General features: G+C 62.7%; 39 protein-coding genes and 2 pseudogenes. 15 read left to right on the plus strand and 26 right to left on the minus strand.

All coding sequences use genetic code 11. The annotated features are described in order from the left end of the window. Position 1 precedes the first annotated feature (1 nt). The 5 genes from DWU99_RS12935 to DWU99_RS12955 all read right to left on the minus strand — a co-directional run bounded on the left by DWU99_RS12935 (position 2) and on the right by DWU99_RS12955 (position 7,746). Complete coding sequence (locus tag DWU99_RS12935) at positions 2-748, minus strand: electron transfer flavoprotein subunit beta/FixA family protein (RefSeq protein WP_115478466.1); 747 nt, start codon at positions 746-748, stop codon at positions 2-4. A 152-nt stretch (positions 749-900) separates the two neighbouring features. After that, positions 901-2,991 (minus strand): glycoside hydrolase family 99-like domain-containing protein, encoded by a 2,091-nt coding sequence (locus tag DWU99_RS12940; RefSeq protein ID WP_115478467.1) that lies wholly within the window; start codon positions 2,989-2,991, stop codon positions 901-903. A 45-nt stretch (positions 2,992-3,036) separates the two neighbouring features. Next, a complete protein-coding gene (locus tag DWU99_RS12945) occupies positions 3,037-5,037 on the minus strand; it encodes a glycosyltransferase (RefSeq protein WP_115478527.1) in 2,001 nt (666 codons plus the stop codon). Between the two features lie 199 nt (positions 5,038-5,236). Next, a complete protein-coding gene (locus tag DWU99_RS12950; protein ID WP_233511112.1) occupies positions 5,237-6,118 on the minus strand; it encodes a phytanoyl-CoA dioxygenase family protein in 882 nt (293 codons plus the stop codon). A 26-nt stretch (positions 6,119-6,144) separates the two neighbouring features. Further along, on the minus strand, positions 6,145-7,746 hold the full coding sequence (locus DWU99_RS12955) for an electron transfer flavoprotein-ubiquinone oxidoreductase (protein WP_115478468.1): 1,602 nt from the start codon (positions 7,744-7,746) through the stop codon (positions 6,145-6,147). 171 nt (positions 7,747-7,917) lie between these two features. Between DWU99_RS12955 and DWU99_RS12960 the strand changes: the two genes are divergently transcribed. The 8 genes and pseudogenes from DWU99_RS12960 (at position 7,918) to DWU99_RS12990 (ending at position 14,863) form a co-directional block, all read left to right on the plus strand. Further along, positions 7,918-9,315, plus strand: coding sequence for an amidase (locus DWU99_RS12960; protein ID WP_115478529.1), 1,398 nt, complete (start codon positions 7,918-7,920; stop codon positions 9,313-9,315). A gap of 79 nt (positions 9,316-9,394) precedes the next feature. Beyond that, positions 9,395-9,982 carry a class I SAM-dependent methyltransferase gene (locus tag DWU99_RS12965; RefSeq protein ID WP_115478469.1) on the plus strand — a complete coding sequence of 196 codons (588 nt, stop codon included), beginning with the start codon at positions 9,395-9,397 and terminating at the stop codon, positions 9,980-9,982. Next, entirely contained in the window at positions 9,963-10,616 is a 654-nt protein-coding gene (locus tag DWU99_RS12970; RefSeq protein WP_233511114.1) for an alpha-ketoglutarate-dependent dioxygenase AlkB family protein, read from the plus strand. Before DWU99_RS12965 ends, DWU99_RS12970 begins: the two co-directional genes overlap by 20 nt. An 82-nt stretch (positions 10,617-10,698) precedes the next feature. Next, the gene (gene gcvT, locus DWU99_RS12975; RefSeq protein WP_115478471.1) at positions 10,699-11,799 is read left to right on the plus strand and encodes a glycine cleavage system aminomethyltransferase GcvT; all 1,101 of its coding nucleotides are present in this window, start codon (positions 10,699-10,701) and stop codon (positions 11,797-11,799) included. 86 nt (positions 11,800-11,885) lie between these two features. Beyond that, on the plus strand, positions 11,886-12,281 hold the full coding sequence (gene gcvH / locus DWU99_RS12980; protein WP_115478472.1) for a glycine cleavage system protein GcvH: 396 nt from the start codon (positions 11,886-11,888) through the stop codon (positions 12,279-12,281). 582 nt (positions 12,282-12,863) lie between these two features. Next, a pseudogene (locus DWU99_RS21450) lies at positions 12,864-13,058 on the plus strand (met regulon transcriptional regulator MetJ); the annotation flags it as partial. A gap of 39 nt (positions 13,059-13,097) precedes the next feature. Continuing rightward, positions 13,098-13,382: pseudogene (locus tag DWU99_RS21455) on the plus strand (histone-like protein 2); the annotation flags it as partial. Between the two features lie 437 nt (positions 13,383-13,819). Continuing rightward, on the plus strand, positions 13,820-14,863 hold the full coding sequence (locus DWU99_RS12990) for an energy transducer TonB (protein WP_233511116.1): 1,044 nt from the start codon (positions 13,820-13,822) through the stop codon (positions 14,861-14,863). Between the two features lie 112 nt (positions 14,864-14,975). On the opposite strand, the gene DWU99_RS12995 is transcribed toward DWU99_RS12990, so the two are convergent. Next, positions 14,976-16,283, minus strand: coding sequence for a serine hydrolase domain-containing protein (locus DWU99_RS12995; protein ID WP_115478475.1), 1,308 nt, complete (start codon positions 16,281-16,283; stop codon positions 14,976-14,978). 200 nt (positions 16,284-16,483) lie between these two features. Then, positions 16,484-18,064, minus strand: coding sequence for a GMC family oxidoreductase (locus DWU99_RS13000; RefSeq protein WP_115478476.1), 1,581 nt, complete (start codon positions 18,062-18,064; stop codon positions 16,484-16,486). Positions 18,065-18,178: 114 nt separating this feature from the next. Between DWU99_RS13000 and DWU99_RS13005 the strand changes: the two genes are divergently transcribed. Then, a complete protein-coding gene (locus tag DWU99_RS13005) occupies positions 18,179-19,441 on the plus strand; it encodes an NTP/NDP exchange transporter (protein WP_115478530.1) in 1,263 nt (420 codons plus the stop codon). On the opposite strand, the gene DWU99_RS13010 is transcribed toward DWU99_RS13005, so the two are convergent. The 3 genes from DWU99_RS13010 to mtgA form a co-directional block, all read right to left on the minus strand. Further along, the gene (locus DWU99_RS13010) at positions 19,442-19,870 is read right to left on the minus strand and encodes a CBS domain-containing protein (RefSeq protein WP_115478477.1); all 429 of its coding nucleotides are present in this window, start codon (positions 19,868-19,870) and stop codon (positions 19,442-19,444) included. Between the two features lie 45 nt (positions 19,871-19,915). After that, entirely contained in the window at positions 19,916-20,896 is a 981-nt protein-coding gene (locus DWU99_RS13015) for a glycosyltransferase family 2 protein (RefSeq protein ID WP_115478478.1), read from the minus strand. 62 nt (positions 20,897-20,958) lie between these two features. Next, entirely contained in the window at positions 20,959-21,705 is a 747-nt protein-coding gene (mtgA, locus tag DWU99_RS13020; RefSeq protein ID WP_115478479.1) for a monofunctional biosynthetic peptidoglycan transglycosylase, read from the minus strand. A 113-nt stretch (positions 21,706-21,818) separates the two neighbouring features. Here mtgA and hslO point away from each other — a divergent pair, with 113 nt between their 5' ends. Beyond that, positions 21,819-22,712: an Hsp33 family molecular chaperone HslO gene (hslO, locus tag DWU99_RS13025; protein ID WP_115478480.1), complete on the plus strand. Its 894-nt coding sequence runs from the start codon at positions 21,819-21,821 to the stop codon at positions 22,710-22,712. Positions 22,713-22,721: 9 nt separating this feature from the next. Here hslO and DWU99_RS13030 read toward each other — a convergent pair whose 3' ends face one another. Continuing rightward, positions 22,722-25,616, minus strand: a complete 2,895-nt coding sequence (locus DWU99_RS13030) for a bifunctional diguanylate cyclase/phosphodiesterase (protein WP_115478481.1) — start codon at positions 25,614-25,616, stop codon at positions 22,722-22,724. A 288-nt stretch (positions 25,617-25,904) separates the two neighbouring features. Between DWU99_RS13030 and DWU99_RS13035 the strand changes: the two genes are divergently transcribed. Then, positions 25,905-26,780 carry a hypothetical protein gene (locus DWU99_RS13035; protein ID WP_115478482.1) on the plus strand — a complete coding sequence of 292 codons (876 nt, stop codon included), beginning with the start codon at positions 25,905-25,907 and terminating at the stop codon, positions 26,778-26,780. 57 nt (positions 26,781-26,837) lie between these two features. Here the strand turns inward: DWU99_RS13035 and DWU99_RS13040 are convergent, their stop codons facing one another. The 5 genes from DWU99_RS13040 to DWU99_RS13060 form a co-directional block, all read right to left on the minus strand. Beyond that, positions 26,838-27,743: a DUF4097 family beta strand repeat-containing protein gene (locus tag DWU99_RS13040; protein WP_115478483.1), complete on the minus strand. Its 906-nt coding sequence runs from the start codon at positions 27,741-27,743 to the stop codon at positions 26,838-26,840. Between the two features lie 21 nt (positions 27,744-27,764). Beyond that, complete coding sequence (locus tag DWU99_RS13045) at positions 27,765-28,223, minus strand: hypothetical protein (RefSeq protein ID WP_115478484.1); 459 nt, start codon at positions 28,221-28,223, stop codon at positions 27,765-27,767. After that, positions 28,220-28,768: an RNA polymerase sigma factor gene (locus DWU99_RS13050; protein ID WP_115478485.1), complete on the minus strand. Its 549-nt coding sequence runs from the start codon at positions 28,766-28,768 to the stop codon at positions 28,220-28,222. Before DWU99_RS13050 ends, DWU99_RS13045 begins: the two co-directional genes overlap by 4 nt. Before the next feature lie 183 nt (positions 28,769-28,951). After that, positions 28,952-30,721 (minus strand): phosphoenolpyruvate carboxykinase (GTP), encoded by a 1,770-nt coding sequence (locus tag DWU99_RS13055; protein ID WP_115478486.1) that lies wholly within the window; start codon positions 30,719-30,721, stop codon positions 28,952-28,954. 146 nt (positions 30,722-30,867) lie between these two features. Beyond that, positions 30,868-31,446 carry a TetR/AcrR family transcriptional regulator gene (locus tag DWU99_RS13060; RefSeq protein WP_115478487.1) on the minus strand — a complete coding sequence of 193 codons (579 nt, stop codon included), beginning with the start codon at positions 31,444-31,446 and terminating at the stop codon, positions 30,868-30,870. A gap of 96 nt (positions 31,447-31,542) precedes the next feature. On the opposite strand from DWU99_RS13060, the gene DWU99_RS13065 reads away from it, so the two are divergent. From DWU99_RS13065 to DWU99_RS13075, 3 genes are read left to right on the plus strand one after another with little or no spacing between them, the layout of a single operon-like run. Beyond that, on the plus strand, positions 31,543-32,445 hold the full coding sequence (locus DWU99_RS13065; protein WP_115478488.1) for an alpha/beta fold hydrolase: 903 nt from the start codon (positions 31,543-31,545) through the stop codon (positions 32,443-32,445). 1 nt (position 32,446) lies between these two features. Further along, entirely contained in the window at positions 32,447-34,927 is a 2,481-nt protein-coding gene (locus tag DWU99_RS13070; protein ID WP_115478489.1) for an acyl-CoA dehydrogenase, read from the plus strand. 54 nt (positions 34,928-34,981) lie between these two features. After that, the gene (locus DWU99_RS13075; protein WP_115478490.1) at positions 34,982-35,470 is read left to right on the plus strand and encodes a hotdog fold domain-containing protein; all 489 of its coding nucleotides are present in this window, start codon (positions 34,982-34,984) and stop codon (positions 35,468-35,470) included. Positions 35,471-35,484: 14 nt separating this feature from the next. On the opposite strand, the gene DWU99_RS13080 is transcribed toward DWU99_RS13075, so the two are convergent. The 10 genes from DWU99_RS13080 to DWU99_RS13125 form a co-directional block, all read right to left on the minus strand. Next, positions 35,485-36,396, minus strand: a complete 912-nt coding sequence (locus tag DWU99_RS13080) for a CPBP family intramembrane glutamic endopeptidase (RefSeq protein WP_115478491.1) — start codon at positions 36,394-36,396, stop codon at positions 35,485-35,487. A gap of 112 nt (positions 36,397-36,508) precedes the next feature. Next, entirely contained in the window at positions 36,509-37,507 is a 999-nt protein-coding gene (locus DWU99_RS13085) for a diguanylate cyclase domain-containing protein (RefSeq protein WP_115478492.1), read from the minus strand. Continuing rightward, on the minus strand, positions 37,504-38,073 hold the full coding sequence (locus DWU99_RS13090) for a chemotaxis protein CheB (protein WP_115478493.1): 570 nt from the start codon (positions 38,071-38,073) through the stop codon (positions 37,504-37,506). The genes DWU99_RS13085 and DWU99_RS13090 overlap by 4 nt, the downstream gene beginning before the upstream one ends. Continuing rightward, positions 38,070-38,915 carry a CheR family methyltransferase gene (locus DWU99_RS13095; RefSeq protein ID WP_233511118.1) on the minus strand — a complete coding sequence of 282 codons (846 nt, stop codon included), beginning with the start codon at positions 38,913-38,915 and terminating at the stop codon, positions 38,070-38,072. The genes DWU99_RS13090 and DWU99_RS13095 overlap by 4 nt, the downstream gene beginning before the upstream one ends. A 15-nt stretch (positions 38,916-38,930) precedes the next feature. Continuing rightward, on the minus strand, positions 38,931-42,575 hold the full coding sequence (locus tag DWU99_RS13100; RefSeq protein ID WP_233511120.1) for a response regulator: 3,645 nt from the start codon (positions 42,573-42,575) through the stop codon (positions 38,931-38,933). Positions 42,576-42,751: 176 nt separating this feature from the next. Beyond that, complete coding sequence (locus tag DWU99_RS13105) at positions 42,752-44,353, minus strand: peptide chain release factor 3 (RefSeq protein ID WP_115478495.1); 1,602 nt, start codon at positions 44,351-44,353, stop codon at positions 42,752-42,754. Positions 44,354-44,600: 247 nt separating this feature from the next. Next, positions 44,601-46,766: an elongation factor G gene (gene fusA / locus DWU99_RS13110; RefSeq protein ID WP_115478496.1), complete on the minus strand. Its 2,166-nt coding sequence runs from the start codon at positions 46,764-46,766 to the stop codon at positions 44,601-44,603. Positions 46,767-46,839: 73 nt separating this feature from the next. Further along, complete coding sequence (locus DWU99_RS13115; RefSeq protein ID WP_115478497.1) at positions 46,840-47,550, minus strand: M24 family metallopeptidase; 711 nt, start codon at positions 47,548-47,550, stop codon at positions 46,840-46,842. Between the two features lie 31 nt (positions 47,551-47,581). Next, complete coding sequence (locus tag DWU99_RS13120; RefSeq protein WP_115478498.1) at positions 47,582-47,941, minus strand: DUF1304 domain-containing protein; 360 nt, start codon at positions 47,939-47,941, stop codon at positions 47,582-47,584. A gap of 26 nt (positions 47,942-47,967) precedes the next feature. Continuing rightward, positions 47,968-48,906 (minus strand): carbohydrate kinase family protein, encoded by a 939-nt coding sequence (locus DWU99_RS13125; protein ID WP_115478532.1) that lies wholly within the window; start codon positions 48,904-48,906, stop codon positions 47,968-47,970. 391 nt (positions 48,907-49,297) lie between these two features. Here DWU99_RS13125 and DWU99_RS13130 point away from each other — a divergent pair, with 391 nt between their 5' ends. Beyond that, positions 49,298-50,344, plus strand: a complete 1,047-nt coding sequence (locus DWU99_RS13130) for a rod shape-determining protein (protein WP_115478499.1) — start codon at positions 49,298-49,300, stop codon at positions 50,342-50,344. The last annotated feature ends 142 nt before the right edge of the window (positions 50,345-50,486 follow it).

A 50,486-nucleotide genomic window follows, 5' to 3' on the forward strand; every position in this document is an offset into this window, starting at 1 on the left:
CTTAGAGCAGGCCTTTCTGCTTGAGTACGGCTACCAGTTCGGCCGCGTCTTTCACCATCACGCCCTTGCTGCGCTTGGCGGGTGCGGCGTAATGGGTGGTCTTGAGCTGGTCGTGCGCGTCGACGCCCAGCGTAGCGAATTCGATGGTGTCGATCGGCTTGGACTTGGCTTTCATGATGTCAGGCAGCTTGATGAAGCGCGGCTCGTTGAGGCGCAGGTCGGTGGTGATCACGGCCGGCAGTTCGGCTTCGATCGTTTCCAGGCCCGCGTCGACTTCGCGCGTCACGGTAGCCTTGCCGTTGGCGATCTCGACCTTGCTCGCGAACGTCGCTTGTGGGCGATCCCACAGCGCGGCGAGCATCTGACCGGTCTGGTTGGCGTCGTCGTCGATCGCCTGCTTGCCGAGAATCACCAGGCCCGGCTGTTCCTTCTCGACCAGCTTCTGCAGCACGCGCGCCGCGGTGAGCGGCTGCACGGCGTCGGCGGTGACGACATGGATGGCGCGGTTCGCGCCCATCGCCAGGCCGTTGCGCAGATGCGCGGTGAGATCGGCCGGGCCGATGCCCACGACCACGACTTCTTCCGCCACGCTTTTTTCGCGCAGGCGCAGCGCCTCTTCCAGCGCGATGTCGTCAAAGGGGTTTGCCGAGAGCTTCACGCCGTCGGTCACCACGCCGGTGCCGTCGGGTTTGACCTGGATGCGGACGTTGTAGTCCACCACGCGCTTGTAGCCGACCAGAATCTTCATCTGCGTTTCCTTCTACCGGACGCCCGTAGGCGTATGGAATTGCCATGCAAACGCCTATTGTAACCGGATTCGCACAACCATGCGCCGGCGCATGGTGGGGATGGGCGGTTGCGCTGGCTCTAGAAAAGAGAGCGGAACGGCCGTCGCAGCGGTCATGGGGACGATGAATGGCTTCGGCGTGCGTAGGGGTAACGACCCGTCGGCTGCTTGGTGTTGGACGCGTCGCTGAGCGTGGCGGTATCGCTGGTGGAATAACCGGCCGCTCTGGCGCTCAGCTCGATGATGCGCTCGATGGCATGCGCCAAGGTGCCGTCGACCTGCCCGGACTCTTCCTCGAACTCCCAGATGCCCAGATGCGCGTCCAGGATGGGGCGCAACGCGTCAAGGCGCGCCCAGAACATGCTTCCGGCAATGAATTGATCGTCTTTCAGAGACGGAGGGGCAATGCCAAGGCGCGTGGTCAGGTAGTGCACATTCGCTTCATTCGCACCCCAATAGTAATCAAGCGGCTGCAGATGTCCTTCCGCGGCAGCCAATCCAAGGCGCGGCGTTGTGCGAAATGCTTCGAGGATAGGGGCGGCCCGCTCGGGCGACACCAGCTTGTCGACCAGCTCCTTCCGCCAGCGCTCGCCATCCTGGCGATGGGTGGATCGCTTGGTATGGAGTTTCAGCACGATATCCGCGCCTTCATCCAGCAAGAGGCTGGCCACCTGCAGGAAAGGCAGAATATCCCTCCCGCGGTTTTCGAAGACGTTGATTTCCGCTTGCAGGTCGAGACGCGCGATCTGCTCGCGCAAAGCCTTCTCGCGGTCGGGTGCCGTGGTGAAGATGATTCGCCAATCGACGCCGCTTTCGCGCAAGGCCGCCACGATTTCGTCTACCACGTCGACATACCACGCATGGATGACGGCGCAAGGGCGCGTGGTCTTGGTGGGAAGCGTATGCGTCACGGCCTGCAGTGCCGTCCGCGTGGCCTCCAGCCAGGCAAAGCCGAGGCGGGTATCAGGTTCAAGCACCGCGCCCTCGGCCCATTCGTTCCAGGCATTGATGAACACCATGGGTGACGACGGCCTGCGTCGCTTGGCGCTGTCGAGGGCTTGTTGAAGCCAGTCGCGATAACCGCGCGGTGAGGCGTGCGCGAACACGCGGCCATTGCCGCTGCGGCGCGGCTCGTTGTCCCAACCCGGATTCACGCACGGAAACAGCGTGTAAGCCGGGTCGGGTTGCGTGCCGACTTCGCGAGCGAGTTCACGCCAGTCATAGACATCGCCACTGAAAGCAGGATTCAGCAACGACTGACGATCGGTGATCGGTTCGAGCGTGGTGTTGTTCGGTGGAAACGCCACCGCGGCGTCGAATCCGATATGGCCGGGATCGACACGATCGAAGCTCTGCACATAGGCAAGATAGATCTCGCCAATGCCGTGCTCGCTGCACCATTTGCGCCAACGTTGCGCGGTTGCTTTCGGCTCCGGCAGCAGGCCGGGGCGATAGACCAGTAGCAATGGTTTGCCGTCGACCCGAAGATAACGCGGGTCGCGGAGGTAGTTGGCGACATGCGCAATGAAAGCCAGGTCGTCCTCGGCACTGTGTTGCTGCCCGATCAGAATCTGGTCTGCCCGGCCATCCCATCGCCGCGACCAGTTCTCGTTGGCCCAGCACAGGCACAGTGGAAGATCTAGCGACGTATCGCGCAGCCATAGCTGCAACGGCGATTCGAGCAGCGTCTTGCCGCCGAACCAGTAGAAGTAACTGCAGAACGCACCGATGCCGTACTCGCGTGCCAATTGCATTTGCCGCCGCATGACGTCAGGCAGCCGCAGGTCATAGAACCCAAGCTCGGCGGGCAGTCGAGGTTGTATGTGCCCTTCAAATTGCGGCAGCGCGCGAGTCACGTTATGCCATTCGGTAAAACCTTCACCCCACCACGCATCGTTCTCGGGGATCGGGTGGAACTGGGGTAGGTAAAAAGCGATCAGCGTTGCAGGGAGCGGTTCGCGCAGCGCACCGGCCTGCCAGGCGCGGTAACCGATGGCTTGGCCTGAGGCAATGACACGGGGGCGGTGTTCGCGGTGCGACCCGGTGGCCAGTTGGCCACGCGGGCCGGAAGGTACGAGGTCGTAGTATTTGTCGAGAAAGCGTTGGCGCAGACGATCACGTGTCGCTGCCGGCAGCGGCATCAGGCGAAAGCCTGTGCGCAGGACGTGGAAAGCGGCAGTCTTGGCGAAGGTGGGCAAGGGCATGCGCGAATCGTAACGGGATCGTGGGGCGGGTGTCTGACGGGCGATTCAGCCCATGACCTTCCGTAGCGTTTCGCGGGCGGCGGCCGGCGAGAAATGCCGGTGCACGTTCTCCAGCCCCGCATCGGAGAGGCGAATCCAAAGGTTTTCGTCGGCACGAAGGCGCTGCACTGCCTGGACCGTTTCATCCGGCGTATTGGCCAGCAGGACATCTCGACCATCCTGCAATTGCATGCCTTCGATGGCGATGTCGGTGGCGATCACGGGTAATCCGTGGCTCATCGCCATGTTGATCTTGCCCTTGACGCCAGCGCCAAAACGTAACGGAGCCAACGATGCGAGGCAACTGTCGAGCCAGGGTGAAAGATCCCGCACGCGACCGTGCAGTTCCAGGCCGGGACGTTGCAGTGCCTTACGCACGGTGTCGGGCAGGTCGCCAAGCACGTGCACGCGTACATCGGGCATGGCGGTACGCAGCATCGGCAGCAATGTGTCGGCGATCCACTGGATAGCGTCGGCATTTGGCGGATGTCCGTAGCCGCCTATGAAAACCAGATCGTTTCGCCCCGTATAGGCGCGGCCTCGGCCGTACACGTCGTGAATATTGCTAAGCAATTCCACGTGCGCTTGCGGCAAAAGCCGGTGCAGAAGTTCCTTTTCCTGAGGACTCACGACGAAACTTGTGTCGCACTGTTTGATCAGCGCCAGCTCGCTGCGCCGCGACGTTTCGGCTTGCCGTCGCAGCGAGGTATTGCGATCCAGGTCGGCGGCGCGTTGCTCGCGTACGAAATGCAGATCGACGGTGTCGAGTATCAGTTTTGCCTGTGGAGCGTAACGTCGCACCGCGTGCACGTATTGGCCGGCAACTGTATGGCGGCACAGCACCACCGCATGCAGCATCAAGCCGTTCTGGTCTAGCCATTTGGGCAAGTTGTCGATTTCAGGGCGGCAAAGTACCTGCACGCCCAACGCACCCAGTGCAGAGATGGATGCATCGTCGGCGTAACCGTCGTCGGGCGCGAAACTGAGTCGCCAGCCTTCCTGATGGAGAATGCGCAGCATTGCGAACAGGCGTAGCGATCCGGAGTCGCGTGACGGATCGGGCGTCATGGCATCGACGACGAGGATATGGCCGCGTGCATGACGTTGCCACAATTGCTGCAAGGGAGTTCCAGGTGCCGGCTGGTGCTGCAGCTGGTCGCGCCACTTCGCGACGAAGGCGGAGCGATTGATTGTCTGGTATTGCTTCATGCCGCTGTTCAGATCGGTTCCGGCGCTGATGCCTTCGCAATGAACGACCACGCTGTTGGGTTCGTAGAAGACCGATAGCCCTGCGCGGCGCACGGCGAAGGCAAGATCCGTATCTTCGTAGTAAGCGGGGGCATAACGCTGGTCGAAGCCGCCGACTTCGAAAAAGCATTCGCGACGAATCATGATCGCGGCACCCGAAAGATAGTCGGTGCGACGGCGATAGCGATAGGCCGATGCGTTGCGGGACTCGAAACGCCCCACGTTCCACGCACTGCCGTCGTTGAAAACCCATCCGCCCGCTTCCTGCAGGCGTCCGTCAGGGTAGACCAGACGACTTCCGGCGATGCCGCAGTCGGGCTCTTCCGCAAAGCAGCGCATCAGGGTGTCCAGCCACCCATCGGTGACCTGCGTGTCGTTGTTGAGAAACACCAGGTAATCGCCGCGCGCCATCTGCGCGCCGGCATTGCAGCTGCCGACGAATCCGAGGTTGCGCTCGTTGACGACGAGGCGCAGTCCGTCGATGGATGCCAACGCCGACGCCGTGGCATCCGGCGACGCATCATCCACCACGATGACCTCGGCGCTCGTGCTTCCCATGTGCAATGTGAGAGAGCGCAGGCACGTCACGGTGTACGCGAGCTTGCCATGCACGGGAATGATGATCGAGATACGCGGTAGCGCGTGCTCGCTGAAGGCGATGCCGTCGGTCTGCGCATCGAGAGGCAGCAACTGCAGCTCGCTGTCCTGCGCCGGGCGACGCCCGAACTCCTGCGCAATGCGCGTCAGCGTTCCGCGCATGCCGCGTTGGGCGATACTGCCAATGATACGGCCCCACACGTAGTACAGGCGTTTATATCGCCATTGCAGAGACGTGCTCAGAGGAGGAATCCTCATCCTGATATTGACAGTTCGATTATCCACTATCGTCCGCGATCCGACGAGCCAAGGCATTCCATCCGGTCAGGATTCAGGCGGGTCGGCAGCACACGTCGCGCAATCAGAAAAGCGGCCAGCGCAGCCTGCGCACGGGCATCACGTATTTGTGGCCGAAGTCGATCCGGTCGAACCTGGCGATGCTGCGATCGCGATGCCGGTAGTAACGCCAGCTGGCACGTTCGGGCACGGGCTTGGACGGTTGAAGAAACACATCCATCTGATAGACCGGCATGCCCCGCGGCGTCACGTGCATGACCAGGCTGCGGCGCGAGCGTTCTTTCGCGTGATGTGGCGCGCCGCCATGAAACATCGAGGGATGCCAGATGATGACGTCGCCACGACGGACGTGCACATCCTCGGCAACGAGTTTGTGCTCGTCGCTCAGGCGTTGAACTTCGGCCTGATATCGCGAAAAGGCAACATCGGAAATCGCAGGAATTTCCGTTTGATGGGGAAACAACTCGCGTGCGAGCGCTTCGACGTCGATGGCTGGCAGTCGATGACTGCCCGGCACCACGCGTAGTGGTCCGTTATCCGCGTCTACATCGTCCAGCGCGAGCCACATGCCCAGGTACTGATCGGCAGGTTTTGTGCAGAAGTAAGGCGTGTCGCGATGCAGGCCTTGTTCCGAGCCGCGTTCATAGTAAAGGGTGGTGTACAGCGACGTCGGTCGGCCGAAATAACGGTCCGCGACGGTAAGCGCGGCACGGCTTTCGACAAATGCGTCAGCCAGGCTGTCGATGGCCAGATGCGTGTTCACGACGCGATAAAGGTGGCCGAATTCGTCCGCATTCGGCGTCACGGCGGCTTGGTGCTTGCGCTTGAATGCCTCCATCGCATCGAGCGCGCGCTCACAGCACGAAGCATCCAAAGCCTTCGGTATTACTACGAAGCCGTGTTCCATCAATCGGGCATAAGCGTCGTTGGCGTTGTTTGTATCCATTCGAACACCGGTCATGACATCGGTCGCTACAGATTCTGATAATTAGGGCCCGAGCCGCCTTCCGGCGTGACCCAGTTGATGATCTGGTAGGGATCCTTGATGTCGCAGGTCTTGCAGTGAACGCAGTTGGCCGCGTTGATCTGCAGGCGCTTGCCGGCATCGTCCTGCACGATTTCGTAGACGTTCGCCGGGCAGAAGCGCGTGCACGGGTTGCCGTATTCCTGCGCGCACTTGGTCACGCAGACGGAGGTGTCTTCCACATGAAGATGGATCGGCTGATCTTCATCGTGCTCGGTGGCGGCGAAATAGACGCCGGCGAGGCGATCGCGGGGCGGGAGTTCGCGCTGCACGTAATCGCGCCTGGGTTCTTCCTGCTTGCCGAGCTTGTGCAGCGATGACCAGTCGGCCTTGTTCTTCAGCGTCCAGGGCGATGCGCCGCCCGTGATGGTTTCCCACGCGGCATTCAACATGCCCCACCACAATCCCTTCTTGAAACCGGGCTTGATGTTGCGCACTTTCTTCAGCTCGACCATCACTTCCGAGCCACGCAGCTTCGCATCGAAGCCCGAAGGGCTGAGTCCGTTGTTGGCGAGATGTTCGGCGGCCAGCATGCCGCTGCGGACAGCCTGGTGCGTACCCTTGATCTTGGGCACGTTGAGCAGGCCGGCGGTGTCGCCGATCAGCAGCGCGCCGGGCATCTCCACTTTCGGCAGCGATTGATAACCGCCGGTGACGATGGCGCGGGCACCTGCGGAAAGAATGCTGCCGCCCTCGAGCAGCGGCTTGATCATGGGGTGGTTCTTCCATTGCTGGAAGGCTTCCCAAGGCTGGTAGTTCGGATCGCTGTAGTCGAGGCCGCTGACGTAGCCGAGCGCGATGCGGTCCTTGTCCAGGTGGTAAAGAAAGCTGCCGCCGTAGGTGTGGCTGTCCGCCGGCCAGCCGAAGCTGTGCACGATCTTGCCGGGCGTCACGCGTCCGGGCGGCACCTGCCAGAGTTCCTTGATGCCGATGGAGTAGCCCTGCGGGTCGCTGTCCTGGTCCAGCTTGAAGCGCTTGATCAGCTGCTTGGTGAGGCTGCCGCGCGCACCTTCGGCCAGCACGGTGACCTTGGCTTTGATGTCGATGCCCTGCGTATAGCCGGGCTTATGCGAACCGTCCTTGGCTACGCCCATGTCGCCGATGCGCACGCCGGCAACGGAGCCGTCGTCGTTATAGATGGTGTCGGCGGCAGCGAAACCGGGGAACACGTCCACGCCCAGCGCCTCGGCCTGTGGTGCCAGCCAGGCGCACAGCGCGCCCAGCGACACGATGACATTGCCGTGATTCTTCATCCCCGGCGGCACCGGCAGCTTGCGTCCGCCGGTCTTGTTGAGCAGCCAGAACTCGTCCTCCGTGGCCGGCACGCAGATCGGCGGCGGGTTGTCGCGCCAGCCGGGGAGCAGGGTGTCCAGCGGCTGCGGTTCGATCACCGCGCCGGAAAGGATCTGGGCGCCGATGGTCGAGGCTTTTTCGATCACGCAGACGGTGACATCCGGCTTGAGCTGCTTCAGGCGAATGGCGAATGACAGCCCGGCCGGACCCGCTCCCACGACGATAACGTCGTATTCCATCGTTTCGCGTTCAGTCATGGGAGCTCCGTCGTGTGGCTGTTGGCTGCAGGGCGAAGGCCCCAAGGTGTGTTCCCGGGGTGGTCCGCCCGGTTATTCTCCGGGTTCGCCTCGTGCGCGGCAAACAGTAGGGGATGGCCGCGGGTTCGTCTGGGGATAATCGCATCGTGTTGGATCTGTGCCGGAGTGCGCGTGAACTTGCTACCGCCAATCGCTGAGTTCGATCTTCGACGCGCCACGCTGTGCCAGCTTCTGCATGGGCTGGCGGCGGGCCAGGCGAGCCCGGTGGCGCTGGCCGAGGCTTATCTGGACGCCATCGAGCGCATCAACCCGCAACTCAACGCCTATGTAAGCGTGAGCCCGTCGATGATGCGCGAACAGGCGCGCATGTCCGAGCAGCGGCGACGCGATGGTGTCATCGGGCGCCTTGATGGGGTTCCGATCGCCGTCAAAGACAATTTCGACATTGCGGGATGGCCGACGTGCGCAGGGTTGCCCGGGCCGGGTAAACCTGCCGAGCACGACTCGCACGTCGTGGGGCGACTGCGCGCATCGGGTGCCGTGCTGATCGGCAAGACCAACATGGACGAGGGCGCCCTTGGCGCGGTCACCGACAATCCGCATTTTGGGCCCACGCACAATCCGCATCGTCACGGCTACACAGCGGGTGGTTCGTCCGGTGGATCGGCGGCGGCGGTGGCCGCGGGACTGGCGGTAGCGGCCATCGGTTCGGATTCGCTCGGCTCGATCCGCATTCCGGCCAGCTATTGCGGTGTGTTCGCGCTGAAGCCTACGCAGGGTGAAATTTCCGCGAGGGGCATGGCGCCGGCCGCGCGTGCCCTGGATAGCGTCGGATTGATGGCGCGCAGCGTCGACGATCTGACCGTGCTGCTGCAGGTGCTGGCTGGCTACGACGCGGAAGATCCGCGCTCCCGTCGCCGTCGCGTTGCGTTGTCGCCACCCGATTGGGAGCCGGGCAAATTGCGTTGTGGCGTGTTGGCCGATCTGCCGGGGCTGGACGTGCAGCCCGATGTGATCGAAGTATTCGAGGCGGCGCTTGCGAAACTCGGCGGTGAACTGGGTCAACGGCGCACGGTGGACTTTGCGGATTGGCATTTCGATCGCGCCCGCCGCGCAGGGCTGCTTTTGATGGAAGCGGAAATGCTCGGTACGTTTGCGACGCAACTGGCCAATACCGAGCAGCCTGTGTCGCCGCGCTTTCGCGCCATGCTCGACTACGCCGCACGCAAGACGGCGGCCGATTACGCCGTCGCCGATCGGGTGCTGGATGCGGCCACATTGAAGATGCGCCGCCTGTTTGCGCAAATCGATGTGCTTGTCACGCCGACAACGCCTCAGGGCGCATTCCCGCTCGATGGTCCCGTGCCCGATTCGCAAGCCGACCTGACCAGCTTCGCCAACCTGGCCGGCTGCCCGGCCGTGAGCATTCCGATGGGCACACTCCCGAACGGCCTGCCGATCGGACTGCAACTGCTGGGCGCCCGCGGTTCGGATCTGCGCTTGCTGGAATTGGCGGCGGTCTGGTCCGCCACGCTGGATGCGGCGCCCGAATACCCCGTTCTGGCCTGACCGGAACCCTCTGCCGCCGGCGTGACAACGTTTTGTTACGGTCGGCCCGTTAAAGTGCGAAAAACAGCCAGGCCTCCCCATGCCAGCCGATACCCAGCAACTCACCTTTTTTCTCGAGTGGATCAAGCATCCGCTGCAGATGGCCTCGGTGTTGCCGTCCGGCCAGCCGCTGGCGCGCATGATGATTTCGGCCATGCCGGACAATGCGCGCTGCGTTATCGAGTTGGGCGGCGGCACGGGCGTGATTACCGAGGCGCTGATTCGCCACGGCGTGTCGCCCTCGCAGTTGCTGGTGCTGGAAATGAACGAGACCATGCACGCCGTCCTGCGCCGCCGTTTTCCTCAGGCGCAGGTGCTTTGTGCGGATGCGCGGCATGTCAACGAGCTGGCGCAACGCACGGGCGTACTGGCACCGGAAGGCGCCGATGCCATCCTCAGCAGTCTTGGCTTGCTGACGATGCCGCCGGACTTGCAGCACGACATCGTGGCCGCCGCGCTGGCGGTTTTGCGTCCTGGTGGTGTCTTCGTGCAATACACCTACGGCTTGCGCAGTCCGCTGGACGAAAATGTGCGGCGGCAACTTGGCTTGCGTTGTACGCGCGTAGGCATGGTATGGCGCAATCTGCCTCCTGCGCAGGTATTCGCCTATGTCCGCGAGGATGGCTGACCCAGGCGACGCGACCTGGGAGCGTTTGCCGTTGCCCGGTGCCGATGTGCGTTGCGCCTGGTCGTGGTTGCCGCGCGAAGACGCCGACGCGCTGTTCGAGAACCTGTCGCAGGAGATCCCCTGGGAGCGCCATCGATTGCGCATGTTCGGCCGCGAGCTGGATGCGCCGCGACTGAGTTGCTGGATCGGCGATCCCGATGCCGTCTATGTGTATTCGCGCACGCGGTTCGAACCCCGTCCATGGACGCCATCGCTGCATGCGCTGCGCGAGCGCGTGGAGCGATCCTGCGGTGCACGTTTCAACAGCGTGCTTGCGAATCTTTATCGCGACGGCGCCGATTCCATGGGCTGGCATAGCGACGATGAACCCGAGCTCGGCTCGCAACCGATCATCGCCTCGCTAAGCCTTGGCGCGACACGTCGTTTCCGCCTGCGCCGTCGACTGCCGCGCGGCATACGCGCGACGCCGGCCGATACGCTGGATGTGCAACTGGCTCACGGCAGTCTGCTGTGCATGTCGGGGGCGACACAGCATCTGTACCAGCACGATCTGCCCAGGAGCGCGGCGGTGACCAAGCCGCGCATCAACCTTACCTTCCGGCTCATTCATGTGCCCGCCGAGCGCCAGCCATGATGCCGTGCAGCTTGGATTGACCCCATGCGCCGGGGATAATGCGCGATCCTCACTTCATCCCCTTACCTTGGCAGGCCCAGCAATGACCGAGAAGACCGTACTAAACGCCACCCATCGCGCGCTTGGCGCACGCATGGTCGATTTCGGCGGCTGGGACATGCCGATCAGTTACGGCTCGCAGATCGAAGAACATCACGCGGTGCGACGCGATGCCGGCATGTTCGACGTCTCGCACATGACGGTGGTCGACCTGCACGGTGCGCGCACGCGCGAATTCCTGCGCCATCTGGTGGCCAACAGCGTCGACAAGCTGAAGGTGCAGGGCAAGGCACTGTACACCTGCATGTTGAACGAGCAGGGCGGCGTGATCGACGATCTGATCGTCTACTTCCTGGGCGACGAATTTTTCCGCCTGGTGGTCAATGCGGCCACGCGCGCCAAGGATCTGGCATGGATCGCGCAGCAGGCCAAGGCGTTCCATGTCGAGGTCAAGGAGCGCCCCGACTTCGCGATGATCGCGGTGCAGGGGCCGAGTGCGCGCGCCAAGGTGATCGGGCTGCTGCACGAAGTGGATCGCGCCCGCATCGAGAAGCTCGGACGCTTCGCCGCCGCCGCCGCGCAAGGTCCGCATGGCGCGCCGCTGTTCATCGCACGCACCGGTTATACCGGCGAAGACGGTTTCGAGATCATGGTGCCGGAGGAACAGGCCGTCACGTTTTGGAATGAACTCGCCGCCGCCGGCGTGGCGCCATGCGGACTGGGTGCGCGCGATACGCTGCGGCTGGAAGCGGGCATGAACCTGTACGGTCAAGACATGGATGACAGCGTCTCGCCATGGGAAGCGGGCCTGGCATGGACCATCGCGTTGGACGAAGGCCGCGACTTCATCGGTCGCAAGGCGCTCGAAGCGCAGAAAGCCGCAGGTGCGATGCGCACGATGGTGGGTCTGGTGCTGGATGAAAAGGGCGTGCTTCGCCATGGCCAGAAGGTGCTGACCGACCGGGGCGAGGGTGAGATTCTTTCCGGCAGCTTTGCGCCGACCTTGAACAAGGCGGTGGCTTTTGCGCGCATTCCATCCGGTGTGTCGGGCGATGTGCGCGTGGATATCCGCGGTCGCGAAGTGCCGGTGCGCGTGGTCAAGTTTCCCTTTGTGCGCGACGGCAAGCCCTGCGAAGGGATCTGAAACGCGGCATGTATTGACCCGCTGCGGATGCGGTTAGAATTCGTACTTCCACCCCTGATCGAAACCAACGACGACTGGACCCGACCATGAGCGAGATTCCCGGCGATCTGAAATTCCTCAAGTCCCACGAGTGGGCCCGTGTCGAAGACAACGGCCTGATCCGCGTGGGTATTTCCGACCATGCGCAAGGCCAGCTCGGCGATCTGGTCTACGTCGAACTGCCCGAAGTGGGCAGCACCGTGCAGGCTGGCAACGGCGCGGCGGTGGTCGAATCGGTCAAGGCCGCTTCCGACATCTACTCACCGGTTTCCGGCGAAATCGTCGAGGTGAACGACACCCTCAACGACAAGCCCGAGACGATCAACGAAGACGCCTATGGCGACGGCTGGATCTTCATCGTCAAGGCCAGCGATCGTGCGGAACTCGACGAATTGCTCGACGCCGACGCCTACGCGGAACTGATCGAGAACGAAGACAACTGATCGGTTGATCGGTTTTCAAGGCAACGGCCGCCTAAGCGGCCGTTGCCATTTTCGCGGTTTGTCGGTGTCGCGACAGGTGCGTGCCGGATCGTCGGTGCATCGCGAAAACGTGTCGCGATCGCTGCGCGCGACACCGCAACGACGATCGATCCGATGTATCCATCACCACGTCGTCGGAGTGCGCATCGAGGCGTTCGGGGATGTTCGGGACCGGATTCGGGACATCCCGGGCACATTTCAGTCGTCGTCCGTTCATCCTTCGGACGGGTGCCTTTCGGGGGCTTCGAAGTGGCGTTGCACATCGCGAGAAGAACGCGCGCGTGCGGATAATCGATGCGCAATGGCTTAAATAAAAAAATACGATTTTCAGCTTGTTTTTGGCTTTTTTTAAAAATGCGCGACACAAACATACTGGATGTTTAGACGGCTTCGCGATTTGATTTTTGTAGTGAAGATTGGCCTTTCGAAATGGGCGTCATTAGCAGGTCGCCGGGTCGAAGGGATTGATTTCATGGCAAAAATCAATTGACAGTTGAAATGTTCAGGAATAGCTTTCGCACCATATAACGGGGAACGGTACCAATGGCGGCATCGAAGTTCATCAAGCCTTACGTGGATCACGGTGAAAAAGCCGGCGCGGTGAGAAAGATCACTGTTTCGATTCCAATGCATGTATTGCGACTGCTTTCCGATTTGCGTACGTACCGCCAGGTCAACAATTTGAGGCACGCCACGAACAGCGATTTGCTGGTTGAGGCGTTCCTCCACGCTTTTACTGGGCAACCACTGCCAACTGATGAGGAGCTGAGACGAACTATGGCCACTGCCAAGAAAACTGCTAGGAAATCGGCTAAGAAAGCCGCCAAGAAATCCACCCGTAAAGCCGCCGCCAAGCGGCCGGTCGCCAAGAAGGCAACCGCCAAGAAGCGCACCGTTCGCAAGACTGCCAAGAAGGCAGGCGCCAAGCGCGTAGGTGCAAAGAAGGCAACCGCCAAGCGCGTTGCCAAGAAGTCTGCGAAGAAGGCAACGCGCAAGCGCACTGCCAAGAAAGCTGCTGCTGCCAAGGTGGTCAAGGCCACCAAGACCAGCAAGGCCAAGAAGTAAGCACAACAACTAGCTTCACCCTTTGGAATTGTCTCCCTGCGGTGCCCAGCGCAGGGAGGTGCTTCGAAAGCGTTTCGTCCCGGCATTTGCCGGGACGCTTCATTTGTGGCCCCCGAAAATGAGTGCATCAGGCTGGCCTTCGCCAGGGAACCGGCAAGTTGGCGAGGCACGGCAGAACGCTGGCGCGGCGTACCTGAATGCGTTCGCTGCGGTCGGCGCCACGGCGAAAGACGACTAGGAATTTTTCCCATCTCCCCCTAGCAGCTATTTTTCCGGGGCGGCGTGAAGCGCAGCGCATTTGCCGTAGCGAACTAATCGCGTTACCTTTTGCTCATCCGCGCCGCGGCGAATGTGGGAGCCGCACCTGGATAACAGGGGGGAAGCGCGGGTATCTGATGCCACGAAGTCAGTGAGAGATCATGGATACCCGAAATATGAGTCATATGCGCTCGCGTGCGCGCGGGGTCGTCAAGCCCGTCACCATCGCCGTTCTTGTCATTGTCGTAGCCCTGGCGATCGCGTCGTGGATTTTCATCATCAAGCCCCACGAGGACTTGGTGAATGCCGACATCGGCGCCCATCCGTCCACGCCGGTGGCCCAGAGCCAGCAGGCGGCGGCGCCGGTGAACGTCGAGGCCATGAGCCTTAACGATCTGCTGGACGAGGCGCGGAAGGCGATGAACCAGCAGCGCTACATCGCGCCGGCCGGCAACAACGCCTTCGAGTTCTACGTCAAGGTGCTGCAGAAACAGCCGGGCAACCAGACGGCGGCGGACGCCCTGCGCGAAACATTCCCGTTCGCGGCCAGCAACGTCGAACAGGTCATCAACCAGCGCGACTTCAATGAAGCCGAGCGTGAGATCGATCTGTTGGCGAAAGTGGATCCGACCAACTACACGCTGACCATCCTGCGGTCCAAGCTCGACGCGCAGCGCAAGACACTCGACCAGGAACAGCAGAAGCAGCTCGATGCACAGCGTCAGCAGGATCTGGCCGTGCAGCAGAAAGCCGTCGCGGACAAGGCCGTTGCTGACAAGGCTGCTGCCGACAAGGCCGCTGCCGACAAGGCGGCCGAGGATCAGGCTGCGCTGGCCGCCCAGCTGAAAGCCAAGCAGGTGGAACAGGCGAAAGCCACGGCGAGTACCCCGGCGGGCGGTAACCAGGTGGCCAGCGACAACACTTCGGCTGGCGGTGGCGAAACAAGGGATGCCATCCCGGTCAGCAGCATTCGCGTCCGCTATCCGTCCACGGCGCTTCGCAATAACCAGGAAGGCTGGGTGGACCTGCAGTACACGGTCAATGTGGACGGCAGCGTGGCCAACATCCAGGTCGTGAATGCGGAACCGCGGCACGTCTTCGATAACGCGGCCATCGATGCGATCCGGCGCGCAAAGTTCTCGCCTGCCATGCGCGACGGCGCGGCGATTGCCTCGCAACAGCAGAAGCGTATCGAGTTCAAGCTCAACAATCCGCAGTAACTCGCGGCGAAGCGATCCGTAACACGAAAGAGGCGAAGCCATGACGGCTTCGCCTCTTTTTTTGACTTCGGGGAGATGCTTGCTGTCGAAGGACTGGGTGGAGCGCCCGGCTCTAGTGATGACGGCGCTTGTGATAAGGAGCCGCGGCTGGAGGATCGCTTTCTACGCCCGCCCAATCCACATGCGGCAAACCGAACATGGTGTCGAACACCATCGGCATCAGATCCGTGCCGATCGCGCCGGGCGAGTTCCACATCGACACCATGCCGACGTGGTATTTGGGAAAGAAGGCGATCATGGTGCGATAACCTTCCACCGCGCCCGCGTGGAAGACCATCGTTTCGCCTCCATAGGTAAAGACGCGCCAGCCCAATGCGTAGCTGGCGGAACTCAGCCGGGCGCGTCGCCAGGGCGTTGCGCGCATTTCTTCCGGCGTGGGCACGCCCGGGGCATGCAGGTCATCCAGCAGCGGTTGAGGCAGCACATCCTGCCGCCCGCCCATTTGCGCGATCAGCCATAGTTCCATGTCGCGCAAACTCGCATTCACGCCGGCGGCCGGCGCCACGCGGTAATAGGCTTCGTTCGGGTCGAAGGGTATCCAGCCATGCGCGCCGTTGGGACGATGCGGGCGCGCCCAGCTCTTGCTGCTTTCCAGCGCTTCGCGGCCGTAGCTGGCGTTCGTCATGCCCAGCGGAAAGAAAAGACGCTTGTCGACCTGGTGGTAGAAGAAATCGCCGGTCTCCGCGTAGATCAGGTCGCCGATCAGGCTGAAGGCCACGTTCTGATAGCCGTAGCACTCGCCCACGTTGCAGGTGAGGCTCACTTCGTCGAGCTTGCGGACCAGTTCTTCGTACGGGACGTTGTCCTCCAGCATCTGGTCGTACGTGTTGTGCGGCAATCCCAGGCGCTGGCCCAGGATATCTTTCACGGTCACCTCGCCGGATGCTTGTGCATCCTTGAGCTGGAAGAACGGCAGTGCATCGGCCAGTTTGGTATCCCAGTTGAATCGCCCATCGTCAACCAGCAGGCCGGTGAGGGCCGTCGCGAATGCCTTCGACAACGAAGCCAGCCGAAACACGGTGTCGGGCGTCACCGGCTCCTGAGTGGATGCGTCGGCATAGCCGATCTCGCGCTCGTACGCCACTTTGTCGTTGATCACCACGGCGGTAGCCAGACCGGCCACCTCGTTGCGTTGCGCCACCACATCCAGCCAGTGTGCATACGCATCCATTGCCGCTTTGGCGCGATCCGGAGGAATGGTGGTCGTGGCGTCTAGATCCGTCGCGTCGTGCCGCGCAGGATGCGCGACCGGACCCGCTGAGCGGGCGGGAAGGGCCGCTCGCGCCGTGGATGCCGCTGCCCATGCGGCGGTGGCGCCGAGGACGGCAGCCATCAACAGGGAAAGCTTACGAAACTGCATGCTACTCCGCGTACTACGGGCGTGGGGGCACGCCTCGGGTCATGAAGCCGGGAAGGCGTCTTCCATGACGGGGATGGCCGATTTTCCTGCACTTCGGACATCGCTACAACGTCGGGCGGCGTGCACGCGCTCCGCCGTCGTGCAGGGTTCAGCCTGTTCGACAAAGACCCTTATCGTGCGCCAACGTCCTGGCGTGTGCTTCACGACGCCAACAAAAGCGCCGCCGCCCGTTCAGCGATCATGATGGTGGGGGCGTTGGTGTTGCCGCTGGGCAGCGCCGGCATGACCGAAGCATCGACCACGCGCAGGCCGGCGATACCGTGGACGCTCAGTTCGCTATCGACCACGGCATGCCCATCCCTGCCCATGCGGCATGTGCCGACAGGGTGATAAATGGTTTCGGCCTTGCGGCGGATGAAGGACTCCCATTCCGCATCGTTCTGCGGATCCGATTCCGGAAAAACCGGCTTGCCGCGATAAGCATCGAAAGCGGGCTGGGCGAGAATCTCGCGCGAGAGTTTTGCCGCCTCGATCATGCGTGCCAGATCGTGTCCTTCCGGATCGCTCAGGTAGCCGGCGCGAATCGCGACGGGTTCCGCTGGATCGGCGGAACGCAAGCGCAGATGACCTCGACTGCGCGGATGCAGGTAGCACGCATGCAAGGTGTAGCCCATGCCCGGCAAGCGGTGACGGCCGTGGTCATCGAGCAGCGCCGGCACGAAATGAAACTGGATATCGCAACGCGCATCGGTCGCCAGGCGGCTGCGCACGAAACCTCCCGATTCGGCCACGTTCGACGTGCCCGGGCCGTCGCGATGGCGCAGATAACGCCATCCTGCGGCCAGTTCGTTGAGGTGGTCGTAGGTGATGTCCTGCGTGCAGCCGATCAGCGTACAGATGTCCAAATGATCCTGCAGCCCCGCGCCCACACCAGGCAGGTCGAACAACGGGGTCACGCTTCGTTCGCGCAGATGATCGGTGGGACCGATGCCCGACAGCATCAAAATGTGCGGCGAGTTGATCGCGCCAGCGGCGATGATGACGTCTCCACCGTGCACATGTTCGCTGACGCCTCGCTGGCGCAGCTGCACGCCTACGGCGCGCCCCTGTTCGATCAGGATGCGCTCCACACGGGCGCGGGTGCGCACATGCAGATTCGGACGCGAACGCGCAGGACGCAGAAACGCGTCGGCGGACGAGCAACGCGCGCCGTTGCGTTGCGTCACCTGATAAAAGCCGAAGCCCGCTTGATCGGGTCCGTTGAAGTCGGGGTTGCGGCCCCATCCCGCGCTCGCTCCCGCTTCGATCAGCGCCGCGGAAAGCGGGTTGTGGTAACGCAGGTCCGACACGCCTAGCAGACCTCCGGTCGCATGCAGCGCATCCGCACCACGCGTGTTGTCCTCGCTATGCAGGAACCACGGCAATACTTGCGACCATGACCAGCGCGCATCGCCAGCGGCTTGCGCCCATGCGTCGTAGTCGGCCGGTACGCCGCGCACGTAACACATGGCGTTGATCGAGCTGGAGCCGCCTAGCGTTTTGCCGCGCGGCCACCACAGGCGGCGTTGTTGCAGGGCAGGTTCGGGTTCGGTGTCGTAGTTCCAGTTGAAGTGCTTGTTTTTGGCCAGGCGCGCGATGCCCGCCGGCATGTGGATGAGCGGATGCCAGTCGGAACTGCCCGCTTCGATCAACAACACCCGTTTGCCAGAATGCGCGCTCAGGCGGTTGGCGAGCACGCACCCGGCGGAGCCGGCGCCAACGATCACGTAGTCGTAGTCCACGTCGTCCCCTTGCCAGTTGCGGTCATCGCGCCATGCTAGTCTTGCGCGGCCCCACGCTGGAAGCCACCGGTGAGCTTGCCGTCCTCCGCCGTCGCACGCAAAGACGCCACCCCCATGGTGTCGGCGCTTGCCTTCTTTTTCATACTCACCGCGTACTACATCATCCGACCGGTGCGCGACCAATTGAGCGGTGCGGTGGGATCCTCGCAACTGCCTTTGTTCTATACGGGGACATTGGCGGCGATGCTGGTGTTGACGCCCATCTTCGGCGCTTTGGTGGCACGTTTCCCGCGCCGCCGCCTGCTTGGGTGGAGCTACAGCTTCTTCATGGTGTGCCTGCTGGCTTTCATGCCTGCGTTTGTTGCGCAGGACAGCATCGGTGCGCGCACGCTCGGCGTGGTGTTTTTCATCTGGGTCAGCGTGTTCAATCTCTTCGTCGTGTCGCTGTTCTGGAGCTTCATGGCGGACGTGTTCGACAGCCGGCGCGCGCGCGAAGTGTTTCCGCTGATCGCGCTGGGCGGCATGGCCGGCGCGGTTTTCGGGCCACTGGTCACCGGTGCGCTGGTTGGAATGCTCGGCGTTGCGCCACTCTTGCTGGTATCGGCTGCCATGCTTGGTGCTGCGCTGTTGTTGTTGCTCCGTATATCGGTGCAGCGTGCACAGGAAGGTGCCGCCGAGCAGCCTGTCGGCGGATCGCTGTGGGCGGGCATACGAGAATTGTGGTCGAGCCCGTTCTTGCGCTACATGGCCATCCTGATGCTGCTGGGAGACGGCATTGGCACGCTCGCTTATGCGCTGGTTGCCGACTACGCCAAGGCACACCTGGCGTCCAGCGCGGCGCGCACGGCGTTCTACGCGCATATCGATCTGGCGGTGAATACGCTGGGCGCGTGCTTGCAACTCACGCTGACGCGTTGGTTGTTGATTCGCCGCGGCGTGGTGTGGGCGGTGGTCGTGCCAACGTTGGTCAATGTGACGCTGATGCTGATTGCCGCGATCGTAGGCCACGCCGAAGTCTCGATACTGGGTTATGGCGTGCCCTTCCTGGCCATCATGATGATTGCCACGCGAGGTTTCATGTACGGCATGACCAAGCCTGCATCCGATGCGCTCTACACACGCGTGCCGCGCGAGATGCGCTACAAGGGCAAGAACTTCGTGGAAACCGCCGTGTGGCGTTTTGGGGATGTGCTTGTCACCAGCGGCGTCACTACGCTGGAAGGGCTTGGGATCGGCCTTGGACGCATTGCACTTATCGGCGCAGGCATTGCGGCGGTCGCGAGCTGGGTGGCGCGCAAGGCGGCCACCTCGCCGGATCTTGCCCCGGAAGACGCCGGCGCGTCCGTGCAGGATGCGCGCGCGGCGACGGAGTCCTGATCAGCTGGTGATATAGCGTTGCAGCTGGTCGATCTGCTCGGCTTGCGCGCTGATCACTTCCTTGACCAGGTCGCCGATCGAAATCACACCCAGCACGCGATTGCCTTGCAGTACCGGAAGGTGACGGATGCGGCTGTCGGTGCACAGGCGCATGCAGTCGAAGACATCCGTATCGGGTGTCACGGTGAGCGCAGGGCTGCTCATGATCTCGGAGACAGCGGTCTGTGCCGACGAACGTCCCTGCAGAATCACCTTGCGTGCGTAATCGCGTTCGGAAACGATGCCTACCAGCTGTTCGCCACGCATGACCAGCAGCGCGCCGACGCGTCGTTCTGCCATGTGCTTGATCGCTTCCAGCACGGGTGCTTCCGGCGCGACCGCGAAGATGTCGTGCCCTTTCGTTTCCAGCAAGTGCTTGACCTGACGCATGCCAAACCTCCTCGTCGGCCGCAGCATGGCCGCGTACCCCGCAGTTTAGCGCTGCTGCGTGGCATGGGTGTGAAGCGCGTCTGGTCCCTTGGCCGGTTGCCCGGGAAGTTGCTCTTCTTCGATGAAATACAGCGGACGCTGCTTGGTCTCGGCATAGTTCCGGCCGAGGTATTCCCCGATGACGCCCAGCGCGAGCAACTGGATGCCGCCGAGAAACAGTACCGCCACCATCAGGCTCGGATAGCCCGGCACGGGGTCGCCATGCAGCAAGGCCTTGATCAGCACCTTCAGGCCCAGCAGGAAGGCCACCACCGACGTCACCATGCCCGTCCATGTCGCCAGCCGCAGCGGCGCGCTGGAGAACGAGGTAATGCCCTCGATGGCGAATTGGGCAAGGCGCCAATAATTCCACTTCGTTTGGCCGGCCTTGCGCGGATCGCGCATGTAATGAACCGATGTCTGCCGGTAGCCGATCCACGCGAACAGGCCTTTCATGAAGCGCTGCCGCTCGCGCAACTGAGCCAGCGCCTTGAGCGCGCGGCGCGAAAGGAGGCGGAAGTCGCCGGTATCGCGCGGCACGGGGACGTCCGACATCAGCTCCATGGTGCGGTAGAACGCGGCCGCGGTGAACCGCTTGAAACCGGTCTCGCCGGCCCGGGCGGAACGGGTGGCGTAGACCACGTCATAACCTGCCTGCCATTGTGCGACGAGCTCGGGTATCAATTCCGGCGGGTCCTGCAGGTCCGCGTCGATGACGACGGCGGCGTCCGCGTCGACGTGATCGAGTCCGGCGGTGAGCGCGACCTCCTTGCCGAAATTGCGTGACAGCTTCAATGCGCCGACGCGCGCGTCGGCGGCAGCGAGCGACTGGATGACGGACCACGTGTCGTCGCGGCTGCCGTCGTCGACATACAGCACGTTGCACTGCAGCGAAAGTTTGTCGAGCACGCCGAACAGGCGCTCGTGGAAGATCGCCAGTACGTCCGATTCATTGTAGGCGGGAACGACGACGGTGAGTTTCGGCATGCATGAGATCCCTGGCAGACGATGGCGATGCTAACGCGGGAAGCGCGCGGAATGCTTGCCGCTCAGCGTCGCCGCCCGATGTGTGCATCGCGCGGTGGCTGGCGGCTTTCCAGGTAACCCGGGCCACCAAGTTGATCCATCTGCTCTTCGATCCAGCGACTGCGCTCCATCACGTAGCCGCTGGGGCGATCGACATGGAAGCGATCGGGATTGGGCAGCACCGCCGCCAGTCGCGCCGCCTGCGCCGGACCAAGCCGGTCAGGCGAGGCGTGGAAGAAGTTTTCGCTGGCCGCGCCCACGCCGTAGATGCCATCGCCGAGCTGGGCGATGTTCATATACACCTCCAGGATGCGGCGTTTCGGCCACGTCAGCTCGATCAGCACGGTGAAATACGCTTCCAGTCCCTTGCGCACGAAGCTGCGCCCATTCCAGAGGAACAGATTCTTCGCCGTTTGCTGGCTGATAGTGCTGGCGCCACGCAAGCGCCTGCCGTCATCGGCCGCGTCTATCGCATTCTGGATGGAGTCGAAATCGAAACCGTGGTGAAACGGGAATTTCTGGTCCTCACCGGCCACCATTGCGATAGGCACCCACGGAGAAACGCGCGACCACGGCACCCAGTGATGTTGCAGATGAAAACCTTTCTCACCGTGGATCAGGGCATCGACTTGCCGTTCCATCATGACAGCCGAGGTCCACGGCGGAACAAAGCGCAGTACCAGGACCACCAGCCACGTCAGCGCCACCCATGACAAAGCCACGATACCGGCATAACGCAGCCAACGATGAAATGGGAGAAGATGAGCCATGGCCACCCAGTCTGAAAAGCCCGGCGCAGTATAAGCGGCGACAGCATTGGGCTATTGTGCGCCCCATGGCGAGTCCCCATCTCTCGCCATCTGGTTTTGATGAGGTAGTCGAAGTGGAAACCGTGCTAGTCGAAGATGTCCTGCATCGCTTTCTGCTCGAGCGCGCCGGCGTTCGAGGTGTCATCGTTCGCCTGGGGGCAGCGTGGCGGGAGGTGGCAGGTCGTGCCGATTATCCCGCGCCGTTGCGCGAACTGCTGGGGCAGTCGCTGGCCGCCAGTGCGTTGCTGACCGGCAACATCAAGCTCGATGGCGCACTGTCGATCGAATTGAAAAGCACGGGCGCGCTGCGGCTGTTGTTCGCCGAATGCAGCGACACGGGCCGCTTGCGTGGATTGGCGCGCTGGCAGGAGTCGATTCCCGAAAGTCTGGTGCTGAGTGATCTGCCTGAAGCCATCATGGCGATTACCATCGGTCACGCTGAGCGCGGGCAGCGTTATCAAGGTTTGGTCGATTTGCATCATGCGGAATTGGCGAATGCGCTGGAGAACTATTTCCAGCAGTCCGAACAGTTGCCGGCGCGTATCGTGCTGGCGGCGGACGGCGAGAGTGCCGTTGGACTGATGTTGCAGAAACTGCCCGGCGAAGGCGGTCGCGACGCCGTGCACGACGACGACGCCTGGCCGCGCATCGAGCACCTGACCGCCACGCTCGGCCGCGAAGAGTTGCTCTCCACGCCGCCGGAGCAACTGCTTTATCGTCTCTATCACGAGGAAACGGTGCGGCTGTTCAAACCGCGTCCGCTGGCGTTCGGCTGCAGCTGCTCGCGCGAGCGCGTGGTGACGATGCTGCGCTCGCTGGGCCGCGATGAAATCGAGGCCACGCTGGAGGCCCATCACGGCACGATCGAGGTGATCTGCGAATTCTGCGCGCGCGCCTATCACTTCGATCGGGTGGATGCGGAGCATTTTCTCAGCGGCAACACCGCGAGCTCGTCGACGGTGCAGTGAGCGGAACGATCAGCCCACGGCTTTGCTGATCGTTCCCAGCCATGCTTCCGCAGGCTGCGGTCTGGCGAACAGAAAACCCTGACCGTAACGGCAGCCGATGTGCCTCAATGCTTGTCGCTGCGCTTCGTCTTCGATGCCTTCGGCGATCACCTGCATTTGCAGCGAATCGGCGAGCACCTGGATGGCGCGCACCACGGGCACGCTATGGCTGTTGACGTTGGCGAGTTCGGTGATGAACGAGCGATCGATCTTGAGCGTTTCGATCGGATATTGGTGCAGATAGCTCAACGACGAGTAACCGGTGCCGAAGTCGTCGAGCGCAATGCCGACGCCATGTTGCCGCAGGTTGTCCAGCATGCGTTTCACGTGCGCGGGATTTTCCAGCAGCGTGCGCTCGGTCACTTCGATACGCAGCGAACGCGGATTGACGCGATGCGCGCGCAACAGATTCAGCAGGCGATCGTCGAGATCGGGCATGCGGAAATGGCGGCCCGAAACATTCAGGCTCACAAAGCCATCGTTCCCGGCCAGCATGCTCGCCTGGGATGCGACCTGTTCGAAAATCTGCCAGTCGATGCTTTCCGCGCTGCCGTTTTCTTCGGCCACGGCGAGGAAATCGCCCGGGCATAGCAGGCCGCGATCCGGATGGCGCCAGCGCAGCAGCGCTTCGTAACCCACGGTGCGTCCATCTTCCAGCGCGACAATCGGCTGATAGAACGGCACGAACTCGTTGCGGCTCAGCGCGCGGCGCAGGTCGCCTTCCATTTCCAGCAGCGAAAGCACTTCGCGGCGCAGGCGGTCGTCGAACATCGCGGCGCGATGGCGGCCTTCGTCTTTGGCGCGATACATCGCGGCATCCGCATCGCGCAGGAGTTCTTCCGGTTGCTGGTAGTGCGGGCCGGGAAGCGCGATGCCGATCGATGCGGAGGTGAAGATTTCCTTGACGCCGAGGCGGAACGGCACGTGCAGTTCCGCGATGATGCGTTCGGCGACCACAAGAGCTTTGCCGGCATCGCTGATGCCTTCCAGCAGCACCGCGAATTCGTCGCCGCCGAGGCGTGCCACCAGGTCGCGCGTCTTAAGGCACGCGCGGATGCGGCTGCCGGCCTGGAACAGCAGGTCGTCGCCGATCAGATGACCCACCGAGTCGTTGATGACCTTGAAACGGTCCAGGTCGATGAACAGTACCGCGAAAAGTTTGTTCGGATCGGCATGGTAACCGTGCAGCGCCTGACCGAGCCGCTGCAGCAACAGCGTGCGATTGGGCAGGCCCGTGAGCGAATCGTGCAGGGTTTCGTACATCAGCCTGCGCTCGACGCGTTCGCGTTCGGCAATCTGCTCGCGCAGATCGCGATTGGCCAGCGCCAGCGCGCGCGTGCGTTCGGTGACGCGGCGCTCCAGATTCACGTAGGCCTGCTTCAGCGACTCGCTGGTCTGCTTGCGTTGCAGTGCGTTGGCGATGTGGTAGCTCACGAACGTAAGCAACTCTTGATCGCGCGCGTCGTACATGTGCTTGGGCGAATAGCTCTGCACCGCCAGAACACCCATCACGCGGTCGTCCCACACCAGCGGCACGCCGAGCCAGCAGATGGAGGGTGCGCCGGCCTCCACGCAATCGCCTTCGGCGGCAAGCCGCTCGAACGCGTGGCGGTCGGCCAGCAGCGGCTTGCCGTGCTGGAGCACATATTCGGTGGCGCCGTTACCGATCGGGCGCGGTTTGCGCACTGTTTCGATTTCGTCCACGGAATAGGGGAAGGTGATGTTCTGGCCGCTTTCGTCGAGCAGGGCGATGTAGAAGTTGCGCGCGTAGATCAGGCCACCCACCACGCGGTGCACTGCCGCGTAGAAGTTTTGCTGGCTCTCCGGCGCGCTCGCGAGTTCTGCGATACGGAACAGCGCCGATTGCAAGCGTTCGCCGCGTTGGCGCTGCAGCACCTGCTGGCGCAGTACGCGATTGGTCGCGCGCAGGGCCGCCGTGCGGTCGGCGACGCGCCGCTCCAATTCGGCATGCGCTTCGCGGCGCTCCAGCGCGGTCTGCATATGTTGGGCGACGTAGTTGAGCAGGTCGCGGTCGTGCCGGGTGTAATGCGTGTCGGTGCGATAACTCTGCACGGCGATGCCGCCGACCACCTGGCTTCCACGCAACAGCGGTACACCGAGCCAGTGTTCGCAGGCGGGGCCTACCAGGGCGAAGCGGCCTTCGAGTTGTCGCGCCAGTTCTTCCACCGAGCCCATGAGCGGCTGGCTGCTCTGTAGCAGGTTCCAGGTCAGGCTGTGGCGCATGTCCTGAAGCGGGTAGCTTTCGTCCGGCAGGGGCGGTTTTTGATCCATCGTGTCTACGTAGTACGGAAAGCGCACGCTGTCCGTCGCCGAGTCGTAGAGGAAGATGTAGAAGTTTTCCGCGTACATCAGCATGCCGACGATCGAGTGCAGCGACTGCATCATCTCGGCCATGTTGTGGGAGGTGCCTGCCAATTCGGCGATGGCGTATAGGGCGCGCTGCAGGCGTTCGGCCATGGCGAGGCGGGAAATGGCCTCGTAAAGGCGACCTGTCTCGCTCAATTGGCGCAGGCGGGTGCCGGCGAGGCGCCCCAGCCAGGTCAGCTCGGCATTGATCGTTTCGTTGAGTTCGGAGGGGTCGGTGACAAGCGCCAGGGCCTGCAGGCTTTGAGGATCTTTCGCCAGGCTCAGCCTGCCGGGAACCGGCAGCTGGTCGTCGATCTCGGGTGGCAGCCAGTGCAGTTCGCCTCGAACGCCAAGGTGGACCAGGGCTGCTTCGCAGGTTTCGAGCACGCTGCCGGCATCCACGGCCCGGAATAACCGTTCCATGGTCTCGCGCAGGGCCGCCGGGATGGACCCGGTAGGCTCCGACATGAACTTGCGGCCGTCAGGCGCTGAACTCATCGTAATTCGGCGGGTCAGTTCGCGGTGCGTTAAGTGACTATATCTCGTGACGATCCCGTCATGTCGCCCTTACAAACTATTAGCAAAGGGCCGGCAGGACGAGTTCCCGCCGCATGCATCCACCATGCCAGCAAGTCCTTGTTCGATGGCCTATTTTGGCGGATTACGCCACAGAAAAGGTGACGTAAGCGGGGTGTTAGTAAAAAGTAAAATGAGGTATACTGATTTCCGGGAGTCCGTCCCTTATCCAGGGTCGGGTGTGGTCTGTCACGTCGCCTTCGAATTTTCATGCGCCGCTTGTTGCTGACATTGCCGCTGATGTTCGTGCCGCTCATGGCGGCAGGGCAGACTGTGGGCATCAATCAGTCCAACAATCCGGCTTGGTTGCAGCCGTCGCCGTTCCAAGCGCAGCGCCCCATGCAAGGTTCGTTGTTGCCGCAGTCGCAAAGTTCCACGGCGGCTGAAGTGCAGAACGGTGATACGGCATCGCTGCTGTCGCTCAATCCGCTCGCCGGCGGCACGGTCAGTTCGAGCGTCGTGCAATACGGTGTGACGCCGAATGTGACGGCGCAAGCAGGCGTGACGCAACGCTCGTGGGCGACGCAGCCGCGCATCATCGGCAGCGAAGTGGGTGCGACCTATTACGCCGGTCGTTATAGCCTCGGCGTGAGCGTTGCGCAGGATCAGGTTCCGAGCGCGGTTCCGCTGCCGCGCGTACTGCCGGGTGCGGTGACTGGCGTCAACGGCTTGCCGGATTTCGACAGCAGCACGCAGGTGAATGCACGCGGACGCGTGGCGCTGTCCGGTGACAGCGGTCTTGTGCTGGGTGCCAGCGTGGGACGCATCCGGCTGCTGCCGGGCAATGTGATGGGCTTGAACACACTCGATCAGAAGGCATTGACCTTCGGCGTCGATCACGGTCCGATCACCGGCAGCATCGTCGGTCGCACCATGCAGCCGGAACCGGGCGTGCCGAGCAACTACATGGATCGCCGCTGGAACAGCATCGATCTGGGTGTGACATGGCATCTGCCCTGGCAGGGTTCGTTGAGCTTCGGCGCGCAGAATCTGTGGTCTTCCGGCAACGCGGTGAACACACCGGCAGGGCCGCCGGAACCGGATCAGTCGCGCACGCCCTACGTGCAGTACCACCAGGATCTCTGAGCGAATCGCTCACAAAAAAAAGCCCCCGCCATGCGGGGGCTTTTTGATTTTGCTATATCAGTCCTGTTTGCGGATCCGAAGGTCGCCGCTGAAGGTTTCGATGCTGATCTTGCCGTCGCCGGCACCCGCCACCGTGTCTAGCGTGGTGCCAGGGCCATGCTCGGGCTGTTTTGGCGTACCGAAATCGCTGTGCAACTCGCCGCTGAAGGTACTGGCGTGCACATTGCTGGACAGCGATGCGGGGAACTGCAGCTGAAGATCACCGCTCATGCTATCGATGCTGACGTTGCCGCCCGCGGCCAGTGCGCCTGTGAGCTGCACATCGCCCGACACGGTGCTGAGGTTGAGTTGCTGCCACGGACCGCCGCCAGCCTGGATATGGCCGGACACCGTCTGCAGATCAACCGTATGACCAAGCGACGGCGCAAGGATGTCGCCGCTCACCGTTTGCAGCTTGGCCTGTTTCGCCTGGCCGGAGAAGGCGACATTGCCGCTCACGGTGATGATATTGAGCGAAGGAGTCTGTGCATTGATGCGCACTCGACCGCTCACCGAATTCACCAGGATGTCCCCGCCGTCGATGCCATCCATGCTCAAGGGGGCGCTCACCACATTGATCTTCAGCGATGCCGCGCGCGGCACGCTGATGTCGAGCTTCGTGTCCGACATGGACTTGTCGCTGCCCCAGTCGAACCAGCCGTCCTTGCCCTGCGCCTGCACCTTGATCGACAGATTGTTCGGATCGCCTTCGATGGTGAGTGGTTGCACACCGTTGCCGAGCTCGCCGCCTACATGCACTTCGTTGCGATCCCAGGCGGTGATGTTCACCTCGCCTTTGACGTTATTGATCTCGATATGCGCCGTCGGCGAGGCGGCATGCGTGAGATCCAGTTGGGTTGTGGCCAAGGCCTGTCCTCCCCAGGACAGGCAGATCAGCAGCGGCAGGTAGCGGGCGTTTTTCATAGTTATAGGTGTCCTGAGGCCTCAGCCGGCTTGTTTCTCGAGCTCGCGCAGGCGAGCCTGTTGCGCATCCGTCCGCTGCAGCAGGCGCTGCAGGGCCGGCGAATCGGGAGCTTGTTGCATGGCCTGTTGCAGTTCCATGCGCGCCGCGCCCAGTTCGAGGGCCGCGCCAGCAAGGCGCGGATCGTTGGGTTTCCATGGCGAGGTGTCGATCTGTGCCGTGATCGGACCGGATGGCGGATTCTGAGGAATCGCGTGCATGCGCCACACCACACCGCCGGCCAGTACGGCAACGGCTGCAAATCCCGCCGCCATCGCCCATAGGTGGCGATGACGTGCGCGCTTGATCGGCGCCGGTGCGGCAGCCTGGACCGGTGCGGCGTTCTCATCGAGCGCAGCATCGATACGTGCCCACAGATCGTTGCGTGGCGCAACGGGCTGGTTGAGTTCGCGCATCTGGCGCAGCCATTCGAATTCGTTCATCGCACTTCTCCAAGAGCCTTGCGCAACAAGCCGCGTGCACGGTGCAGTTGCGCCTTGGACGACCCTACTGCCATCTCCAGTTCACTGGCGATTTCTTCATGGCGCCAGCCTTCCACGTCGTGCAACACCAATACCGCGCGGGCCCGTGGCGGGAGCTTGCCGATCGCGCGTTCCAGTTCGTCGCGTTCGGCGGCGCAGAACGGTGTCTCGCCATGCTCGGGAACGCTGTCCTCGTCGACATAGCCGACCGGATCGGCGTTCCGCGCCCGTATGTCCATCAATGCCACATTCACCGCCAGCCGGTACAGCCATGTACCGAAGGCGCTTTGCTCGCGGAAGCTGTCCAGCTTCTGCCAGGCGCGAACGAAGGCATCCTGTGTCAGGTCCTCGGCACGCGCATGATCGTAGCCGGACAACCGCAGCATGGCGCCATGGATGCGGCCCGCATGCAGGCGATACAGGCGTTGAAAAGCCTGACGGTCGCCCGATGCGGCCGCGCGCACGTCATCCGTATCGTTGTGTCCCGCAGCGAGTGCAGGTGGCATAGCGCTTCCGTTGGCGATGCAAGCAGCAATCATCTTGCCAGCTTGGATGCGGCCCAGGGCGTATAGGTTTAGACGGTTTACTCCCTCTTCACCCCGGGGAGAAGGCCGGAATGAGATAGGGCCGGCGCAAAGCCGGCCCTTCCCCTCGATCGATCCTCCCCGAGGGAGAGGAAGCCGAGCGCCTTAGGCGTTGGCCGCCTTCAGCGGCGTATCCAGCGCTTGCGCGACGCGTTGTTGTTCCTGCAGCAGGCGCGCGGGCAGACGCGGGTTGAAGCTGTCGAGGTATTCGCCGATGGCATGCAGTTCGGCCTGCCAGCCGGCGGTGTCGATATGAAGCAGCTCCGCCAGCGTTTCGCGCGGCAGGTTCAGGCCGTCGAGCTTGAGTTCGCCGTTGGCCGGCAGGATGCCGATGGGCGTCTCCGTGCCACGGGCCTTGCCTTCCACGCGGGCGATCATCCACTCCAGCACGCGCAGGTTTTCGCCGAAGCCCGGCCACATGAACTTGCCGTCCTTGCCTTTGCGGAACCAGTTCACGTGGAAGATTTTCGGCAGCTTGGCGCCGGCCTTGTCGAACGACAGCCAATGCTTGAAGTAGTCGCCGTAGTGGTAACCGCAGAACGGCTTCATCGCCATCGAGTCGCGGCGCAGAACACCCACGGCACCCGTGGCGGCGGCGGTGGTTTCCGAGCCCATCGCGGCGCCCATCAACACGCCGTGTGCCCAGTCACGCGCTTCCATCACCAGCGGCACGAGCGAGGGGCGACGACCGCCGAACACGATGGCGCTGATCGGCACGCCCTGGGCGTCCTCGGCCTTCGCCGACCACGTCGGACATTGCTTGGCACTTACGGTGAAGCGCGAATTGGGATGCGCCGCGGGACCATTGGCCGGATCGTAGGGACGTCCCAGCCAATCGGTGACCGGCGTGCCGGGCAGGCCTTCCCACCAGGGCTGGTTGTCGGCTGTCACCGCGACATTGGTGAAGATGGTGTCGCGCGCAATCGTGGTCAGCGCATTCGGATTGCTGTTGGTGCTGGTGCCCGGCGCCACGCCGAAGAAGCCGGCTTCCGGGTTGATGGCGTATAGACGTCCATCTTCGCCGGGGCGCATCCAGCAGATGTCGTCGCCGACGGTCCAGACCTTCCAGCCGTCCTCGCGATAACCCTCCGGCGGAATCAGCATCGCCAGATTGGTCTTGCCGCACGCCGACGGGAAAGCCGCGGCGACGTAGTGCGTCTGGCCCTGCGGGTTTTCGATGCCGACGATCAGCATGTGCTCGGCCAGCCAGCCTTCGGTGCGCGCCTGGAAGCTCGCAATGCGCAGGGCATGGCACTTCTTGCCGAGCAGCGCATTGCCGCCGTAGCCGGAGCCGTACGACTTGATCGTCAGCTCTTCGGGGAAATGCATGATGAAGCGACGCTCCGGATCGAGCTCGCCGGTGGAATGCAGGCCTTTGACGAAGCGGCCTTCGCGCTCGATGCGGTCGAGTGCGGCGGCGCCCATGCGCGTCATCGTGCGCATGTTGATGACCACGTACGGACTGTCGGTGATCTCGACGCCGCAACGCGACAGCGGCGAGTCGATCGGCCCCATGCAGTAGGGAATCACGTACATGGTGCGGCCTTCCATGCAGCCGTCGAACAGCGCGTCCATCTTGGCGTGCGCGTCGGCCGGGGACATCCAGTGATTGTTCGGGCCGGCATCGGCCTCGTCCTTGGTGCACACGAAGGTCAGGTGCTCCACGCGCGCCACGTCGGACGGATTGGAGCGGTGCAGATAGCAACCAGGATGGGTCTCCTGGTTCAGTTCGATCAGATCTCCGCTCTGCAGCATCTGCTGCGCCAGCGCCCGATATTCGGCATCGGAGCCGTCACACCAATGGATTGCCGCGGGGCGGGTCATGGCCGCCACGTCTTGCACCCATCGCTCGAGCGAATCAAGCTTGCTCGTCATGTTTCCCTCGCCTTGGTCTACCCACAAAAAAGAGGCACGACGGTAAGTTACGGAAACTGGCATTGCAAGGTCGCATGCAGCAAACGCGCATGTGGCCGGGTGTCGCAGCGAGTCGGCCGAGCGCCATGGCCCGGCCTCGATGGGCGTCAGGCGGGGATCAGCGTCGCGATCATGTGCTCGATGTACGAGTCGAATTCTTCATGACTCAAACGAGGTAGACCGAGCGTGAAGTTGAGCTGGAGAAAGCCGACGTAGGCGGCGTAGGTCAGGCGGGCGCGGTTGAGCGCCTCGGCAGCCTCAAGGCCGGCTTCGGTGTAGGCCGTATGGAGGAATTCCGTGCGGCGCTTGGAGACGCGGGCCATCACCGGCACCACCAGTGGATGGTCCAGCGCTTTCAGCAGGGCGGCGTAGACGCGGTGCGGCTGCACTTCGTGGGCGACGCGGCGGAAGAGTTCCGGCAGGCGTTCGCGCGGATCGGGAATCGCCTCGATCTGACTGATGATTTCGCGCTCGCCGTACTGTTCCCAGCGTTCCAGCGCCGCCTGCAGCAGCGCTTCGCGCGTACGGAAGTGCCAGTAAAAGCTGCCCTTGGTCACGCCAAGCTGACGGGCGAGGGCCTCGACGGCGAGTGCGCCGACGCCTTGTTCGGCGATCAGGCTGAGGGCGGCATCTTCCCAATCTTCGGCGGAAAGGCGCGAACGTTCAGGTTTTTGGCGGACATTCATTCCCGTATGGTAGCCGATATGCGGTCACGCCGTGGCTGGCCCTGGTCTGAGCATCCCGGTTGACGGCGGCCGCAGGCGCAATCCATACTCTTGCGTATGGACTCATATCATCCCAACCGGACTTCATTCACGGCCGCTGACGGTCTGTCCCTGGCCGTCGACCTGCGTCACGCGCAAGGGCAGCCGACGCTGTTGTTTGCGCACGGCTTCGGCCAGACGCGCGGCGCCTGGAACGCCGCTGCCGCGACGATGGCCGCGCACGGTTGCCGGTGTGTGAGTTTCGACAGCCGGGGTCATGGCGAGAGTGACCGCGTAGCGGGCGGCGAATACCACATGCAGCAGTTCGTCGACGACTTGCTCGGACTGGCGCGCGCTCAACCGGAGCCGCCCATTCTCGTGGGCGCATCGATGGGCGGTCTGCTGGGCCTGGTGGTGGCGGGCGAGATGCGGCCTTCGCCGTTCCGCGCACTGGTGCTGGTGGACATCACTCCGCGCTGGGAAACGTCCGGCGTCGAACGCATTCTCGCTTTCATGCAGGCGCATCCGGACGGCTTCGCCAACTATGCGGAGGCGGCGGAACAAATCGCCGCCTATCTGCCGCAGCGGAAAGAAAAGAAAAGCGAACAGCAATTGCGTCCGTTATTGCGCGAGGGTGCGGATGGGCGTCTTCGCTGGCACTGGGATCCCGCCTTGCTCGCCGGCGACCTGATCAGCGAAAGCGAACGCTACCAACCGCGCCTGCTCGCCGCGGCCGCGAAGGTCGAGGTGCCGGTGTTGCTGCTTTCGGGTGAGCGCAGCGATGTCGTGTCGCATCGCACCGTCGATGAATTTCTTGCCCTGGTGCCGCATGCACGTCATGCCGAAGTGCCGGGCGCAACCCACATGCTGGCCGGGGATGCGAACGATGCATTCACGGCGCAGATAGCAGGCTTCATCGAAAGCCTGGAACCCGCTGACGTGACCGATGCGGCGGTCAAGCAACCTGCAACGAGGTGTTGAGATGTCCGTACTACTAACCGTGCTGGCAGCGCTCATCGCGACCGGCGCCTGCGCCTACCACCGCAGCAGCCTGCGTGCCTGGGCTTACACGACGATCATTGCCACACTCGTGGTGGGTCTGTTGGCAAAGGCGCCGGTGACGACGGTGATCCTGCTGATCATCGAACTGGGTGTCGCCGTGCCCCTGTTGATGATCAACTTCCGCCGCAAGCAGATCAGCGCACCGCTGCTGAAAATGTTCGCGAAGGTGACACCGAAATTGTCGGATACCGAGCAGACCGCATTGGAAGCCGGCACGGTCGGTTTCGAAGGCGAACTCTTCTCCGGCAAGCCCGATTGGCATGAACTGCTCAAGCAGCCCAAGCCGGAACTGAGCGTGGAAGAAAAAGCCTTCCTTGACGGCCCGGTGGAGCAGTTGTGCGGCATGATCGACGACTGGCAGATCACGCACGAATTGGCGGATCTTTCGCCGGAAGTGTGGGACTTCATCAAGAAGAACAAATTCTTCGGCATGATCATCCCCAAGCAGTACGGCGGCCTGGGCTTCTCGGCGCTGGCGCATTCGGCGGTGCTGCAAAAGCTGGCCACCATGTCGGCGACGGTGGCTTCCACCGTGGCGGTGCCCAATTCGCTGGGTCCAGCCGAGCTGCTGCTGCATTACGGCAGCGACGAACAGAAGAACTTCCTTCTGCCGCGCCTGGCCGTTGGCGAGGAAATTCCCTGTTTCGCGTTGACCGGTCCTTATGCCGGTTCCGATGCCACGTCGATTCCCGACTACGGCATCGTGTGCAAACAGGTGATCGATGGCGTGGAAACCGTCGGCATGAAGCTCAACTTCGACAAGCGCTACATCACGCTTGCACCGATCGCCACGGTCGTTGGTCTCGCATTCCGTTTGTACGATCCGGAACATCTGCTGGGCGACAAGGAAGACCTCGGCATCACGCTGGCGCTTCTGCCGCGCAACACGCCGGGCCTGGAAATCGGCCGGCGCCATTTCCCGCTCAATATTCCGTTCCAGAACGGTCCGGTGCGCGGCAAGGATATCTTCGCGCCGATGTCGACGCTGATCGGCGGCCCGCACATGGCCGGTCATGGCTGGCGCATGCTGGTCGAGTGTTTGTCGGTTGGCCGCGCGATTTCGCTGCCCTCGAACGCAACAGGCGGCGTACGCATGGCCGTGGCGGCCACGGGCGCTTACGCGCGCATGCGCAAGCAATTCGGTCTTGCGGTGGCGCGTTTCGAAGGCGTGGAAGAGGCGCTCGCGCGCATCGGCGGACTCACCTATGCCACGGCAGCACTGTCGCGCGCGACGGCCGCAGCGGTGGATCGCGGCGAGAAGCCGGCGGTACCGTCGGCCATCGCCAAGTACCACGCCACCGAATGGGGCCGTGCGATCGCCGGCGATGCCATGGATGTGCACGGCGGCAAGGCCGTGCAGCTCGGTCCGAAGAACTACGCGGGTCGCGCGTGGCAGGGCGTGCCGATCGCGATCACGGTGGAAGGCGCGAACATCATGACGCGCAGCCTGATGATCTTCGGTCAGGGTGCCATTCGCTGCCATCCTTACGTGTTGAAGGAAATGCAGGCGCTCTCGATTGCCGATTACAGCGAACGCTTGAAGACGTTCGATCGCGCGTTGTTCGGTCATATCGGTTTCGGCATTTCCAATGCGGTGCGCAGCTTCGTGCTGGGCGTGACCGCCGCGCACATCGGCGATGCGGCCGGAGATGCGTACACGCGCCGTTATTACCGCAAGCTCAATCGCTACTCCGCCGCGTTGGCCCTGTGCGCCGACACGTTCATGGGCGTATTGGGCGGCAAACTGAAGTTCAAGGAGAAGCTGTCCGCGCGGTTGGGCGACGTACTGAGCTATCTGTACATCGCCAGTGCCATGCTCAAGCGCTACGAAGACTCCGGCCGTCCGGAAGCGGATCGCCCGCTGCTGGCGTGGGCGTTCCACGAATGCATGTGGCGCACGCAGATGGCGCTGGATGGCGCGATCCGCAACTTCCCCGTGCGTCCGGTGGCATGGCTGCTGCACGTACTGGTGTTCCCGTTCGGCCGCCGCGAAGTGCCGCCGTCGGATCGCCTGGGGCGTCGCGTCGCCGCCATCATCACCGCGCCGGGCGAAGCGCGCGATCGTCTCTTGGAATGGGCCTATCTCACGCCGACGGCCAACAACACGGTGGGCCGCATGAACGAGCTGCTGCCGGACGTGATCGCCGCCGAACCGGTCGAGCGCAAGTTCGGCAAGGCGCTCAAGGCAGGCCAGTTCACCTCGCACGATTACCTCGGTCAGTTGGACGAGGCGGTCAAGGCGGGCGTGATCGATGCCAGCGAAGCGGCCCTGCTCAAGCGCGTGCGCGAAGGCGTGTTCGAATTCATTTCGGTGGACGATTTCGATCCCGCCGAACTGCGTTCCGCACTCAGTCGCCATGACGAGAAAAAGCTCGCTGATACCACGCAGCGCGCTGCCTGACATGATCATGCACAAGACGGCGGCTCAGGCCGCCGTCTTGCTTTGGGGGAGTCCATGAGCGCGTCGCTCTTGTCCTTGTATCGTCGTATGACACGCTGGCCGGGAGGCCATTGGCTGTTTTCGCGGGCGGTCTGCTTTCGCGCGCCGTATTTCTCCACCATCGCACCGCGGTTTGTCGCGCTGGAGCCGGGACGTTGCGAAGTGCGCATCCGCGATCGCCGTCGCGTGCACAATCACATCGGCACGGTGCATGCCATTGCGTTGTGCAATCTTGCCGAGCTCAGTGCAGGCGTGATGGCCGAGGCGACGATGCCACCCGGCATGCGCTGGATTCCCAAGGGCATGACTGTGGAATACCTCAACAAGGCCGTGGGAAGCATGCACGCCGTGGCCACACCCGACGTTCCGCTTGCAGCGAAGGAAGGCGGTCAGGAATGGCCGGTCAGCGTGCAGGTTGCCGATCCGGGCGGCGCGGTGGTTTTCCGCGCGCGCATTGTGATGTGGGTGTCGCAGCGAAAGGATCGTGTCGCTCAGACCGGCTGAGCGCACTCAGCCGTTCATGACGTGATTCGTTTGCGCGACCACGACGGCGGCACGATGCTGTTGCGGCGAATCGCGATCACGAGCAGCGCGAGGGATATCAGGCTGCATACGGACAACGCAACCACGGATGCTTCGGCGCCGAACACGCCGCCGCTCAACCAGTCCGGACCGGTGCGCGAGGAAATCAGCCAGCCTGGTCTGCTGAAGCCCGACACCGGGATACCAAACACCGGACCCTGCATGATGTTCCACGCTGCATGCAGGCCTACGCAGGCCCACAGTGACCGGGTGACGTGAAAAACAAGCGCAAGCAGAATCCCGGCCTCAATCGCGATGGCAAGGGAACTCCACAGCGTCGCACCCGGATTGAAGATATGCGAGCCGCCGAAGAACAGTGCTGAAATCGCCAGGGCGCCCCAGGTGCCGACGCCTTCTTCGAGAATCCGGAACAACGCGCCGCGCATCGCGACTTCTTCCCCGATGCCGGCTGCGACGCCGCCCGCCAGCACGGCCGGCAGCCAATCCACCTGAGGATTCGTGCCGTTCACGTGATAACTGCCGAACAGCCACAGCAAACCCACGACCGTGCTGAACAACACGATGCCGCCAAGCAATCCGGCAACGCCGTAGGTCGGTATCGCCCGCAGCGACAACTCGCGCGGCGATCGGCGTTCGATCAGGCACACGAGAATCAGATAGGCAACGACCGTCGCGGTAACCTCGATCGTCAGTTGGGCGAGGGCTTGCTGCACCGGCGTTGCGGCTTTGCCCGTCCATCCCAGCAGTGGAGGGATGGGGTGAACCAGGTAACCGACGCAGAAGATCAGCGCTGCGTAAATGACGATGCGGGCCGCCGGTGAAAAGACCAGCCAGCGCTGCCACGGTGGTGCGGATGAGGGTGTAACGAATGCGATCGTCGCGGTCATGGAACTTCCCCTGTGGTTTGACTTGCAAGCTAGGACTCGCGGTGCACCCGGCCCAGTGTCATTCGTCACGAAACGATACGGCGCACATCGTTTGAAAGCGGACCATCAAAGATCAGTGTGCCGACAGCACGCAACCGTTCTTGCCATTTTCCTTGGCCTGATAGAGCGCGCGATCGGCGGCCTGGATCAAGGCTTCGTCAGAAACGGTGTGCTCGTTCCACAAAGCGATGCCGATGCTCGCACTGACATGCGCGGTGAAATCGCCACGCGGTCCATTCAACGGATACGGTTGGGCGAGCATGTCGCAGATCTGCTGGCAACGTTCCAGCAGAGGCGGCAGGCCGCTGACATCTTCAAAGATGAGTGCGAACTCGTCGCCGCCAAGTCGCGCTACGGTGTCGTTGGTACGCACGTGATGGTTCAGGCGCGCCGAGATGGCTTGCAGCAGCGCGTCGCCGGCCGGGTGGCCATACGTATCGTTGATGGCCTTGAAGCCATCGATGTCGACCAGTGCAAGTGCAAACTGGCTCTCACGTCTGCCGCCGCGTTGCATGGCCGTACGCAAGCGATCATGAAACAGCACGCGGTTCGGGAGGCCGGTCAGCATGTCATGAGTGGCCTGGTGGCGCACCTTGGCCTCCACGCGCTGGCGTTCGGCAATTTCCACCTGGAGCTGCGCGTTGCGTGCGGACAGCTCTTCCAGGGTGTGCTGCAGTTGCATGCGCGCCGCATGAAGTTCGAGGAAGACGCGCACCTTGGACTGAAGAATCACGTCATTGATCGGCTTGGCGATGTAATCGACCGCGCCGGAGCGATAACCTTTCAAGCGATTGAGATCGTCCGCATAGGCGGCGGTCACGAAGATCACCGGCGTATCGCGCAACTGTTCGGCTTCACCCAGCAGGGCGGCCACTTCGAAGCCATCCATGTCGGGCATGTTCACATCGAGAAGGATCAGCGCAAACTGCTGATCCAGGCACAGGGACAAGGCTTCGTTGCCATTGGTGGCTTCGATGAGCTCGGCACCGCAGTCGGCCAACAGATGGCGCATGGCGACCAGATTGGCGCGGGTGTCGTCGACGACAAGAATCTTGGGCGGCGAAATAGTCATACCAGGCACAAGCGATTGAGCAAGGGGGCGATGTCGTTCAACGCAACACAATAGTCCGTTCCGGCGATCTCCAGGGCTGCACGCGGCATGGTCGGCGCTTCGGCATCATCCGGCGATTGCACGATAGCCGTACCGCCCAGCTCGCGAATCCGGCGCAATCCTTTGGCGCCATCTGCATTGCCTCCGGTGAGCACAACGCCGATCAGCGCGTTTTGCCAGACTTCCGCAGCGGAAGTAAACATCACGTCAATGGATGGTCGTGCGTGGTTCACGCGCGGATCGACCGATAGGGCAAAGTGCAGATCGCCTTCCACCAGCAGATGGTAGCCGCTGGGCGCCAGATGTACGGCACCCGCGCGCACGACATGACGTTCTTTGGCTTCGACGACCGGGAGCGGCGACACGCGACCCAGCACCTCGCACAGCAGATCCACGGTATCGGAACTGCTGTGGCAGCACACCAGGATGGTTTGCCGCAATGCGGCATCGAGACCGCCGAGCACGGCCTTCAGAGCGTCCACCCCGCCGGCGGAACATCCCAGGGCGATGGCGGCAGGTGCGTTCATGTGACCTCGTGCTCGGAGTGGCTGGTGAGGCGATAGATGCGCATCTTTTCCTCGAACGCGGTGAAATCGTGCACCGCACTGGCGTAATCCAGGCTTTCACGCAGGCCAAGGCATAGGTAGCCGCCTCGGACGAGGCTGTCGCGGAACAGCGAAAGGACGTGGTCCTGCAAGACATTGGAAAAGTAGATCAGCACGTTGCGGCAAAAGATCAGATGCGCTTCGCAAAATACGCCGTCGGAAACAAGGTTGTGCCGCGCAAACGTCACGTTCCGGCGCAAGCGTTGATCGATCTTGAGCAGGCTGTAGCGTGCGCTGTAGTAGTCGGCGAGTGAGCGCTTGCCACCGGCCGCCTGATAGTTGCGCGACCACTGTTGCGCATCGCGTACGGGATAAATGCCTTCCTCGGCCTGTTGCAGCGCCCGCTCGCTAAGATCGGTCGCAAAAATCTGCGTTCGATCGTAGAGGCCGGCCTCCTCCAGCAGGATGGCCAGCGAGTAGACCTCCTGTCCGTGCGCGCAGCCGGCCTGCCAGATATTGATCTGCGGATAGGACGCAAGCATCGGCAGCACCTGTTCGCGCACGGTGCGGAACATCGCCGGGTCGCGGAACATGTCCGAGACCGGCACGGTCAGTCCGTCCAGCACATTCGGCAGCAACTGCGGTTCGTGGATGACGCGTTCGATCAGGCCGCTGACGGACCTGCATTGGAGCTGCTGCGCAAGCTGCTGCACGCGCCGCTTCAACGACGCAGGTGCGTACTGGCTGAAGTCGTAGCCATGGCGCCGGTGAAGCGCCTGCACGAACAGATCCACTTCCATGTTTTCGAGTTCGGGCGTGTCCATGATTTCATCCATGCATCAGCGGCGCAGCCAGACGTGCATCATGGAAGCCAGCTTGTCCAGGTCGATCGGCTTGGACAGATAATCGTTGGCGCCGGCTTCAAGACATTGTTCGCGGTCGCCGCGCATCGCCTTGGCGGTCAGCGCGATGATCGGCAGGCGGCTGAGCGAAGGCTGTGCGCGAATGGCCCGCGTGGCTTCGTAGCCGTCCATGCCCGGCATCATGATGTCCATCAGCACCAGTTCGATCTGTTCGTTCTCGGCCAGTACGTGCAGTGCCTTTTGACCATCCTGAGCCATGCTGACTTGCAGGCCCCAGCCGCGCAGCACTTTGGAGAGCGCAAACAGATTGCGCATGTCGTCGTCGACAAGCAGGACGTGATGGCCTTCCAGGCCATCCTGGCTGGCGGGCGTTGCGGCTTCGTGCGTGCCCTTCGTGCGGCGGATGCTGTGCAGGAACAGGCTCACTTCGTCCAGCAGGCGTTCGGGCGAACGAGCACCCTTGATGACGATACTGTCGGTGTACTGCCGGATGCGCAGATTTTCTTCGCGGCTCAGTTCGCGCCCTGAATACACCACCACCGGCGGAATGCTGCCGCTGTCGGCCAGCTTTTCGAGCAGCTCCATGCCCGACATGCCGGGCAGGCCCAGATCGAGCACGATGCAGTCGTAGCCGGTCTGCGAGATTTTCTGCATGGCTTCCTCGCCGGAGCCCGCTTCGTCGATCGATACGTCGTCCTGATTCAGCAGCATGCGCACGGCGCTGCGCGCGTTGGCATCATCGTCGACGACCAGCAGGCGGCGGATGCGTCCCTTGGCAAAATGCAGCAGACGCTCGAACGCCTCGTTGATGGCCTCGCGGGTGACCGGCTTGGTGAGGAAACCCACGGCGCCGAGTTCACGCCCGCGTCCTGCCTCGTCGGTCGCCGAAAGGAAATGCACGGGAATATGGCGCGTGGCGGGATCGGTCTTCAATCGCTCGATCACCGTCCAGCCATCCATGCCGGGCAGCATCACGTCGAGCAACACGCCGACCGGATGATGACGCCGCGCCAGTTCCAATCCAGTTTCGCCATTCACGGCGTGCAGCATGCGGTGGCCTTTCTGTCGCACGATGTCGGCGAGGATGCGCGCGAACGCGGGATCGTCTTCGACGATCAGAATGACGCTGTCGCCCGGTGCGATGCGCTCGCGATCATCGCTAAGGCCTTCGGCGGGCAGCAACGCGCGCGTCACCGGTTTCGGTGCAGGTTGATGCGCGGTGGTTGCGGCGGCAGAGGTCTCCGGCGTGGCGCTGCGCTCCGGCACGATCAGCACGAATTCACTGCCTTGACCGACCTCGCTGCGCAGGACGATGTCGCCGCCGAGCAGCGCGGCCATGCGCCGCGAAATGCTCAGGCCCAATCCGGTGCCGCCGAACTGGCGGCTGGTGCTGCTGTCGGCCTGTTCGAAGGCGTTGAAGATGCGATCGAGCTTCTCGGCGGGAATGCCGATGCCGCTGTCCTTCACGCTGATCGCCAGCAACATCTGCCCGTTCAGTGCATCGGGTATGGGCAGATCGTTCGCCGGGCGGCCGATATTGACCCGCACGGAGCCTTTGGGCGTGAACTTGAATGCATTGGCGAGCAGGTTGTTGACGATCTGCTCCAGCCGGTTCGGATCGGTGTGGATGTGATCGGGCAAGCCCTCGTCCAGAGTCACTTCGTATTGGAGTTTCTTTTCGCGCGCGACGTGATCGAAGGTGCGCCGCAGGCTGCGTACAAGGTTCTGCAGAGGATGGTCGATCAACGACAATTCCATCTTGCCCGCTTCGATCTTGGACAGATCGAGGATGTCGTTGATCAGGCGCAGCAGGCTCGATCCCGCATCGTGGATGATGCGGGCCGATTCGACCTGTTCGGCATCGAGGTTGCCTTCGCGGTTGTCGGCGAGGCTGCGCGACAGGATCAGCAGGCTGTTCAGCGGCGTGCGGAGCTCGTGCGACATGTTGGCAAGGAACTCGCTCTTGTACTGACTGGCGCGCGCAAGCTCTTCGGCTTTTTGCTGCGTATCCTTCTGCAGTCCCTCCAGTTGTTGCTTTTGAATGCGCAGCGTGTCGGTCTTGAGGCGCAACTCCTCATTGGACGACTGCAATTCGTCCGCTTGTACGCGCAGCTCTTCTTCCGATGCAAGCAGGCGCTGGGACTGTTCTTCGAGCTCGATGGTCTTGGTCTGCAGCGTGTCGTTGGCGGCGCGCAATGCCTCTTGTTGCTGTCGCATGGTCACGCTGGAAAGCCGCAACTCATCCGCCTGTTCGCGCGTCTGTTCGAGCAGATCCTGCGTATTGACGGCGCGGTTGAGGTTTTCCAGCGTCAGCGCCGCCATCGGCAGCAGTTCGTCCAGCAGTTGTCGCTGCAGGGTTGTGGGAGGTGCAAAGCCGGCGAATTCGAGCACGCCGACTAATTGATCGCGCAGCAGCAAGGGGAGGATGGTGATGTGGCGCGGCAGCGCTTCGCCGCTGCCCGATTCGATGCGCAGGTAGTTGTCAGGCACGTCGTCCAGGCTGATCGCGTGATGCGAAAGCGCGCACTGGCCGACCAATCCTTCGCCTGGCACATAGGTGCTGGCGCCACCGTACATGCGCAAACCATAGCTGCCAAGCAGATCGAGTCGTTGCCGCGAACTGTCGTAGCCGTAGAGCAATGCAACGCCGGCATGCAGCAATGGCGCCAGCCGCGTCGTGAAACACTCGGCGAAATCGCGATGGTTGGTGGCTTCCTGCAGGTTGCTCGAAATGCTTGTGGCATTGCTCTTCAGCTGGGTCTGCTCTTCCGAGTCGATCACCATCTGCTTGAATACTTCCAGCGCTCGGGCAATTTCGCCGACTTCATCGCGACGTCCGGAGCCGCGGATCTCGATGTCACGATCATGTGCGGCAAGCCGCGTCATCAACTCGCTCAACCGGCGGATCGGGCGCGTGACCATGCGCGAGGTCAATGAAATCACCATGAGTCCCAGCACCAGGCCGATCAGCCCGCTGGCCATATTCACGTACAGCGTTTCAGTCAGCAGGCGCTCCACGCTCCGGGTGCGATCGACCAGCAGTTGACGTTCCGTGTCCGTCATCTCATCGAGGATGGCCGAGTAGTCTTCGGTCCGCACCGTGCGGTGGGCGAGATAGTCGGCCTGGATGCGCGCGACGTCTTGCGCGGCCGCCTGCGCATCGGTGTTCTTCAGCGCGGCCTGAGTCGCGGTCACCATCTTTTGCAGTTCGCGATTCCATTGCGAAACCAACGCTTCGATGTGATCGATGCGAAGCTGTTGTACTGAGTTGTCGCTGGTCAGCTCGCGCAACTCGGCCAGCTGCACATGGAACGTCCTGTCGCTGTCGGCCATGGTGGTCAGCTGAGTGGGATTGTGCGAGATCAGGAATCCGCGCAATGCCAGCTGGCCCGTCAAGGCGGAGCGCTGCAGTACCTGGATCTGAAGCAGCACCTGATAGGTGTGATCCGCCCAGCGGCGCGTTTCGGTTTGCCTGTTCTGCGAGACGACGTTCGCCAGGCTATTGAGCAGGAACAGGCCGAGCAGGAGACCGATCGCAAGGATGATCTTGTAGCGGATGGGCAGGTTGGCCAGCCATGAATATTTCTTCCGGGGAACCGACGTCACCATGGTGCTGGCCATGCGATATCTCGCTGATGTGGCGATGGAGCCCCCGTTGTCGACCGGAAAATTCCGGGCGACGGTCGCGGCGGCCGGGAGGCCAGATTAGCGAGATGGCGGCAAGTGCGGTAGCTGCCGCTGAGGTGTCAGTGACGGGTGTGTGAAGGGCTGCCGGTGATGGCCCCGGCGCTGCCGTTTCAGACCAGGACGGACGCGGCGTGTTCGCGCGTGGCCGAGAAACGCACCGCGGGCGAGCGCTCCTGCGCCAGTTGCAGGTTCACGCGGGTAGGGGCCAGGTAGACCAGCTCGCCGGCCGCGTCGATACCTAGGTTCATCGCGTTTTTTTCGCGGAACTCCTCCAGCTTCTTCGCATCGTCGCAATGCACCCAGCGTGCGGTGATCACGCCGACCGGCTCGAAGCTGGCATCCACGCCGTATTCGTCCTTCAGGCGATAGGCGACCACATCGAACTGCAGTACGCCGACCGCACCCAGGATCAGGTCGTTGCTCATCAGCGGGCGGAAGAACTGCGTGGCACCTTCTTCGGAGAGCTGCGCGAGGCCTTTCTGCAGCGCTTTCATCTTCAGCGGATCGCGCAGGCGCGCACGACGGAACAGTTCCGGCGCGAAGTTGGGAATGCCGGTGAAGCTGATCGCCTCGCCTTCCGTGAAGGTGTCGCCGATGCTGATGGTGCCGTGGTTGTGCAGGCCGATCACGTCGCCCGGATAAGCGCTCTCGACGATTTCGCGATCGCTGGCCATGAAGGTGAGGGCGTTGGCGATGCGCACTTCCTTGTTGGTGCGTGTCTGGATCATCTTCATGCCGGCGGTATAGGTGCCCGAGCACACGCGCATGAACGCGACACGGTCGCGATGCGCCGGGTCCATGTTCGCCTGGATCTTGAACACGAAGCCGGTGAGCTTGTCTTCCTCGGGCTTCACGTCGCGATTGAGCGTGCTGCGCGAGCGCGGCGCTGGCGCGTGTTCGACGAAGAAATCCAGCAGCAGCTGCACGCCGAAGTTGTTCACGGCCGAGCCGAAGAACACCGGCGTCAACTTGCCCGCAAGGTATTTGTCGACGTCGAAGGAGTGCGAGGCGCCTTGCACCAGTTCGAGTTCCTCGCGCAATTCGTTCAGGGCTTCGGTGCCGATGGCGGCTTCCAGGCCGGGCGCGTCGAGTCCTTTGAAGATGGTCGAATCCTGGCGCGTGAAATTCTTGCCCGGCTCGAACACGTGCACTTCGTCGAGCAGCATGTGATAGACGCCTTTCAGGCGCTTGCCCATGCCGATGGGCCAAGTCAGCGGTGCGCATGCGATGCCCAGCACCGACTCCACTTCGTCCAGCAAATCAATCGGCGAACGGCCTTCGCGGTCGAGCTTGTTGATGAAGGTCATGATGGGCGTGTCGCGCAGGCGGCACACTTCCATCAACTTGATGGTGCGTTCCTCGACGCCTTTCGCGCAGTCGATCACCATCAACGCGGAGTCCACGGCGGTGAGCACGCGGTACGTATCCTCGGAGAAGTCCGCGTGGCCGGGGGTGTCGAGCAGGTTGACGATCTTGCCCTCGTACGGGAACTGCATCACCGACGAGGTCACCGAAATGCCGCGCTCCTTTTCCAGCGCCATCCAGTCCGAGGTGGCATGGCGTGCCGCCTTGCGGCCCTTCACGGAGCCGGCCATCTGGATCGCGCCGCCGAACAGCAGCAGCTTTTCCGTCAGCGTGGTCTTGCCGGCGTCGGGGTGGCTGATGATCGCGAAAGTGCGGCGGCGGTGGGTTTCTTGGAGATGGGCGGACATAGAAGGGCGTCGAAGTAGGCGCGAACCCTTTATTTTAGCGTGGATTCGGGCGGGCCGTACTGTTGCTCGTCATTCCGGCGCAGGCCGGAATCCAGTAACCGTACTCTGGATACATGCGGCACCCACGAAGTTGATCGCCACTGGATTCCGGCCTACGCCGGAATGACGAGCAAAGGTGATCGCTTGCACAAGACAAAAAAGCCCGGGCTCGCGCCCGGGCTTTTCGTCTGAAGCATGAAACGAAGGATTACTTCGCTTCCTTCTCCATCAACTTGGCAACCATGCTCGCCGGCACTTCTTCGTAATGATCGAAAATCATCGTGAAGGTGCCGCGGCCGCTGGTGGCCGAACGCAGGAAGTTGATGTAGCCGAACATTTCCGCCAGCGGCACGAAGCCCTGCACGAAGGCGTTGGTGCCCTTCTGGCCCTGTTCGCTGACCGAGCCGCGACGACGGTTGATGTCGCCGATCACGTCGCCGAGGTAGTCGGCTTCGGTCACCACTTCGAGCTTCATCACCGGCTCGAGCAGCTTGGGCTTGGACATGCGCTGCGCTTCGCGGAAGCAGGCGCGGCCGGCGATTTCGAAGGCGAGTGCCGAGGAGTCCACGTCGTGGAACTTGCCGTCGATGAGGCGTGCCTTGAAGTCGAGCACTTCGTAGCCGGCGACCTGGCCCTGGCGCGATTCCACCGTGACGGCGTGTTCAACGGCCGGGATATATTCGCGCGGCACGCGGCCGCCGACGATTTCGTCGGAGAACACCACGCCGCTACCCGGTTCGCCCGGCTCGAAGATCATCTTCACTTCAGCGAACTGACCCGAACCGCCGGACTGCTTCTTGTGCGTGTAGGTGTGCTCGACGCTCTGGCCGAAGGCTTCGCGGAAGCTGACCTTGGGCTTGCCCATGTTCGCGTCCACGCCCAGCTCGGTGCGCATACGGTCGATGGTGATTTCCAGATGCAACTCGCCCATGCCCTTGAGCACGGTCTGTCCAGTTTCCTTGTCCACTTCCATGCGCAGCGACGGATCGGCCTTCACCATCTTGTAGAGCGCGGTGGAGAGCTTGTCGACGTCGTTGCGGCTCTTCGGCTCCACGGCGACGCTGATCACCGGGTCGGGGAAGCGCATGCGCTCCAGCAGCACCGGGCTCGACGGATCGCAGAGCGAGTCGCCGGTCTCGGTTTCCTTCATCGAGACGAAGGCGCAGATGTCGCCGGCGCGCACTTCTTCGATGTCCTTGGTGGCATTGGCCTGCACTTCCACGATGCGGCCGATGCGTTCCTTCTTGCCACGCGTGACGTTCTGCAGGGTGTCGCCCTTCTTGATCACGCCGGAGTAGATGCGGCAGAAGGTGAGGGTGCCGAACTGGTCGTTGATGACCTTGAACGCCAGCGCGCGCGCCGGAGCGTCATCCACCACGCCCTGTTCGCCGATCGCGTTGCCGTCCTCGTCCACCAGCGCAATGCCGCCGTTCTCGCCCGGGTACGGCATGTAGTCGACCACGCCGTCGAGCAGTTGCTGCACGCCCTTGTTGCGGTAGGAGGAGCCGCAGAACACCGGCACCAGCTTGCCCTGCACGCAACCCGTGCGGATGCACTTCTTCAGGAGTTCAAGGCTGAAGTCGCTGCTCTTGAGGAAGGTTTCGACGTCGCCGGCATGCAGCAGCTTGTCGAAGGCCTCGTCGTCCATTTCCAGCGCTTTCTCGATGGTTTCCTCGCGCAGTGCTGCGAGGTTGGACACCCATTCCTTGTCGGCGGCGGTGGTGAAGGCCTGCACTTTGGGATGGTTCGCGACCTGGTCAAGCGGGATGACTTCCCACTTGCTGTCCTTGTCGTGGCCTTCCCAGATGTAACCCTGGCCGGTGATCAGGTCAGCCATGCCGATGAAGTCGTCGTGGCTGCCCAGCGGGATCTGGCAGAGCACGGCGTTGGCGCCGAGACGGTTCTTGATGCCTTCCACGGCGTGTTTGAAGCTCGCGCCGATGCGGTCCATCTTGTTGATGTAGCACATGCGCGGCACGTTGTACTGGTCGGCCAGGCGCCAGTTGGTTTCCGTCTGCGGTTCCACGCCGGCCACGCCATCGAACACCACCACGGCACCGTCGAGCACGCGCAGCGAACGGTTCACCTCGATGGTGAAGTCCACGTGGCCTGGGGTGTCGATCACGTTGATCTGGTGGCCCTTCCACTCGGTGGACACAGCGGCGGACTGAATGGTGATGCCGCGCTTGCGTTCCTGCTCGAGGTAGTCGGTGGTGGTGGAGCCCTTGCCGTCCTTCGTGTCGTGCACGTCGACGATCTGGTGCTTCTTACCGGTGTAATAAAGCACGCGCTCGGTCGTGGTGGTCTTACCGGCATCGATGTGGGCGATGATGCCGATGTTGCGGTAAAGGCTTAGGGGTTTTTGGCGAGCCACAGTCTTGGTTCCGTAAGTAAAAGTCGTTGGGCGAACAGGGCGGACACTCCATCGCTGTCCGCAGCGTACGTTTTCAATGTGTATCCAGCGTTTCCGAGTGCTGGCGGGCGCCCTCGGGGGCGGCATCGGTCAGCAGATCCTCGTAGAAAGCGCCGAACGGTTCGGTCGGGTGTGCGATCTGGATCTCCAGGACCCACAGGCCGCTGGAGGGGCGGTTTTCGAAGTCGCCCAGATCGCCGCCCTTGTGGACCGAGTGCGGAAAATCGCTGACGCGATGGCCCTTGATGGCGTGGTTGAAACGCCAACCCATCGCCTCGGCGCGCTCATTGGCGTAATTATACAGGTTGTGGCCGCTTAAGCCTTCCCTGCGCCATACGGCGGCGACATCCGTGAACAAATCGCGGGCCGCCTGGGCGCAGGTCTGCCGTTCAGGGGCGTGGCCGACCGTGAAGGTGTCGCCCACGTCGCCCTCGTGGCCGTCGAACACCAGGCCGAGATCAATGAAATAAATGTCGTTTTCGCCGAGACGGACGTCGGGAATCGAGGGCTGCCGGTAGGTCTTGATGGTGTTGGGGCCGATGCGGATGATCGGCGGGTGCCACAGCCGCTCCATGCCAAGTTCCTGGAACACGCCGGCGGCCACGGTTTTGGCTTCTTCTTCGCCGATGCCTGCGTGCATGCGATCGCGGATCGCGTGCAGTGCCGTCCAGCTCAGGGAGCGGGCACGCAGCATCGACGCGGGATCGAACCGGTTTCCCACTGCTTCGCGATGATGAAGTGTCATGACGGCAAAACCCTGGGCCGGGCAGGCTGCTTCAGCTCAACAAGACGCACGCAAGACCCACGGCGGCAGGTGCCGCCTGAATCCACAGGACTTTCCGCGTCGCGGTCAGTCCGCCATACACGCCGGCGACGAGCACGCATGCGAGGAAGAAGATCTTCACATGCATCCCTTCGCCGCCGCCGAGGATCAATCCCCAGATCAGGCCGGCCGACAGGAACCCGTTGTAGAGCCCTTGATTCGCCGCCAGCACTTTCGACTGCGTGGCGAATTCCGGCGTGAGGCCGAAGGCGCGTCGTCCGGTGGGTTTGTCCCACAAAAACATTTCCAATATCAGGAACCACACGTGCATCAGGGCGATGATCGCGATCACGATATTGGCGACAGTCGACATGCTGTTCTCCCTGATGCGCGCGCCGGTTACGGCAGTGGGTAACCGAACTGTTCCTGGAATTGTTTGGCGAATTCCGCGTAGGTGAAGTGCTGGTTCTGTGTGCCCGGGTGCTCCACTTTCAGCGCACCCATCAGCGAGGCCATGCGGCCGATCGTGGGCCAGTCCCAGCCCTTCATGATGCCGAAGATCAAGCCGGCGCGATAAGCATCGCCGCAGCCGGTAGGGTCCACCACCTGACGCTCGCGCGCAGCCGGAATTTCATGCGTGGTGCCGTTTTCTTCGCGAATCAGCGAGCCGCGCGGGCCGAGCGTCACGATGTACGCCTTGACGCGCGAGGCGATCTCCGCGGCGCTCCAGCCGGTGCGTTGCTGCAGCAGCTGTGATTCGTAATCGTTGACGATGACGTAGGTGGCTTTTTCGATCATCGCGCGGAATTCGTCGCCGTTGAACAACGGCATCGCCTGGCCCGGATCGAAAATGAAAGGCACGCCGCGCGCTGCGAATTCATCGACGTGCTGCAGCATCGCGTCGCGACCGTCCGGCGCCACGATGCCGAAGCTGATGTCGGGAATGTTGCGCACGTGATTTTCGTGCGCGCTCGACATCGCGCCAGGGTGGAAGGCAGTGATCTGGTTGTTGTCCAGATCGGTGGTGATGAAGCATTGCGGCGTGAACTGCTCTTCGAACACGCGGATGCCATCCACGCGGATGTCGTACTTTTGCAGATGTTCGCGATAGGGTGCGAAATCCTGGCCCACCGCGGCCACCGGCAGCGGATCGCCGCCGAGCAGCTTCAGGTTGTATGCGATGTTGCCGGCACAACCGCCGAATTCGCGGCGCATCCGCGGTACCAGGAACGACACGTTCAGGATATGCACCTGATCGGGGATGATGTGATTCTTGAACTGGTCCTGGAACACCATGATGGTGTCGTAGGCGAACGATCCGCAGATGACGGCAGACATGACGGTTGGATGCCCCGGATAAGTGAGTGGTCGCGCCATCGCCGTGATGCGAGGCATCGCACCAAGGTTTCGGCCAAAGCCCATCATCGTACCGGTATCGCCCCGCGAAGGCGACTTTTTGCCCGCCGCGCACTCGCCAGCCGGGAGGCGGGTGCTGGCGTGCCGGACGAGATGGTCGACGCGAAGGCGAGCATGAGTCCGCGCATGGTCGATCCGGGCACCGGAAGAGGGGGAGTGTGGAAGCCGTCACAGACCCCGTCGAGGTCGTGCAGGAAACGTCTATCATCGCGTCCCACAAAGCTTTCTTAACGAATATGTCCTTGCGGACAAAAGGTTTGCTGACTAGACTGGCGCGCTTACTTTTTAGCCAGAGTGGACACGCGGCGGACCCATGTTCAAGAAGTTTCGCGGGATGTTTTCCAACGATGTTTCCATCGACCTTGGCACGGCCAACACGCTTATATACGTGCGAGGTCAGGGCATCGTCCTGAACGAACCTTCCGTCGTGGCGATCCGTCAGGATCGCGGTCCGGGCGGTCCTCGCACCGTTGCCGCCGTGGGTGGCGAAGCCAAGCGCATGCTGGGCCGTACCCCGGGCAACATCGCTACCGTGCGTCCGATGAAGGACGGCGTGATCGCTGACTTCACCATGACCGAGGCGATGCTGCAGCACTTCATCCGCCAGGTTCACCGCTCCCGCCTGCTGCGCCCCAGCCCCCGCGTGCTGGTCTGCGTGCCCTGCGGCTCGACCCAGGTGGAACGCCGCGCCATCAAGGAATCGGCCGAAGGCGCCGGTGCACGCGACGTATTCCTGATCGAGGAACCCATGGCAGCCGCCATCGGTGCCGGCATTCCGGTGCACGAGGCGCGCGGCTCGATGGTGCTGGATATCGGCGGCGGCACGTCCGAAGTGGCGGTGATCTCGCTCAACGGCATCGTCTACTCGCAGTCCGTGCGCGTGGGCGGCGACCGTTTCGACGAGGCCATCATCAATTACGTGCGCCGCAACCACGGCACGCTGATCGGCGAGTCGACCGCCGAGCGCATCAAGCTGGAAATCGGCTGCGCGTTCCCGCAGAGCCAAGTCAGGGAGATCGAAATCTCCGGCCGCAACCTGGCCGAGGGCGTGCCGCGCATGTTCACGGTCAACTCCAACGAAATCCTCGAAGCGTTGCACGAGCCGCTCGCCGGCATCGTCGCCGCGGTGAAGTCGGCGCTGGAACAGACGCCGCCGGAACTGTGCTCGGACGTCGCCGAGCGCGGCATCGTGCTTACGGGCGGCGGCGCGCTGCTGCGCGACCTGGATCGCCTGATCTCCGAGGAAACCGGCCTGCATGTTCAGGTGGCGGACGACCCGCTGACCTGTGTGGCCCGTGGTGGCGGCAAGGCGCTGGAGCTGATCGATCAGCACGGCAGCGACTTCTTCGCTCCCGAATAACTAAGAGTCGGGTTGATGTCTCCCCGTGGTCCGCGCCGGATTTGTATGCGCGCCAGCCAAGGAGGAGTGAGGGCGCGTATGTCGATACGTAACCGAACGAGGACGCCGGATGGCGCGCATACAAACCCGGCCCTTCGGGTTG

It is taken from the genome of Dyella psychrodurans, from assembly GCF_003363265.1.
In the GTDB taxonomy this organism is placed as follows: domain Bacteria; phylum Pseudomonadota; class Gammaproteobacteria; order Xanthomonadales; family Rhodanobacteraceae; genus Dyella_B; species Dyella_B psychrodurans.

What these genes read in the sequence shown, in the direction of transcription:
- DWU99_RS13035 (WP_115478482.1), top strand. Translation starts at nt 25,905, where the DNA reads ATGCGCCGCTTGTTGCTGACATTGCCGCTGATGTTCGTGCCGCTCATG.
- DWU99_RS12945 (WP_115478527.1), bottom strand. Translation starts at nt 5,037, where the DNA reads ATGCGCGGAACGCTGACGCGCATTGCGCAGGAGTTCGGGCGTCGCCCG.
- DWU99_RS13005 (WP_115478530.1), top strand. Translation starts at nt 18,179, where the DNA reads ATGGTGTCGGCGCTTGCCTTCTTTTTCATACTCACCGCGTACTACATC.
- DWU99_RS13040 (WP_115478483.1), bottom strand. Translation starts at nt 27,743, where the DNA reads ATGAAAAACGCCCGCTACCTGCCGCTGCTGATCTGCCTGTCCTGGGGA.
- DWU99_RS12970 (WP_233511114.1), top strand. Translation starts at nt 9,963, where the DNA reads ATGTCCGCGAGGATGGCTGACCCAGGCGACGCGACCTGGGAGCGTTTG.
- DWU99_RS12950 (WP_233511112.1), bottom strand. Translation starts at nt 6,118, where the DNA reads ATGGATACAAACAACGCCAACGACGCTTATGCCCGATTGATGGAACAC.
- mtgA (WP_115478479.1), bottom strand. Translation starts at nt 21,705, where the DNA reads ATGGCTCATCTTCTCCCATTTCATCGTTGGCTGCGTTATGCCGGTATC.
- DWU99_RS13095 (WP_233511118.1), bottom strand. Translation starts at nt 38,915, where the DNA reads ATGGACACGCCCGAACTCGAAAACATGGAAGTGGATCTGTTCGTGCAG.
- gcvT (WP_115478471.1), top strand. Translation starts at nt 10,699, where the DNA reads ATGACCGAGAAGACCGTACTAAACGCCACCCATCGCGCGCTTGGCGCA.
- DWU99_RS13120 (WP_115478498.1), bottom strand. Translation starts at nt 47,941, where the DNA reads ATGTCGACTGTCGCCAATATCGTGATCGCGATCATCGCCCTGATGCAC.
- DWU99_RS12990 (WP_233511116.1), top strand. Translation starts at nt 13,820, where the DNA reads ATGAGTCATATGCGCTCGCGTGCGCGCGGGGTCGTCAAGCCCGTCACC.
- DWU99_RS13075 (WP_115478490.1), top strand. Translation starts at nt 34,982, where the DNA reads ATGAGCGCGTCGCTCTTGTCCTTGTATCGTCGTATGACACGCTGGCCG.
- DWU99_RS12995 (WP_115478475.1), bottom strand. Translation starts at nt 16,283, where the DNA reads ATGCAGTTTCGTAAGCTTTCCCTGTTGATGGCTGCCGTCCTCGGCGCC.
- DWU99_RS13010 (WP_115478477.1), bottom strand. Translation starts at nt 19,870, where the DNA reads ATGCGTCAGGTCAAGCACTTGCTGGAAACGAAAGGGCACGACATCTTC.
- DWU99_RS13100 (WP_233511120.1), bottom strand. Translation starts at nt 42,575, where the DNA reads ATGGCCAGCACCATGGTGACGTCGGTTCCCCGGAAGAAATATTCATGG.
- DWU99_RS13130 (WP_115478499.1), top strand. Translation starts at nt 49,298, where the DNA reads ATGTTCAAGAAGTTTCGCGGGATGTTTTCCAACGATGTTTCCATCGAC.
- DWU99_RS12940 (WP_115478467.1), bottom strand. Translation starts at nt 2,991, where the DNA reads ATGCCCTTGCCCACCTTCGCCAAGACTGCCGCTTTCCACGTCCTGCGC.
- DWU99_RS13030 (WP_115478481.1), bottom strand. Translation starts at nt 25,616, where the DNA reads ATGAGTTCAGCGCCTGACGGCCGCAAGTTCATGTCGGAGCCTACCGGG.
- DWU99_RS13105 (WP_115478495.1), bottom strand. Translation starts at nt 44,353, where the DNA reads ATGTCCGCCCATCTCCAAGAAACCCACCGCCGCCGCACTTTCGCGATC.
- DWU99_RS13085 (WP_115478492.1), bottom strand. Translation starts at nt 37,507, where the DNA reads ATGACTATTTCGCCGCCCAAGATTCTTGTCGTCGACGACACCCGCGCC.
- DWU99_RS13055 (WP_115478486.1), bottom strand. Translation starts at nt 30,721, where the DNA reads ATGACGAGCAAGCTTGATTCGCTCGAGCGATGGGTGCAAGACGTGGCG.
- DWU99_RS13015 (WP_115478478.1), bottom strand. Translation starts at nt 20,896, where the DNA reads ATGCCGAAACTCACCGTCGTCGTTCCCGCCTACAATGAATCGGACGTA.
- DWU99_RS13125 (WP_115478532.1), bottom strand. Translation starts at nt 48,906, where the DNA reads ATGTCTGCCGTCATCTGCGGATCGTTCGCCTACGACACCATCATGGTG.
- DWU99_RS13115 (WP_115478497.1), bottom strand. Translation starts at nt 47,550, where the DNA reads ATGACACTTCATCATCGCGAAGCAGTGGGAAACCGGTTCGATCCCGCG.
- DWU99_RS13070 (WP_115478489.1), top strand. Translation starts at nt 32,447, where the DNA reads ATGTCCGTACTACTAACCGTGCTGGCAGCGCTCATCGCGACCGGCGCC.
- DWU99_RS13065 (WP_115478488.1), top strand. Translation starts at nt 31,543, where the DNA reads ATGGACTCATATCATCCCAACCGGACTTCATTCACGGCCGCTGACGGT.
- DWU99_RS13060 (WP_115478487.1), bottom strand. Translation starts at nt 31,446, where the DNA reads ATGAATGTCCGCCAAAAACCTGAACGTTCGCGCCTTTCCGCCGAAGAT.
- DWU99_RS12965 (WP_115478469.1), top strand. Translation starts at nt 9,395, where the DNA reads ATGCCAGCCGATACCCAGCAACTCACCTTTTTTCTCGAGTGGATCAAG.
- DWU99_RS13050 (WP_115478485.1), bottom strand. Translation starts at nt 28,768, where the DNA reads ATGCCACCTGCACTCGCTGCGGGACACAACGATACGGATGACGTGCGC.
- DWU99_RS12935 (WP_115478466.1), bottom strand. Translation starts at nt 748, where the DNA reads ATGAAGATTCTGGTCGGCTACAAGCGCGTGGTGGACTACAACGTCCGC.
- gcvH (WP_115478472.1), top strand. Translation starts at nt 11,886, where the DNA reads ATGAGCGAGATTCCCGGCGATCTGAAATTCCTCAAGTCCCACGAGTGG.
- DWU99_RS12955 (WP_115478468.1), bottom strand. Translation starts at nt 7,746, where the DNA reads ATGACTGAACGCGAAACGATGGAATACGACGTTATCGTCGTGGGAGCG.
- DWU99_RS13045 (WP_115478484.1), bottom strand. Translation starts at nt 28,223, where the DNA reads ATGAACGAATTCGAATGGCTGCGCCAGATGCGCGAACTCAACCAGCCC.
- DWU99_RS13080 (WP_115478491.1), bottom strand. Translation starts at nt 36,396, where the DNA reads ATGACCGCGACGATCGCATTCGTTACACCCTCATCCGCACCACCGTGG.
- DWU99_RS13090 (WP_115478493.1), bottom strand. Translation starts at nt 38,073, where the DNA reads ATGAACGCACCTGCCGCCATCGCCCTGGGATGTTCCGCCGGCGGGGTG.